A 57,671-nucleotide genomic window follows, 5' to 3' on the forward strand; every position below is an offset into this window, starting at 1 on the left:
TTCAAGCGTTGCTGCTAGTAGTTTGCTGTTAAACTATTAGTAGCAACTTTTTTATTTTTATAACCGGAGATAGTGATGCAATTTATTCGTGGCTTTGTTAGTGATATACGCAAATGTGCGCGAGTTTTTGCAAAAGTGCGCAGATGGTGGATTCGTAGTTCGAAAACTATGCGCTACATATCTGCGAGCATACTTGCAATGTTGATAGTAATTTTCCTGTTATTTGTTGGTTTTGAAACATCGAACGTACTTTCTACTACGTATCAATACGGTGTGCAGGCGCGTAAAAATGCGCTTATTGAAAAGATTAAGAATAATTGCGGCGGTATTAAAAATAGCAGGAAGGGAAAAAATCTAAATAATATTTATAAGTATTGCAATAAAAGTTCTTCTAAAAAAGCTAATGCTAAATCTGATTTTTGGAAGTATCCTACAGGGGGAGCGCACCCTAACCTTACTGGAATAAAGGTTTCTGACTTACATATTGATGTAAATCTTAAAAAGCAGCGCGTTTACATTATTGCTAAAGGAAAAACTGTTTATTCAATGATCATGAGTTCTGGAATAAATGACTCTACTCCTCATGGCGATTATCATATTAACGGCATGCGCAACAAGCATTTTTACAATCAGAATGAAAAAGTTGGCGCTGACTATTGGGTAGGTTTTATTGATGCAGAATACTTATTCCACTCTGTGCCAACTAACCATGAGTTTGGGAATTATATTAGGTCTGAAGGTATGAAGTTAGGAAAGCCTGCATCTCATGGTTGTGTGCGTTTAAGCGTTGCGGATGCAAAATGGTTCTATGAGAATATTCCTGACGGAACGTCTGTTCATATTGGATAATCTTGCAAAAGCTGTATAAACGCAATATTTAACTAGTCTGATTTAAATGTAATTTTAAATGTTACGAATAAAAAAGAGGGCCTTCATTTGAAGACCCTCTTATATTTTTAGCAAACTATTCTTGCAATATTTTGTTTAGAAGAATAGTACTGCAGCCAAACAAGCTAATACTACCAAAACAATAGAAGCTAAGAAGCTTGCAAGGAAAGCAGTGCGACCCTGTTTGAAAATAACTTTGAAGTTTACGTTAATTCCAAGAGCTGCCATTGCCATGCCAAGGAAAACGTATCCTGCTTCTACAAGAGTGGATGCGTGAGCTGTTATGAAAGGAACGTAAGTTCCAATAACAGATGCTGCAATAAAGCCAAGCATAAACCATGGGAAGCTAATCTTATGCTTTCCGCCATTTTCAACTTTGCTATGACGAGCATTCCACCAGATTGCAATAAAGATGGAGGCTGGAACGAGCATAAGAACTCGTGAAAGCTTCATTATTGTTGCAACATTAATACTATTGAATGCTCCACCAGCTGCAACAGCATGTGCAATTTCGTGAAGAGATGCGCCTGAAGCTATTCCAAGCTGCTGATTAGTCATGCCGAAGTGAGGAAGAATAAAGATTTCAGCAAGAGCGTAAATAGTGCCCATAATTGCAACTGTTGCAACGGCCATAACTTCGTTCTGCTCTTTTTCGTCTTCCTCTTCTGGAAGAACTGGCATTGAGCCAGAAAGACCCATAACTGCTGCAGCGCCACAAATACTTGTGCCTCCTGCAGTAAGCATTGCAAGCTGAGGATTTACCTTCAAAAGTTTAGCAATGTTATAAGTTACGCAAACCATTACTGCAACTAACACAGCTGCAATAGGTAAGCACTTAATGCCCTTGGTAAACAAATCATGCAAATTCAGCTTAAAGCCGAGGAGAATAATACCAAGGCGAAGAAGTTTGTTTGCAATCAAACCAGCTGCGCTTTTAACTCCTGCGCGTCGTAAATCATTATTCTTTTTGTATGCGTGCAATGGCAGCTGCAGAGCCATGCCAACGAGCAACGCAATAATAAGAGCACCCAGAAGTTTTAAGCCTGGGTATTGCTTAAGCCAGCTACCAATAAAGGAAGCTAGAAGCGTCAATACGGCAATAAGAGCCATATCGATGGTGCAGATTTTCTTTTTCCATGTATCAAAGAAATTAACCATTTAGCTCATTATTCTCTCACAATCGGACAAAAGTGAACAAAAATCATAATTGTATAATTATTATATGTAGTTAAAGAGGTAATTATGTGCAATATTAATATTCAAATTAAACGCATTTATGAATCATCTGATGAACATGATGGCTTGCGAATATTAGTAGATAGATTGTGGCCTAGAGGAATAAGTAAAGAAAAGGCAAATCTTGATTTGTGGTGTAAAGATATTGCTCCATCAGGTGATTTGCGAAAATGGTTTGGGCATAAGTCTGAGCGTTTCGAAGAATTTGCTAATCGTTATATTGAAGAGTTGGACGAGAATCAAGATTGTGTAAACCAAATCGTAGATATATGCAGAAAAAATAAAAAAATAACGTTTTTATATGGCGCGAAAGATCTGCGTATAAATCATGCAATTGTGTTAAAAGATTACATTCAAAATGTTTTGCAAAACTAAGATTGCAATAAGCAGATTAATACGTAAGCAAAAGTTTATGTTTATAAACTTTTATGAGTAATAATTGGTGGTGTTTGTTGCGTTTTCGACACACCGATTTTCCTTGATATTTCAACAAAAATAAAAAGTAGCCTTATGATTTTCTACTTATGTTCGACACATATCTTTTTGCGCGTTAAAATTTCTCTTTGGCATATGGGTCGGTGGTGTAATGGAGCCCCCAGAAGCTGCCATCCCAGCGCTCGATGAGTGCTTGTTTTTTTTTTTAACGACACTCGGTTACATACCTCTTGCAGAACTTGTTTTTACGAGGAGAAGAAATGAATTCTTTGTTTACATGGCAGCGTCACGGCGACGGCAAGACTTTGCGTCCTGGTGAAGTAGTTGAGCCAGATGAACGTTTAACTTGGATTCGTACCGCTGGTATTGGTGCTCAACATGTTATTGCAATGTTTGGCGCCACATTCTTAGTGCCAATTCTTACAGGTTTTGATCCGTCGACTACTTTGATGTTCACGGCTCTTTCCACTGCATTGTTCTTGTTGATTAACGCAAATAAGCTTCCTAGTTATTTAGGAAGCTCTTTTGGTCTTATAGCACCTGTTATGGCTGTAACCGCTGCGCATAAGGGCATTGCTGTTGCAAGCTTTGGCATTATGTGCACAGGTATTCTGCTTGCGCTTATTGGTGTGCTTGTTCATTTTGCGGGCGCTAAGTGGATTGACATTATTATGCCGCCTGTTGTAAACGGTGCAATCGTTGCAATTATTGGTTTTAACTTAGGCCCAGCCGTTTGGGGCAACTTCCAAAAAGCTCCAGATACAGCGTTAGTAACATTGGTTGCAGTCATGCTTATTGCAGTAATCTTCCGTGGCCTTCTTGGGCGATTGAACATTTTGCTCGGTGTTCTTGTTGGCTACGCTTACGCATGCTTCCAGGGTCAAGTTGACTTTAGTAAGATTGAGAATGCTTCTTGGATTGGCTTCCCTAAGTTCCACACTCCGCAAGTCGACTTCTCTGTTTTGCTTATGTTCTTGCCAGTTGTTCTCGTTTTGATTGCAGAAAATGTTGGTCATGTTAAGTCTGTAGCTCAAATGACTGGTCGAAATTACGATGACAAGATTGGTACTGCTTTGTTTGCCGACGGTTTAGGTACTGCAATTGCAGGTTGCTTCGGCGGCTGCGGTACAACTACATATGGTGAAAACATTGGTGTTATGGCTGCAACAAAGGTTTACTCAACAGCAGCTTACTGGTGTGCAGCAGCATTTGCTTTCATCTTGAGCCTCTGCCCAAAGTTCGGTGCAGTTGTAAACTCCATTCCAGCAGGCGTTTTGGGCGGTGTAACCACTTTGCTTTACGGCATGATTGGTATGATTGGTGTGCGCATTTGGGTAGAAAACAAGGTGAACTTCGACAAGCCAGTTAACATTATGATTGCTGCAATCGTTATGATTATTGGCATTGCTAACTTCCAATTTGCTGTTTCTGGAATTCAGTTCAACGGCATTGCAATCGGCACTGTTGTTGTGTTGGTTGTGTACCACGTTATGAAGGCTATTGGTAAGCTTACTGGAACAATCGCTAAAGACGATCCAGATGTTGCTTAGCTTAAATGCTTTAATCTGATTTAATCTAATCAAATTAGGCGCGTTCGCTACTTTTGCGAGCGCGCTTTTTTGTAATTATTTTTGATTACACAACAAACACAACAAGTAGATTGGGAATAATTAGTATAGTATCATTAAGCTTATGTTGAAAGTCATTATAGAAATAATTATTGGCATTGCATGGGTTGCTTTTGGCGCGTATATGGCTAAAAAACCTAAAAACACTAAAGTGCATAAGCGTTCTGATTATTCAAGCAATGGAGAGAAAAAGAGCAATCAAAATAATGATGCTGCTGATGCTTCTATGGATGATTCTATTGATCAAGATGTAGTTATAGAAAGCATTGATGAAGATAATAGCAATGCAAATGTTGTTGATAAAGATGCTTCTAAAGATGAGTCTAATAGTGAAAACAAAGATAAGACTTTTTCAAAGTTTGCAAAAAAAATGAAAGATTGGGCAGACTATTATAGTGAAGATGATGACCTCGGTGACCTCTTTACTGATTTATTAGAAGCTAAGAAAAAACTAGAAAACGAAGGTGATTCGCCAAAAAATACCGATACTACCGATACTAGCGATACTAGCGAAGATAGTGAAAGCAATAAAAGCGATAATAAAAGCTCAAATAGCAAGGAGAGTCATTCTGTGAAAATTGATTTTGATGTAAATAAGTTTGTTGGAAAATCAAGAAAATGGCGCTGGGTTCTTGCTGCAATCGTAGTAGCAATAGTTTTTATATGCGCGATTGTTTTTGGTCTTGCAAAGTTTATAACCGATTGCATGTGGTATGCTCAACTCGGCTTTGAAAGCGTAATCTGGATTCAGTTGGCTGCAAAAGTGGGGGTTTGGGTACTATACGCTGTATTGATGTCCGCTTTTGGTTACTTGTCTGCAGCTTTAGCAATTAAAGCTCGTCCGACTAATGCAGATGGCTCTTATATTCGCGTGCGCGGAAATGTTATTGACCTAAAGCATGGAATAAGCTCTAAAGTTGCGTTACATGCTGCTGGTATTGTTTCGCTAATTGTTGGCGCAATATTTGGTTTCCAATTCTACAATCACTGGGTGCAAATATTACTTATGTTCAACGCTCAGTCTTTCGGAATTAAGGATCCACAATTTGGAATCGACAATGGTTTTTACGTATTTGTGCTTCCGGGATTAAGATTGTTTGCCGGCGCTTTTGTTCTTCTTTTGGTAATATCTCTTATTTTCTCTATTGTTTCGCACCTGCTTATGGGCGGTATTCGCTTTACTATGCCTATTGATGGCAATGGAATATTGAATATTACTAACCGCGCTCGCAGGCAAATCGCAATATGGTTTATGTTTGTGATTTTATCTTGGGCAGTTTTGCAAATTTTAGACATGTTCTCTGTAGTAACTCTTGACGGTTCAAGAATTACTGGTGGATCATACACGGATATGAACGCTGGAGTGCCTGGAAGCATAGTAATGGCAGTAATAACTGTTGTGGTTGGTGCAGTTCTTGCGTTTTGGTTTATGAAATCTCATGCACTCTCTGGTGAAGCTCCAATAGCGCAACGTTTTAAGAGTGCTGTTAAAGCTTGGAAAACCCCAACAATTGCTTTGGCTTCTTTAATTGCTTGCTCAATTGTTATATCTTTTGCTTGGCCTGCACTTTTGCAGCGTTTTAAGGTTGCTCCTAACGCACAGGAAATGGAAGCTCCTTATATTCAGCGAAATATTGATGCTACAAAGTTTGCTTACGGTTTAAACAATGTAAAGAAAGAATCGTATAACGCAACTTCTCACGGAAAATCTGGAGCGTTATCTGCAGAAGCAGAATCTACTGCGCAAATTCGTTTGCTTGATCCTCAAGTTACTTCTCCAACATTCCGTCAGCTTCAGCAATCAAAGCAATACTATACGTTTGCAGATACTCTTGCAGTAGACAAGTACGATATTGACGGGGTGAGTCAAGATACTGTTATTGCGGCTCGAGAACTAGATTTAGCTGGCAATGACAATCGTAACTGGGTTAATGATCACACTGTTTACACGCATGGCTATGGAATTGTGGCAGCTTACGGAAATAAAGTTACTGCAGACGGTCAGCCGCAATTTATGGAGTATGGTATTCCAACTCAAGGTAAGCTTACGAAGTCACAAAAATATGAGCCTCGTATCTACTTCTCTCCAAATGCTCCAGAATATTCCATTGTTGGCTCGCCAAAAGGCACAGCTCCATGGGAGTTTGATTATCCAACTGGTTCAAATGGCGCTTTAACAACGTTTAAGGGAAATGGTGGACCAAGCGTAGGTAACTTCTTCTCAAAGCTGATGCATGCTATTCGTTTTGAGTCGGATCAGATCTTATTCTCGGATAGAGTTACCGCAAATTCTCAGATTTTGTATGATCGTGACCCTAAGACGCGTGTTTCTAAAGTAGCTCCATACTTGACTTTAGATGGGCGCGTTTATCCTGCGGTTGTGGATGGACGAGTTAAGTGGATTGTTGACGGGTATACAACATCCGACTCCTACCCATATTCGCAAATGACTGATTTTGGCAGTGTCACTCAGGATTCAACTACAACAACATCTCGCTCAATTAAAGGCTTAACTAATCAGCGCGCAAATTATATTCGCAATTCAGTAAAAGCCACTGTTGATGCATACGATGGTTCGGTTGATTTGTACGTTTGGGATGCCAAAGACCCTGTGATTAAAGCTTGGAAATCAATATTTCCAGGTCATTATCACGATATTTCTAAGATTTCTGGCGATTTGATGAAACATTTGCGTTATCCGGAAAGCTTGTTTAAGGTTCAGCGTTATTTGCTAGCAAAGTACCATGTAGATACTGCAAGTCAGTTCTTCTCTGGTGAAGATTTCTGGCAGACTCCTGTTGATCCAACGGAATCTCAAAGTCTTCAACGTGATGATATTTTGCAACCGCCTTACTATTTGACTTTGCAAACTGGTGATGCAAAGAAGCCGGTATTTTCGTTAGTTTCTACATATATTCCTGCAGGTAAGATTACTCGCGAAATTTTAACTGGTTTCTTGTCTGTTGATTCAGATGCCGGGGATACTCCGGGAAAGATTGGGCCGAACTATGGTAAGCTTCGCTTGCAAGAATTACCTAAGGTTTCTAACGTTCCAGGACCTGGTCAAGCTCAAAACAATTTCAACGCTAACGCTAGCGTTTCTAAAGAGCTGAATTTGCTTGAATCTGGTTCTACAAAAGTTAAGCGAGGAAACTTATTAACTTTGCCTCTTGGTGGAGGACTTGTTTACGTAGAGCCTGTTTATGTGCAATCAAGTGGATCTACAAGTTATCCGTTGCTTAAGAAGGTATTAGTTGCTTTCGGTGATCAGGTTGGTTTTGCAGATACATTGGACGAAGCTCTTGATCAAGTATTCGGTGGAGATTCCGGAGCTTTGGCAGGAGACGCTTCTAATAAACCTGGCGATAAAGCAGATAAGCCTCAAATAAGCGAAGGTGGTAAAGATAGCAAAGAGAATAAGCAAAATTCTTCTAATCAAGCTTCCTCTACTAATTCATCTTCGCTAAATCCTCAAGTAAAAGCTGCTCTTAAGCGTGCAGCTCAAGCGTTAAAGGATTCCGATGCTGCAATGCGTGAAGGCAATTGGGAAGCGTATGGCAAAGCTCAAAAGGAGCTAAGCGATGCTATTGGCGAGGCTATGAAAGAAGAATCTGCAAAGTAGTAGAATTGCCGTTACTAATCCGTTATTATCTCAGTTTTGTAGCTGAGATAATAACGGATATTGCTATTTATGCGTTACTTTCTCAGTTTGTTGACTGAGTTTTTAACGGTGTTTTAAAGCTGGTTGTCTGGATCTTCGTCATCGCTTACAGGGCCAAGAAGCAGACGCTCACTAATATTGACTACTCCCATAAGCAATGCTGTAAAAGCAATAATTACCAAAGTCGCTGAAAAAATGAGGGGAGTGCGGAAAGAATTATATGCAGCTTGCAGCCAAATACCTAATCCTTGACGAGCGCCAAGATATTCTGCAGTAGTAGCTGCGCCAAAAACGTAGGCTGCGCTAATGCGAATACCGCCAAAAATTTGGCGCGCTGCAACTCGTAATTTTACATGCCAAAGCGTCCAAACTCGTCCAGCTCCGCACGTTAAAGCTACATCGCTATAAAAACTTGGCACTGCATCAAGACCTCTAATTGTTTGAACAGCAATAGGGAACATGCTGAAAATAGTTACGATAACTATTTTTCCAGACATTTCGAAACCGAACCATATAAGAAATAGCGGGGCAATCGAAATAAGTGGTAACGTTTGTGCAGCACAAAGAAGGGGAAACAAAGCTGCGTGAACCAGCTTGCATACGTGAAAAAGTACGCCCAGTAAAATGCCGCACACAATGGCAAAACTAAAACCAATAACCGTTTCTTCAATAGTTGCAAGAGTTGCAGGCCATAATTGTGGCCACACTTCACAAGTGGCTTTTGCAATAGTTGTCGGAGTTGGAATAGAATTTTCTGGAATTTTATAAAATTCGCAAGAAAGCTGCCAAAAAATTAGTAACGTAATAATAGAAATTACTGTTGGCAGATAATTATGCAGTAGTGATTTCCAACGCGCGCGCGTCATGGAATATCGTTCCTTTCAATATGCAAGCAATAATGCTTGTTGTAGTTGTTTGACTGCTGCCCCAATCAAACAACATAAAATTTTACAAACTTTCTTGTATGAAAATATCACATAGCTAGTATGTAGTTAGCAAACGTGTATTTTATGCGTATTTGTCTTTCGATTAGTGCATAATTTAGTCGTTTCGTGAGTCAATGTGTGGCAAACCGAAAGTTCTAATTTTCGGGGGCATTGAACGGCGCGGGCTAGGCCCTTGATACCGTTTTCTGCCAAGTTCGTGTCACATTCCCAGAAAGCGGATTTTTAAGAAAGTTAGGGAACTCATGATATGTCAATTATGGCGCAATGCGCGAGCTTTTTGTTTTAAATTTAATAAAAATATTATGCGCGCAACAGCAGTTTTTATAAGCTCATGCTGCATTCTGTCTTTGTGTGCGTGCGGATCAAACAACAGTAAGCAGAATAGTAAATCTGGTCTTCAAAACGTTTCGTTTATGCTTTCTTGGATACCAGATACTAATCATATTGGCGTATACGTGGCAAAGCATATGGGCTGGTTTAAGCAAGCTGGTTTACACGTGAATATTTTGGCTGTGTCTCAAACTGGTGCTGAGCATGCTGTTGACTCTGGAGCTGCGGATTTTGCTTTAAGTAATACTACTAATCTTGCAGATTTCAGCACAAAGGGCGCTAAATTGAGGGAAGTTTTGCAAGTTCAGCAAAAGCCTAGCGCAATTTGGTGCTCTCTTTATAAAAACACTAAAATTCATTCTCCTAAAGACTTTGATGGTAGAACTTTTGCAACCTTTGGATCTGCAGAAGGCGATGCTGTTATTCGCAGAATGATTCAGCATGATGGTGGCGAAGGTAAGTTCGACAAGGTTACTGTTGGCACTTCCACGTTCCGAACTCTTGAATCCGGAAAAGCTGATTTTGGTGGTTTTTATGGAACTTGGGAAGGCGTGCAAGCGCAAATGTATGGTCCAAAGTTGCGTTGCTTTAAAGAAGCAGACTATGGCGTGCCAGGCCAGCAGGACACTATTGGCATTATTACTCACGCAAACACGGTTAAGCGCAATCCGAAGCTTGTTCGCGCTTTTGTTAAAGCCGTTAAACGCGGTTATGAATATGCTTACAATCATCCAGATGAAGCTGCGAACATTTTAGTAAAAGAAGCTCCTGAAGCTAATCTTGATGTGAAATTCGTTAAGCGAAGCATGAAGATGATTGTTGACGGGCAATATTGGGGCAATCGTGCAGACATAAAAAGCGGCAAGTTTGTGTTCGGCACGAATGATGTTAAGGGTGCTCAAGAATACTTCAACTTCCTAAGTAAGGAAGGCGCATATACGGATTCTAAAGGCAAAGTAACATATAAAACTCCTCAAGCAAAAGAATTAACTACAGACGAATTTTTGAAGTAGTTTACGCAATGACTTGAGTCTTGCTAAAATAGATTACAGTATATGAGGGCGTATCGGGTAGTTGGAAATCCAGCTTCAATCGATGCGCCCGTTTTGTTGTTGGCTACCTATGCGAATTGGGGTGGGGATGTATGGCATCTGATTTTTGGCTTATTGCAGGTTTAGGAAATCCTGGAACAAAGTATGAAGGCACGCGTCACAACATGGGTTTTATGGTAGCGGATGTGCTTGCAGAGCGCTGGTCGGTGTCTCTTGCAGACCACAAAGGTTTAGCAAAACTTGGCAAAGGTGTGATGAATCTGGATGGAAAAATGGCTAAGTTTTTCCTTGCTAAGCCGCTAACTTTTATGAACAATTCAGGAGCTGCTATTTCATCTATAAGTTCCTACTATCAGATTGAACCGGATCATATTGTTATAATCCACGACGATATGGATTTAGATTTTGGGCGCATTAAAGTAAAGGCCGGCGGTTCCGCAGGTGGTCATAATGGTATTAAGTCTATTGACAGATCCCTTGGAACTCAACAATATGCTCGCGTTCGCATGGGCGTAGGTCATGCTCAGCGTGGTGCTCATGCACATGATAATACTGTAAATTGGGTGCTTGGTGGCTTTGGTGGAACTCAAAAATCTGAGCTTCCTAACTTCTTAGCTGACGGTGCTGATGCTGCAGAAAGCGTTATTTTCCGAGGGCTTGCAGCAACTCAGGAGCATTTTAATGGCCGCTAATAACAGGTCAATACAAATGGTTGCAAAAAACTCAAAAAATATTGAAACAGAAGAATCATCAATCAATTTGCATGATATTTTGCTAGATTTATGCAGTAAAGATGAAATATTTCGTGCATTATCGAAAAATAATATTGATTCAATTAACAAGTTTCAAAAACCTGCAGAAAGTGGCGAGCTTAATATTGCAGCGCCTCTTGGAGTGCGACCGGCTCTTGCAGCTTCTCTTGCAGAGAATATGCCTGTTGTTGTTATTGTTCCTTCAGCCAAAGATGCGGCAGATTTCACTGAATCTCTTCGTGACTGGTATAGGGGGAATCCGCAAGACATTGCACAACTAGAGGCATGGGAAACTTTGCCTCACGAGCGTCTTTCACCTCGCGCAGATACTGTTGCGAGCAGAATCTCAGTATTTCGTAGGCTTAAGCATCCAGAAGAAGGTAGTTCTTTATTTGGACCAATTCGAGTTCTTGTTCTTCCTGTTCGATCTCTTATTCAGCCAGTAGTTTCAGGACTTGGAGATGTAGATCCGCTAGTTTTTGAGTGTGGAAAAGAACTTTCTATTACAGACGCAACTAAGCGGTTGGTGGAAAATGCTTACACGCGCGTTGATTTGGTTATGGAGCGTGGAGAATTTGCTGTTCGAGGCGGAATTATCGATGTTTTCTCGCCGACCATGACGCATCCGGTGCGTATTGAATTTTTTGGTGACGAAATTGACACAATGAAGCAATTCCATGCTTCAGATCAGCGTACATACGGAAATAATATTGAAAAACTTTGGGCAACTCCTTGTAGAGAACTGCAACTTACAGAGGAAATTTGTAAGCGTGCTCGCTCTCTTATTGGTGTTATTCCCAATGCTGATGACATGCTTGAATCCATCGCAAATTCTATACCGGTAGAAGGTATGGAATCCTTGCTGCCTGCATTAGTTGACAACATGGAATCAGTGCAAAACATGTTTTATAAAAATGCTGTAATAATGCTATCTGACCCGGAAAAATGCCGAAGAGCAGCAGAAGATGTTACGTCCACTGCAAACGAGTTTTTGGCTGCTAGCTGGCATGTTGCAGCTTCAGGATTAGGTTCTGGCGCTCCTATTACTTTTGATCAAGCTAATTTCTTAGATTTTGACGAAACTGTTTCTGCATTAGAATTTTCTAATCATGATGTTTGGAAATTAACATCATTTGGCGTAGACGATACGCTTGCAGGAAATATCTCTTTACCTGTTAAAGCTCCTGAAGAATTTAGGGGAGATTCTTCGAAAGTTTCAGGCGGAATATCGTCTCTTATAGATGACGGTTTTGATGTAACTATTACTGCAGCAGCTTCTGGTACTCTTTCTAGATTAAGAAGAGCTGTTAGAACAACAGGAGTTACAAACTTTACTACAGTACGTTCTTCTTTAAGCGACGGTTTTATTGATGCAAAAGCGCGTATAGCTGTGCTTACAGAGCGCGATTTAACTGGTAAATCTTCTGCTTCAACACAATTAAAAACGCCAAAACGCAGGCGCAAAGCAATCGACTTAATGGAACTGAAGCCTGGAGATTTTGTAGTACACGAGCAGCATGGTATTGGTCGTTTTATTGGCATGAAACAGCGAAATATTGCAGTAACTGGTGGAACTGCAACTCGTGAATATTTAGTAATCGAATACGCGCCAAGTAAACGTAACGCTCCTGCAGATAAATTATTTATTCCAACAGATCAGCTTGATTTAGTTAGCAAATATATTGGTGCCGAAATACCAAAACTCAATAAGCTTGGAGGCTCGGATTGGGCTCAAACTAAGGCAAAAGCTAAAAAGCATGTTCACGAAATTGCGGAAAATCTTATTAAACTTTACTCCGCGCGTCAGCAGTCTCGCGGTTTTGCGTTTAGTAAAGATACTCCTTGGCAAAAAGAGTTGGAAGACGCATTTCCTTACCAAGAAACTGCCGATCAGCTGACAACTATTGATGAAGTAAAAGCAGATATGGAAAAACCAATGCCGATGGATCGCTTAATTTGCGGCGATGTTGGTTTTGGAAAAACTGAAATTGCGTTGCGTGCAGCTTTTAAAGCTGTTCAGGATTCTAAGCAGGTTGTTGTTCTTGTTCCAACAACATTGCTTGTTCAACAGCATTACGAAACTTTTACGAATCGTTTTGAAGGATTCCCTGTAAAAGTTGCTGCAATGAGTAGATTCCAAACCGCTAAAGAAATTGACGAAACTTTAAGCGGATTGCAAGACGGAAGCGTGGACGTTGTTATTGGAACTCATAAACTTTTGAACCCGAGTATAAAATTCAAAGATTTAGGTTTAGTCATAATAGATGAAGAGCAGCGTTTTGGCGTGGAGCATAAAGAAACGTTAAAAGCTTTGCGTACGAACGTCGACGTATTAAGTCTTTCAGCAACGCCAATTCCAAGAACGCTTGAAATGGCTGTAACCGGTATTCGTGAAATGTCTACACTTGCTACGCCTCCAGAAGACCGTCTTCCAGTTTTGACTTATGTTGGCGCTTATGAAGATTCGCAAGTATCAGCTTGTATTAAGCGAGAATTGTTGCGCGGAGGACAGGTTTTTTATGTTCATAACCGCGTAGAAGATATTAGTTCTGTTGCAAACAAAATTAACGAGCTTGTGCCGGATGCGCGCGTTGCTATTGCGCACGGAAAAATGGGTGAAAAGCAGCTTGATGCTGTAATTCGCGATTTTTGGCATAGAGATATTGACGTGCTCGTGTGCACTACGATTATTGAAACCGGTCTTGATATTTCTAATGCGAATACGCTTATTGTTGATCATGCCGACAGATTTGGTTTAAGTCAATTGCATCAGCTTCGCGGGCGAGTTGGGCGAGGACGTGAGCGCGCATACGCTTACTTCTTGTATGATCCGACTAAGCCAATGACTCAGCAGTCTCACGATCGTCTTGCAACTATTGCTCAGCACACGGCTTTGGGCTCTGGTTTTGATGTTGCTATGAAAGATTTGGAACTTCGAGGAACTGGAAATCTTCTTGGTGATGAACAAAGTGGGCATATTGAGGGAGTCGGTTTTGATCTCTACGTTCGCATGGTTTCAGAAGCTGTTGAGCAGTATAAGGAGCCAGAGCGCGTTCAGCCTGTCTCGGTAACTATTGATTTACCTATTGAAGCTTCGATTCCGGTTGATTATATTGCTTCCGACAAGCTTCGTTTGGAGGTGTACCGTAAGCTTGCTTGCGCAAGTAATGATGACGATTTGAAGGATCTTCACGACGAGTTGTTGGATCGTTTTGGTGAGCCGCCGGAAGCGTTTGGTGCGCTGTGTGATGTTGCTCGCTTGCGCTTTAAGGCTCGAGAGCTTGGTATTACGCAAATCAGCTCTCAAGGAAAATCAGTGCGAGTTGTTGGCATCGATCCAAAAGAGTCGTTGTGGATGCGTTTGCAAAGAATTTACCGCGGAGCAAAGTATCGTCCTCTTACTCATATGCTTATTATTCCAGCGCCTTTTGAATCTTCGCTTGGAACTAGCGCAATGAGCGAGCATGAAATACTTTCATGGGTGCGTCAACTTCTTGAAGATTTAGCTTGGTAAATTTGCTTGTGTTTATTTTATAAATAAAGGCGGCCGCCTATTTTGCAGTCGCCTTTATCAATTTTTTCGAGTTTACTTATTGTAATGCTTCTCTAAGCTCATCTTCTATTTCACTATGATTTAATGGACGATTTTGAGCGTCAAGATGTTCGCGATTAATATGCCATTGCTTATAAATCTCACCATTTTTAATCATAAGAATTCGGTCAGAAAGTCTCACAGCTTCCGCAATATCGTGCGTAACCATAAGCGTGCTCCAGCCGTATTCAGCTTGAAGCTTATTAAGCAAATCTTGCATATCGAATCTAGTAAGAGCATCCAAAGCGCCAAAAGGCTCGTCAAGCAACAATAATTCAGGATTTCTAACTAAAGCTCTTGCTAAAGATACGCGCTGCTGCTGGCCGCCAGAAAGCTGAGATGGCCACTTGTTATCGTAGTCTTCAAGCTGCATTTGGCAAAGCGCTAAATGCGCAATATCCTTAAGCTCTTGGTTACTTGCTTCCATACCAAAAACAACATTTTTGCTCACAGAAAGCCAAGGTATTAATCTGGCGTCCTGGAAACCAATAGCCTGACGACTTGTGGCGTAAATGCTACCTTCAGTAGGAGTAAGAAGTCCTGAAATTATTTTCAAAAGCGTCGTTTTTCCGCAACCGGATCTACCAATAAGCGACACAAATTCGCCCTTTTTAATTCTCATCGTAATGTTTTTCAATACGAAAGAAGAATTAGTTGCAGAATTATCTTCTGTATTTTTACTTTCTGAAGATGCGAAAGAAATACCAAGATTCTCCATACTAACGCAGTAATCACTATCGTTAATATTCGATTCGTAAGTAGATTCTTCCGAAACTTCCGCATTGTGACGCTTATGAAAAATGCTCTTAAACATAGTCGTATTTTAGTTAGGTAATAACGTTTACTTGCTGCAGTCCATTACAGAATCATCCAAATTCTTTGGAGCCTGCTTAATCAAACCGTACTTAACGTATTCCTTGGCTTGAACTTTCATCATTTCCAAGCCTTTAGCGTCGATTGGTCTAATTGTTGGATTATCAAACTTTTCAATCTGCTTAATAATCGTGTCAGACGCACCAAGCTGCTTATAAGCGTTGCCAATAACATTCTTTTCCTTGTGAGACTTCTTTGCTTCGCGCACAAGAGCCTTATACATTTTCTTCACAAGTTCAGGATGTTTCTTAGCAAAGCTTCTAGAAACAATATGAATAGTAACGTTCATATTGCCATACTTCTTAGCGTTTACAAGTAACTTAGAGCCAGGAGTGGTCATAGCTGCTGCAAGATTCTGGTCGAACGAAGAAATTGCGTCAATCTGTCCAGAAGAGAAAGCAGCCTGGAAGTTTTTAGGGCTCATTTCAACTTTGTGAACTTTAGAAACGTCTAAACCGCTTTTATCGAAAGCGCGATGAAGCATGTAGTCGCCGGTGTCGCCATTGTGAATAATAGCAACTTTCTTTCCATACAAGTCTTTTAAGGTTTTTACGCCGCTTTTTGCAGATGCTACAATTCCCTGAGAATCACCATTGTAGTATTCGAGTGCAAAAGCAACCCAAGGCTGACCTTCGGCAATAAGATCAATAAAACGGCCAGTTCCTGTAGTTGTTGCATCTGCGCTACCGCTCATTACTGCAGTAAGTCCATCAACTGGAGTGTAAGGACCAGTGTAAGTGACTTTAGACTTTCCAAACTCTTCCTGCAAGAACTTTTCGTTCTTCAATGTAGTTAAATAGTTTGCTGTAGAAAGATAAGCAACACGCATAGTGCCAGTATCTTCTTTTGTAGAAGACGCGTTGCTTGAAGATTTCTGAGCGCTTCCGCATGAAGCTAGTGCAACTGCTGTGCAAAGAGCACACAATGCGCAAATAGCACGCTTGCTTGCGCTTTTTAATTTGAAATTAACCATAGTTGGCTCCTTTTTTGTGTTTATTATCTTGTGTTTCTTGTTTATTGTGTTTATTTTTAGGAAATTCTTCGTTCTGGCATGAATAAGTATTCGAAAATATTTGCCGTAATTTCGGATCCAAGACCTGCAATTGCGTACATAATTATGCAAGCCATCATCTGATCCGGCCTAAAGAATTGTTGCGCTCTCGAAAGAATATAGCCGATTCCAATAGAAGAATTAACTGTTTCGCAAGTAACTAAAGCAACCCATGCGACGGAAATAGAAAAACGCAATCCAGTCATAAAATTAGCAAGAGTTCCGCGCATAAAAATAGTGGTGAAAATAGTAGATTTTTTAATATGATAAGCCTTAGCTAGTTCAATAAGGCGAGGATCAATATTACGAACACCATCGCGAATATTTACATACATAGGGCCAAAAACGCCCACTGCAATAAGCATAATCTTCATAAGCTCATCAACGCCAAGAAAAATAATAAGAAGAGGAGCTAGAGCAGGGAACGGTATTGAACGTATCATGTGGCTAGGCTTGTTTATTATTGTTTCACCTATTGCGCTTCCTCCAGAAAGAATTCCGGCAGGAAGTGCAAACGCAATACCCAAAAGAAGACCTGCAACAACCCTAAAAATGCTTATTGCAAGAGACGGCCACAGTATTCCCTCATTGTGTAAATCTACGAAAGCTTTAATAACTTCGAATGGGGAAGGAAGAGCGCGGTTTTCAACAGGGCCGAGCGTAATAATAAACCAGCAAAAAACTATAACTATTGTAGAAAGCCAAGCGCTAAAAGATTTTAACGACTTATTTGCTTTCTTATTCGCTTGCTTGCTGTTTGCAATACATTCAGTTTTGCGCTCGCGAAAGTGGATATTCATCCGACATCCCTTCGATAGTACTAGCTATATCAGGTTCGACGGGTATGTTCTCAGCAATATCCGCAAAATCATATGAATGCGTAAGGTTGCACCCCGTGTCAGTTCGCTATTATGGCGCACAGGCATGGACAAAACGTACAAATTCGCGACACGTGAACGTTCTTGGCATAAACACTTGCAAATACAATATAACGTCCATAAAACGCACTAATCTTAAAAGAGTCATCACAACCCATAGGTATAAAGGAGTAGTTGTGGCAGCTATTGAAAGCGTATATGCACGCGAAATTTTGGATTCTCGTGGAAATCCTACTGTTCAGGTTTATTTGGAGACCGAAGATGGCGCTCAGGGTATTGGTTTAGTGCCTTCTGGTGCTTCTACTGGTGAGGCAGAAGCTTGGGAGCGTCGCGATGGCGACAAGTCCCGTTATCAGGGCAAGGGCACGTTGGAAGCTGTTAAGGCTGTCAACGAAGTAATCGCTCCTAAGGTTATCGGCATGGATGCCACCGATCAGCGCGCTCTTGACGAAACAATGATTGAGCTTGATGGCACGCCAAACAAGGGCAAGCTTGGTGCTAACGCAATTCTCGGCGTTTCCCTCGCTGCTCTCTACGCTGCTGCTGAGTCTGCTCAGCTTCCGTTGTACCGCTACATTGGCGGCACCAATGGTCACATTCTTCCAGTTCCAAACATGAACATCATGAACGGTGGTGCTCACGCTGATTTTGCAACCGATATTCAGGAATACATGATTTCTCCATACGGTTTCGCAACCTACAGCGATGCTTTGCGCGCTGGCGTTGAGGTTTATCACACCTTGAAGAACGTTTTGAAGAAGGAAGGCTTGGCTACTGGTCTTGGCGACGAAGGTGGCTTCGCTCCAAAGATGAAGTCCAATGAGGATTCCTTGAAGTACATCATGGATGCAATCGCAGCCGCAGGCTACGAGCCAGGCAAGCAGATTGGTATTTCTCTTGACGTTGCTTCTTCTGAGTTCTACAACAAGGAAACTGGTAAGTATCGTTTCGATGGCGAAGAGCGCGAATCTGCTTACATGCTTGATTACTACGAGAAGCTCATCAACGAGTATCCAATCGTTTCCATTGAAGATCCATTCCAGGAAGAAGGCTGGGATGATTGGGCAGAAATCACCAAGCGTCTTGGTGATCGTTTGCAGTTCGTTGGCGATGATTTGCTCGTCACCAATCCAAAGCGTTTGGCTAAGGGTATTGAGCTTGGTGCAGCTAACTCCTTGCTCGTGAAGTTGAACCAGATTGGTTCCGTCACCGAAACCCTCGACGCTATTGAACTTGCAACCAAGAATGGCTTCACCTCTATGGTTTCTCACCGTTCTGGCGAAACCCCAGACACCACAATTTCTGATCTTGCTGTTGCTAAGAACACCGGCCAGATTAAGACTGGTGCTCCTGCTCGTGGCGAGCGTATTGCTAAGTACAACCGCTTGCTTGAGATTGAGGAAGAGCTTGGTTCTACCGCTCAGTACGCTGGTTACAGTGCATTCAAGGCTTGCAAGAAGTATATGAAGTAACTTTCTACTTTTAAGTAACTTAAATCTTCTTAAGTCTTTAAGTTTAAACGGTCAGTCGTGTTTTCGGCTGGCCGTTTTTTGTAAATATTTTTGAAAAAATCAAGACACGCAAAAAATTTTTTTGAATTTACTTTCATTCTCAGCATAATGGTGATATTTTTGTGAGAAACTCGAAACAGAAGGAGATGTTTCATTATGCGAAAAGTAGCAGTTATCGGTATGGGAAATGTTGGTGCAGCTGTTGCTCACCAGCTTGTTGTTGGTGGTTACGCCGACGAGTTATACCTGTATGACAAGAATGAAGCTAAGGTTAAGGCTGATGCATTGGATTTTGAGGATTCAATGGATAATTTGCCTTTTAACGTAAACATTACCGTCAATGATTACGATGCTTTGAAAGATGTTGAAGTTATCGTAAGTGCTATGGGCAATATTAGACTTTTAGACGTTCCAAATCCTGATCGTTTCGCAGAACTTAAACATAATCGTGTTCAAGTTGAAGAAGTTGGCGCAAAGATTAAAGCTTCTGGCTTCCATGGTGTTTTAGTTGATATTACGAATCCTTGCGACGCTATTTGCCAGCTTTATAAAGAAACAACTGGTCTTCCTTATGAAAAAGTTATTGGCACTGGAACTTTGCTTGATTCTGCAAGACTTCATCGCGCTGTTGGTAAATTCTTCGGAGTGCATCCAAAAGCAGTGAAGGGCTATAGCTTGGGTGAGCATGGCGATTCACAGTTTGTTGCGTGGTCAACAGTTAAGGTTCTTGAACAGCCAATTGCTGAGCTTGCAAAAGAAAAGAATATTGATTTGAACGCTGTTGATGAGGAAACTCGCCAAGGTGGCTTTACTGTGTTCTATGGCAAGAAGTACACGAATTACGGTATTGCTGCCGCTGCAGTTCGTCTAGTTCATGCTGTTCTTTCGGATTCTAAAGAGCAGATGCCTGTTTCGAACTATCGCGAGGAATACCATTCTTATCTTTCTTACCCAGCAATCGTGGGTCGCGAAGGTATTGTAAAGCAGTGCAAGCTTGATCTAACTGAAGAAGAATTGCAAAAGTTGCAGCATTCTGCAGATACGATTTTAAGTAAAGCTCAAGCAAAATAATCTAAAAGTAATATATCGAAATATTATAAAAGTAATCTAACGAAATAATTAGGTAGTAATGGTCAGTTGCTGTTTAGTAACTGACCATTATTATTGTGTTTTTCACGTCGAATACATCAAGTAATTTAGAATGTATGGTTATGAGGAAGCGCCGTACGAAAGCAGCAGGTGAAGAAACACAGTCACCGATGCAGCAGCGTCGACTATTTTCAGGACCGCTTGTTTTTCTACTCATGGTTTTTATAGTTACAGTCGGTTCAATTGAGTGCATTTCTACAGTTAGAAATTATGCTCTAAGTTTGGCCGAACTTCACGCATTGCAGCGCGAAGAAAGTACGTTAAAAGAGCAAAAACGTACACTCGACAATAATATTGAACGCTGGAAAGATAAAGCATATATTGCAGCTCAGGCTCGAGATCGTCTTGGTTTTGTTTTTCCAGGGGAACAGGCAGTTAGAGTGGAGCATCCTGAAGCTGTAACAGGCACATTGCCTAATGCGTTTGCGCAGGAAAATAGCGAAACTAAGAATCGTACTGTTCTACCTTGGTATAGTGATTTGATGTATGCAATACACAAAGCAGACAAGCCAGATAATTTGCCATTGCAATAAAATTACAGTAAAGCTGTGCTGGGAAAAATAAATATGCCAGAAAGTTCAAATATTATGCAAAAAAATGACAATAATCATTACTCTCCAGAAGATGCTGTAAAGCGTTTACTTAAAACGCCAGCAAGCGATGCTGAACGTGCGATTGTTCAGAAGCAGCTTGGAAGGTTTCCGAGGGGAATGGTTGCTGTTGGTGCGCGCTGCGTTTGTGGCCGGCCTCTTGCGGTTATAACAAGGCCGTGTTTGCAAGATGGCACACCATTTCCAACTACTTGCTATTTAACAAGTCCCGAAGCTGTAAAAGCAGTGTCTCATGTAGAGGCAAACGGTCTTATGCGAGAATTTAACGAACTGTTGCAGACGGACGAAGTTATTAAGAAGCAGTATGAGCAGGCGCATAAGTATTATTTGGCATTCCGTCATGCATTGGCTGTTTCGTTGGGAGATAGTGAAGAGCATATTAGCGATATGAGTGCAGGTGGTATGCCTGTGCGCGTGAAATGCTTGCACGCTTTGCTTGCGCAAACCTTGGTAATGGGCAAAGGTGTGAATCCTATTGGTGACATGGTGTTGGAGAGAATTAAGGATGAGTTTGATCCAAACGTGTGCCGTTGCACAACTCCATGGAGCGATGATTGTGATGCTGAAGAAACGGAAGTTGTTGTGGACGAAAAAAATAGTATAAAAAATACTAGAAAAAATGTTGGTAGTAATAGTGCAGAAAAATCTGTGACTGTTGCTGCAATTGATTGTGGAACTAATTCTATTCGTCTTAAAATTGCGCAAGTTTCTGAGCATGGAATGAAAGATATTGTTCCTAGAATGCTTCGCGTTGTTAGACTTGGGCAGGGAATTGACGAAACGCACCGCTTTGCGGATGATGCTTTAGCGCGAGTTCGTGATGCTGCGCACGAATTTGCGCAGGTGTTAAAAGAGCATACGGTTGATGCGATTCGTTTTGTTGCAACTTCGGCTACAAGAGATGCTGAAAATCGTGAAATTTTTGAGCAGATGATGGTTGATGAGCTAGGTGTTCGACCTGAAGTTATTAGTGGTACGGAAGAGGCGTCGCTTAGTTTTCTTGGAGCAACTAGCGTTGTTTCGCGTGATGATTTGCAGCCGCCGTATCTTGTAGTTGACTTAGGCGGAGGCTCTACTGAGCTTGTGCTTGGAGGGGATGGAGAGAGTTTGCCTGCTCACAAGGTTGCTGCAGCATATTCGATGAATGTTGGTTCTGTGCGCATGACTGAACGTCATTTGCATACTGATCCGCCTACTGAAGACGAAATCCAATCTGCAATTGATGACGTTGACAAGCATATTGACGAAGCTTTCAAAGTTGTTCCTGCTGGGCGCGTACGCACTATTATTGGAGTTTCTGGAACTGTTACTACAATGGCCGCATTGACAATGGGCTTGAAGCATTATGATCACTCGGCTGTTGACGGAGTTAAAATTGGGCTTGATCAGGCGTACGCGGTTAATAACCGATTTTTGCGCATGACGCGTGAGCGTAGGCGCTCGTATGCGACGATTCACCCTGGGCGCGTTGATGTTGTTGGCGGCGGAGCTGTGGTGTGGAGTCGCGTGCTTGAGCGTTTGGCAAAAGCTGCGTACGAGGATCATGGTGGGGTGCTGGATACTTTTGTGGCGAGTGAACATGGTTTGCTTGATGGCATTACGCTTGATTTGGGGCGCAGACTACTTGGTTTAGAACGCTGAGTTGAGTGTTTTTGACAAGTGTTTGGTGTAGCTGCATGTTTGACGAGTGTTTAGTAAGTGTGTGTTTGTGTTTTCGCCACGCGCTGGCTTGTTCTTTGCAGTGATGTATGGCATAATAATTGATTGCTGCCTCTGTGGCGGAATTGGCATACGCATCAGACTTAAAATCTGACGCCCTTACGGGCTTGTGGGTCCGAGTCCCACCGGAGGCACGAACAAAGCGCTGTACAGTTTTAGCTGTGCGGCGCTTTTTGATTAACGTTGGGGAATGATGGGTTATTTCGGGTAATCGGCAAAAAAGTGTGTCTATTAGTCGGCGTGTCTTGAGTGAAATATCGCTTTATTGCAGTAGGTTGAATGTGCTATATAGTTTATTAATGTTTGAAGTGATAATAAAACGTACACCTGCAATCCACTCGTTAAATATGCTCTAAACTCTCGTAATCATGAGTGTTAAAGAGTTTTATACATATGATGTTAACGATGGAAGTACAGTACGTCTAAAACGGTTGTATACGCTTGAATACGCGAGTACATGTTTATAAAAATGTCAAGTAATACTAAATGTTAAGCTTTTTTAGCTTAACAACAGAGAGTTTTCCTTGGTATTTCAACGAAAACTCGGGTTTTTAGACACACTTTTTTGCCGATTACCCGTTATTTCGGGGTTATTTCCCAAAATGTGGCGTTATAGGCCAAAAGGGGTTATAGGCCAAAAGTGTGTAAAGCTAAGCTGATGAATATTCTGTGGCATAGTCATAATCCAAACGCTGTTACTAGCTCAGTCAACGAACTGAGAAAGTAACGGTAATCACTCAAACACTGTTACTAACGCAGTCAACCAACTGAGAAAGTAACGGTAATTTGCGAAACATTGTTACTAACGCAGCTAACGAACTGAGAAAATAACGGTCATATGTTACTGGTGCAGTGCACAAACTGCACCAGTAACGAATAATTGCGATTTAGTGTTACTAGCGCAGAACGGCTGCGCATAAGAATACCCACATTCGATATACTACGAGCCTTACTGCTATAAGGGTTATGAGCTTATTTTTTACACACTTTTTGTTCGGGTGGCGAATGTGCAGAAAACAGATTCGATTACCGCAAAACGCTTGTATTGCAATACGTGAGACATGATTTCTTACACACTCTTTGGCCTATAACCCTCTTTATATGTTGGGTCTGTGATGAGTTAATCTGGCAAGACAAGTTATATGCTTAATTCATCTCAAATAATGGTGTAGTGGAAGAAGAAAAAGATGTCTGCTGAAATGTGGATATTGGTAGCTGAGAATGCAAGAAAAGTAGCAATAAATGCTCCGTCACATGGTACGAAAGTAACTACTATCATTGCCGGTTTAGCGCTGGTCGTATCTCTTATTTCTTTAGGATTTTCTATCTATAGTTTTTATCGTTCTCAAAAAGACAAGCATGAAGAAAAAGAAACAAGTCAGGCTAGCAAGATTTCAGGGTGGACTACTGCAAACAGGGAAGAAAAAGTTGTAACCGGTTTAGCGCATCGTTTAACTCTCTTAAACAAATCGGAAGCATCTGTATATAACGTGTACATAACGTATTCATATGAAATTACTACGCTTAACAGTGCAACAAACCCGGTTATGAACACGATAATTTTCCACAAGAACGTGCTTGCTCCCGGACAATATGTACGTAATTTGCCCGTAAAAGAGGAAATAGCAGTTATTCAGTACCATAACGAATACGAGCAGTTGAATTGTCTAAGAAAGGTTCCTGACGCAATTTACAAAGCTTATAAAGAAAATCTCGAATTAATCTATTCGCTCTCTACACCTGTGCGAGGTGATATAGGAATTATATTCACTGATACTGAAGGTATCGTCTGGGCACGCTCTATCACTGGTAAACTAGAAAAACAGGACAATTGGAAGAGTCCAAAAGTTGATTATGAATTAAGAAAATAACCAATACAACTTTAAGTTAGTTTCACGCTATCTATTGTATTGACGATAGGTGGCTTTTACTATGTTCCACTGAAATCTGCCGTATGGATACCAGAAAAGAGCTTTATTGTCGCACGCGTATTATGCTTCAAAATCCTCTCTGCTTTTCTTTGATACATTCCAGTCTTTTGGTAATGAGGAATCCGGCTGAAGGATTTTGATAGTTATTGATGGGTAGATTTGTGCGATTTGGCTGTACTTAGCTTATCGTCGATTTTTGTAACAAGAAAGAACAGCAAAATAATTTTGGTTCTCACGAGTTTGCCATAAGAGCCTACGCGGTCGATACTTTTCATCGAAAGTTTTATCCTTAAACAATCGCGCACACAATTCGAGATTTTTGCTTATCTAGTTTCTCATGTTATGTGTCTGTGCAACTTCTAAACATGTGTCGTCACTCCACATCGACCATACGCCAGGACGCTTCAAACACTCGCATAGAGTAGGGTAGTTTTCAAGAACAAGATCACTGATCTTAACGTGGATTTCACAACAGTCGTAGGAGCCAATAGAAACCTTCTTACGGTCGTTATTTGAATGATATTTTTTCTTCTCTTTTTTTTTTACAAGTTTACTGGAATGACGCGCACATTTTTGGTACACAACCAAATCTTTAAGCAAGCTTGACAGACTCATTGATTTAGGGGATGAAAGGTGTAGACTTGTTGCGGGAATGCCAACATGTTTATATCGTGATGTTCTACAGGGGAGTTGTATGGAACGACGTATTATTTCAATTGATGATTTGATTTTATGGCAGGATAATCCTCGTGTTGAGCACGCACAATCTCAATATGATGAGATAGCAAATATTTATGATATGGGCAGTACTGCTTCTCAAAAGACTTCCCATAGACAGTTAATGAATCTTGCTGAATCTATCGCAGAGAATGGGTATCAGAATACGGTAGAACCAATCCTTGTCACTCAAACAGAGCAAGGATATGTCGTTCGTGACGCAAATAGAAGAATATCGTGTATAAAAATACTGAATAATCCTCAGAAGTATCGCAACATATTAGAAGACAAAGATTATAAACGTATCGAGCAGCTAGTTGAAGCGAACAAGACACGTATACCGAACAAACTTGAAGTTGTTGTATTTCAAGACGATGAAGAGGAAGAGAAAAAATTACGTGAGATTCTCGCGCGTAAACATAATGGTCCTCTTGATGGAGCAGGAACGGTCGAATGGGATTCTCAAGCAAAGGATAGATTCTTCCAACGTAATCAAACATTTACCGATAAACTTGAAGAACCATTCGAGAGCCAGTTCGGTGAAAGCTTAACAAGTTATCTTGGTGGTTCAAACGCTATTACTTCAACTCGTCGCGTTTTTGATGCGCAGCCGATTAGAAAATACTTAGATATTAAAGATGAGGAGAATATTACTCCTGGAGAACTTGATAAAGTCAAGAAGCTCGCTGATGAAGTAAAAGACTATAGCAAGCAGCATAATATTCTCATTTCTCGATTCCATAAAGAAAACTTAGTAGATTTACTTGAAGGCCTAGAGTTTTCTCAAGCGGATGTCACGCCTGGAATCATGGACTTTGCTCGTTTAAATTCACGTGAGGGCAAGGAATTTATTAAGAAACGTATCGTTTCTAGTGACAGGACTCTTGGATCGCTATGGCTAGATGGCGCTGACGTTGACTTTAATAATAAAAATTTTGAAAACATCAATACCATGCTTATTGCATTGCAAAGATTCGGTGGCGTATTTGGTGATGAAGATAACCGACACCTCAAAATGTGGCTTTTAGCTCCCTGCATTAGGGTATTCTTTGAAATGTCCTTACGAGGACTCGCTGATAGCAACCTTAATGGGTTTACTCTTCCGAATGAATCTGTGAGTAAAGAACATAGAAAAAATGTTCAGTATGTTCATGATTTATGGAAAAACGATTTACATTTTTCTACATGGCTTGCAAACAATAACAAGCTTTTTAGCTCATTTAATGAGGCTAAAAGTATTATTAATACAACCGATTTCGCACAGATTGCTGAGAGAAGTAACTTATCTTCCCATAGCTCTATGAAAACACTGGATGAAGCAGATTTACGGAATATGTTTAACGTTGCCGTATTATTCAGTATTCTTAGCGAACAATACGTCGTTTACAAGGAAAACTAGTCTTTTCGTGTTGCACGGCTGGTCAAAACACGTGTTGCCAAGTAACCTAGGAGTATGACCGTTGATAGAGTGACGAATAAACCCACTTCCCCTCTTCGATACCCAGGGGGGAAGGGCAAGATTACACGTTTTATAGATCATCTTCTCGATATCAACTCACTACATGGCACCTATATTGAACCGTTTGCTGGTGGAGCAGGAATTGCTACTAATCTACTCCTGGCTAATAAAGTAGACTCAATTATCATTAATGATAAAGATGATGGAGTCTACTATTTTTGGAACACTCTCGTCACCAACCCTTCCTACCTTATTCGGGCAATAAAAAAAGTTCCTTTTGATTTCTATACAGGATTACACACTGATTTCTCATCAGAGCAAGCACACATTTACTGGCATCGAGTTAATGCACGGTATAAAAGCAATCGATACAGGAATATGCAAGACAAGGCAGTAGATTTTTTCCTTCTTAACCGTATGAATGTTAGTGGCATCATTGATGGTGGTCCTATTGGTGGAATCAATCAGGTAAACCGATATAACATAACCTCTCGTTTTAATAAAAAAACGCTTATCTCTCGTATTGAAGATTTAGCAGATGTAAAATCCCGTATTCACGTAGAAAACATGGAAGCAAGCTTCTTTTTCACAAAACTCAGTGAAGGAAAACTCTGCAATCTTGACGAGTGTTTCGTATTTGCGGATCCCCCTTACTATGAGCAAGGTAAGAATCTTTATACAACTTTCGCATCAGACAGAATTCACGAGCTCGTTGCTGAACAGCTTCTCTCGCATCCACAATGGAAATGGATTCTTACCTATGATGTCGCACAAGAAATTAGTGAATTATATAAAAATCAAGATATACAAACTTTTAACTACAACATTGCATATTCCGCAAATAAGCGTGGACAATACGATGAATTCATGTTTGCTGATACAAGACTCAAAATAGAGTCCTTTGATAATGTTGAATTATCTCCTATCGCACTGACATAGTTCTTCTTACGGTCGTATATAACGAGTCTTCATTTTAGTATGGGCTCAACATGGGTAGATAGGGCATGTTTTCTGCAGCAGTACTTAATATTATTAAGTATTAGATTAACAATCGAGCAGGTACGTAATGATACTGCTACAGCACTTATTCCGCAGGTGCAGGAAGGGTTAGAGCAGTTTCTTACCCCAATATCAGTTGCTCGACAAGCTGTCAAGTCTCTTTACAGCTACAAAAAACCCGATTAGTATACTCGATTTTGGCGCAGGAACAGGTATTTTTGGTGGACTCGTTGCTCAGAGTACGACAATTATATCACAGATTCTAGCTATTAAAAGATAGTCAACTTGCTCAGATATGTGATGAGTTCTAACCGATATTAGTAATCACGTTACTGTTGTGAATAAGTCTCTTGAGGATATGGCTATCACGGATGAGTTTGATCTAGTCATTCTCAATCCCACCTATAAAAAATCTCTCCCATACAGGTTGAAACCCTGTGCGGGTCAGTTAAAGTGTCTAACCTTTACACATATTTTCTTGTTCGTGCAGCAGATGCTCTTACTTACGGCGGTGAATGTGTTGCCATTATTTCACGCTCGTGGATGAATGGAGACTATTTTAAAGATTTTCGTAAATGGCTACTGTGTTATTTTTCTATTGATGCTCTAGCAGTGTATGCGTCGCGTAAAGAGCATTTTAAAGATATGGATATACTCCAAGAAATAAGCTCATTAAGATTTCTCGATCACAGCAGGCATCACGTATTACCGTTTACCCTCACGCTAACACATTCGATGATTTTGGACACCAGAAGAAAGAATCTTACACACTGAAAAGTCTGCTGATGGGGACAGATAAGATACTTTGTATTCAGCAAACAAATCCAAAATTAGAAAAGCTTTCCACGTTAGTAGAGCAAGGATTATGGATATCTACTGGAAAACTTGTCTGGTTCAGAAACAGAGACATACTGTTCAGAAACCATGTTGAAGGCTCATACCCGCTGTATTGGAGTGATAACCAAAACGGTGGAATTACTCATGATCCTGTTACTACTGATCGTGAACAATGGGTCACGAGTGAAGCACAAGATCGTCACGTTATACTCCCACAAGGTAGTTATTGTCTTGTTAATCGTTTCTCTTCAAAAGAGCAAGCGCATCGTATTTATGTATCCTATATTCATACTGATAAGAAGTTTGTTGTCGATAACAGACTCAACTACATTCACCAAGGAACATAGGACAAACAATCCCCATCGATGATGCGATAGTGCGAGGAATTACACTATGGATGCCATCAAGCATCATTGATGAATGGTATAGGCAAGTATCTGGAAGTACACGGGTCAATGCAACAGACTTACGTCAAATCCCATGTTTGAGTATAGAGCAACTCATACTTCTTGCAAGCAGAGTAAAAGTCATAGACAATCTCAACCATGATACTATCGACAAGGAAGTTGAAAGGATTCTCGATGAGTGATATTCGAATCGTGAACGAAGCTATAAAAATTCTTAGAATATTTGAACTGGACACGATCAAATAAACGATAGAAGCGCTATGACACTTCTTGCGTTACTCCAACTCGGTGAAAACGATAACTGGGAAGATGAAACGAATTTACTACTTGGTACACGTGTCATCATGGACTGGATTCGAGACGAATACGGTGTTGATTGCAAATCAAATAGTTGTGAAATGATTCGTCGGTTCACACTTCATCAATTCATGCTTGCATGTATCGTTGAATAAAATCCAGATAACTCAGAACGTTCAATCAACTCGCTAAAACGGAACTATCGTATTACTTATGAAGCCCTTGACGTTATTCACTGATACGGTAGACCAAGCTTTAAAAGGATGGTGGATGCTTTTATCAAGAGATATACATCGTACGAATCTCGTGTAGAGCAGCATCTTGGTATGCTCAAAACACCAGTGCGCTTGCCGCCAGGCGGAACGCTCGAACTTTCTGCAGGAGGTCAGTCAGTTCTCATTCGTAGCATTGTAGAAGAGCTCCTTCCACGTTTTTGCACCAGGCAGTGACGTTGCTTATATTGATGATACAGATCATCGGCATGGCGTTATTGATGAAGATCTCTTAGACTATTTAGATATTCATTTAGTTCCTCATGTAAAAGCTCCTGATGTTATCGTATGGTATCCTCATCGTGAATGGTTGTTTCTTATTGAGGCGGCAAGTACGCATGGTTCAGTAGATATAACTAGGAAAGATGAGCTACACGCCATTTTTAATCATTTGTGGTACAGAGTAGTTCTCATTTTTGCTTTCCCGAGTAGAAAAATTATGCAGCACTATCTAGCAGATCTCGCATGGGAAACAGAGCATGGTGTGCAGATACACCAGACCATATGATGCACCTCAATGGAACACGCTTCATGGGGTCTTACGCACAGTTTGAGTAATAGAAAAATAGGGAGTATGAAAAAATGAATGATGATGATTTTTCAAAAAGCGTACGTTTCTTTAAAAAGTACGTAATAATCCAGTCACTGTCATGGTGTGGTAGTATCTGGAATAGTCGCATGCAAAGGTTTAATATGGAAGACTTTTAACTATGTTGTTTTTTGGGTAACGCTTATCGCTGCCATTATCTTTATCGTGACACTTATCATCAGATTTACCTACCCGCGATACACGCGCAGCTATCTGATTACAGGGTTAGTAGCACTCTTGCTATTCTCTGCTGTATATCCCTTTTATGATTCGAGCATTGAGACTTTAGCGACGTTCTGGATTCTTATTCAAATACTGATTTCTGATAAAGCAATAGAAGCTTATCGCAACTTTTCACAAGAGTTTTGGTTTTATAAACTTAATGATAAAGGTAAACAAAGCATTAGTGTTATGAATATATTTGGCACAATGTTCTATGTTTTACTCTACCTAGAAGCCAATAACCATACAGTATAGTGGATTTTCCGACACAGTCTGAAGGAGAAAGCAGGCCAATACCTAAAGTGCCTCATACTATCAGCATGTTTAATTTGCATAATGATAGGAATAGGGAATATAGTAACCCATCTATGGCGAATCTCTTTTTGTATCACAGAAGAGTCAGAAAAACTCTCGAAAAAATTAACTGAACAACAAAAAGAATATTACAAGAGAGAATTGGACTAGAAGTATTATACAACTGTTTTAACGTTTCAACGTGTTGTACACGGTTTTAACTGAAATATGAAACTGTTCAGCAATCTGCTTCACTGTTAATGTTCTACTCTCATACATCTTCTTTATCGCTTTAACTTGAGTAGGAGAGAGCTTCACAGGGCGCACGCACATATAGTCTTACCACTACGCATGACTACTAGCCTTCCTTGGTAATATTTGTGTCAGTGTCTGGTGAATATTCGAGGATGTCGCCTGGTTGGCAGTTGAGTTCGTGGCAGAGTGCTTCCAGGGTACTGAAGCGTATAGCGCTGATGTGTCCGTTTTTGAGTTTGAGCAGGTTCACGTTCGTGATACCTACTTTATCGGCGAGATCTTTGAGAGAGTTTTACGGTCTGCCATGACATGATCAAGTCTTAAAATAATGCGTCCCATAATAGTGTTTCTTTAGAGAGTCTCGTCGGATTGTGTTTGCAGTTCACGCGCGTAATCAAACGTTAAAAGTAACGCGATAAAAGTAATAACCTCGAAAATGGTGGCGAGGAAATTACCGTCGAGCAAGGTGAAGAACGCTGCGATAACAGCAATGGTGATAAGTTCTTGGCGAAGTTTCACGAGTAAAATGTGAATATCTGGTTGCGATACGATTAAACGTTTTATACAGCAGGTTAAAGAACATGAACATAAGAATCAGGACGAGTGCTACCAAAATCAGTATGCTCATAATCCCTACAGGAGTCATTAACAGATCTTGTGTTTTCACAGTCAACCAGAAGATCCGCGTGGTTCTCAGGAAAGCATTCGTAAAGATTTCCTGATGCAACACAAGATAAGCCACCATCCCAACAATGAAAAGACCTCTACAAATACCGGTGATGACTTGCAAGACTCGTGCAACAATAGACAAGATTTTGCATAAGGTTTTTTTAATAGTGCAATATTATGAGATTCACTCATCAGAGTTCTTTTTCCAAAACATTTAAACATTAACAAGTTAATGCAATGCGATAACTATAATACACAATGTTATCGCCTGTTAATAACAACATATGAGTGAATGTGGTATTTGTGCTCAAAGATGAGCGGATAAAAAATTGACATTTGCGGATATTTCGAATAATGTGTGTAGTGGGAAAGGAATAATCATGGCTACAACACTTGCAATGTCACAAGCGGAAACGTACTTCCCAGATGACACACACAGCACTACAACACGTGATATAGAAAAAGCTTTTAGGGATATTGTTGAGCAGAAAGATTTTCCTGTTGCAACACTAAACCTGCCAGAGCATGATCCGATTCCACTCAATCGTGAGCTTGGACAAATCCTCTACCAAGTAGCTCAACAGCTATCAAATAATAAAGCGATTATGGTCGCTCCTATTGAAATGGAATTAACAACTCAAGAAGCAGCTGATTTACTCAACATGAGTAGACCGACATTTATCAAGCTCATTGAAACAGAAAAGATTCCTCACACTCTGGTTGGTCGTCACCGTCGAGTCTTGCTGAAAGACATTGAAGAATATGCTAAAGAACGTCACGAAGCATTTAACGCAGCAATGAACGAGATAGCACAAACAGAAGATCCTGAACTTACCCGTCACAATCCACTTATTAAGAGGTAAAAGGTGAGTTTTCCAGTATTCTTTGACACATGCGCCTTATATGGTGAAGTGTATTGCGACTTATTCCTCACACTAGCAGAGGAACGTTTGTTTACACCATATTGGTCGAGTGGTGTACTTGACGAATTACAACGTGTCGTCAAAGACACGAAACCATACGTCAATATTGATAAGCGTATTGACGCAATGTGCGAGTTCTTTCCTGACTCAACGATTACTGGTTACGAGGGTTTGATTGAAGACATGACATGTGATGAAGGAGATCGACATGTGCTGGCCGCAGCACATGTCTCTCCAGCACATACGCTAGTGACCTTTAACATCAAAGATTTCCCTAAATCTTCTTTAATTCCTTTGAATATGAGTGTTAAGCATCCTGATGAATTTCTCCTCGATATTCTTGATATCGACAAGAAACGTGTAGCCAGAGCGTGCGCTTATCGACTGACGCAATATAAGAACAAGCCTCATATTGCCGCAGAATACGAAGATTTCCTTAAAGAAGATACGCCACAATTTGCAGCAGCAATCCGCCCCTTAATAGAGGTACTGCAATAGTGAGAGCTTTTGATCCAAGTAGATATCTCACGACTCCAGAAGAAATGACTGCATATATTGATGGAATAATCAAAATTTGTGATATGAGTATATTTCTAGCAGCCATTGACGATGTTGCCAGAACACAAGGAAAAAGCAGCATCACTGAAAACCTATGAACGAACCCTAGTTTTTGAAACAATAATAAAAGTACTCAATACATTGGGAATACAGATGAAAGTTCATCCAATTGAAACGTTCGAAAAAGAGCACGAACATTCAAAGAACTATGATAAAGAATAAGCCTTTGATCTGCATCTCCTTAACTAGCAGATCAAAAAATAAGGCGGCTATGGGCTCACACACTGATCATGTGGGAGTCTTTACTATTTTGTACGCATATTTTGGGAAATAACCTGATTTTACGCTCTCTCGTATTGCATGAAATAGACGCTCTTACAAAACTTATGCGGAAGTTGGCGTACCGTCAGCTCCCGCTTACACACTTATGTCGACAGCGTGTGATTACATAGTTGTAGATATGATAGTTTAGCAATTTTGAACCCCGGCTTTGGCTGGGGTTCATTGCGTATAAGAGAAAATGCGAATGATATTGAGAAATAATATCGTTCCTGTATTTAGAGGAGGCTTAGAAAGTGCATAATCATAACGGTGTAACTTCAACTAACGGCATTGATTCATACTCAATAAGCGACAATACCAACGCAAGCACAGGTACCAGCACCACCACCAACGCCAACGAAGCTTCTCAAGCTGCCGCAATCCACGCAAGTCACACCCACCAGCACCGCTTACTTCTTACTCTTTCTATTACTTCAATCGTATTTTTTGCCGAAGTAATCGGCTCTTTCCTCACGAATTCTCTTTCGCTTCTTATTGACGCAGGCCATATGCTTACGGATATTTCCGTTCTTGCAGCTTCAACTGTTACTGCAATTCTTATGCGTCGTCGTCCAAGTAGTAAGCGCACGTGGGGTTGGGCTCGTCTTGAGGTTATTACTGCTGCAGCCGGTGCTATTATTTTGCTAATTGTTGGCGTATATGCTCTTGTTGAGGCTGGAATGCGTCTTTTTGGAAGTGGCCACCAAGGCATTCATGATGTAAATCAACTGCTTTTCTTCGGCATACTCGGCCTTGCTGCAAACCTTGCTTCGCTTGTAATTCTTATGTCTCAATCGCAAGACAACATGAATATGCGAGCCGCATTCCTTGAGGTTATGAATGACGCTTTGGGTTCTGTGGCGGTTGTAATTTCCGCAATTGTTATGATGAGCACTGGTTGGGCTGGTTTTGATGCTATTGCCGGCGCGATTATTGCTATTCTTATGATTCCGCGCGCTCTGAAGTTATTGAAGAATGCTGTTAAGGTTCTTCTTGAACAGACTCCAGAAGGGCTTGATTTAGATAAAGTTCGTGAGCATTTAGAGCATGTGCCGCATGTTCTTGCTGTTCATGATTTGCACGCAAGCACTGTTTCTACTGGCATGCCAATTTTTATGGCTCACGTAGTTGTGGAGCCGAACATTACTATGGCTCAATGCGCTCAGGTGCTTTCCCAGCTTCAGGATTGCTTGCGTGAGCATTTTCCTGTTTCTGTTTCGCACACTACTTTCCAGTTGGAGCCTGAAGGCTATACCACTTCTAGTTCTTCTGAGCATCACGAGTAATATTTGAAGCTTGGTTATTATTTAACTGTGTTGCATTCGTTTTTGAAGTAAAGTGTAAATATGCCCTTAAAAGAATTAATTGATAATCCACACAGTGAGCGTGTGCGTAGGCTTGTAGCGTTGAGTCGAGGCAACTCGCATGCTTCTAAGCGTTTTTTGGTTGAAGGTCCTCAAAGTGTTCGTGAGGCTGTTCGTTACGCTTCAGATTCAATAAGTGATATTTACGTTACTAAAGAGGTTTGCGTTAACAATGAAGAAGATGCTAATCAATCTTCTTCTTTGCAAGAAATTATTAAAGAAGCGTTATCTAAAGATTTATATGTTCATCCTGTTGAATCAAGTATTATGCAAAAAATAAGTTCTGATTCGCAAGGAATTGTTGCTGTTAGCGATGCGCAATTTTTAGATGAGATTTACGTAGGTGAGTTTAATAATTTGCAAAAGTCTGTTAGTACAGAAAACTTTGTGAATGCAGAAGGCTCTGAGCGCGCAGGCAATACAAATAATCCTCTTTTGATTGCAGCTTGCTGGCAGGTAAGAGATCCTGGTAATGCGGGTGCGATTATTCGCGTTGCAGATGTTGCAGGCTGCGATGCTGTTGTTTTTGTTGACGATTGCGTAAGTCGTTGGAATTCTAAGCTTGTGCGTTCGACTGCTGGCTCACTATTTCATCTTCCTGTAGTGCAATTAAGCGTTCAAGACTGGTTTAGTTATGTTAAAAAATCAAATATTCGCGTTATTGCAGCGGATATTTACGGAACTGATCAGCTGAAACCTGTGCCTTTTCCAAAGATTCTTGCAAATACTGAGCTTACCAGCTCTTCTTTAGCAATCTTATTTGGCAACGAAGCCCGTGGTCTTCCTCAAGAAATATTGCAGCAAGTTGACAATATTTCAATTATCCCAATCTACGGTAAAGCGGAATCAATGAACCTTGCAACAAGCGCAGCAGTAATGCTTATGGGCTTGGCTATGTCTAGTCATGAGCGAAAAATATAGCTTTGGGCAGTATTTTTAACAGTGTATAGAACATAATGAAACATGTGGATACGCGTAATACAGATAGGAAGGGTGCTGTGACCGATAATAAGCCATTCGACGTTAAAGCTGTAACTCAAGCAGTCAAAGAAGGTATTGCTCGTGCTGCTGCAGCTCAGAACATGGACGAGTTAAAGGCGGTGAAAACTCAATATGCTGGTGCTCAGTCAGTGATGACTCTTGCGAGCAAGGCTATTGGTTCACTTCCTGCAGATCAAAAGAAGGAAGTTGGCAAAGTAATGTCAACTTTGCGAGCTGATTTTGGACGTGCCTTTGCTCAGGCTTCGGAGCGTGTTAAATCTGCTGAAGAAGCACGTATGCTTTCTGCTGAAACGGTTGATATGACTCTTCCGGTGAATCGCAAACCTCTTGGTGCTCGTCATCCGATAGCTCGTATTATTGAAGATTTTGAAGACTTCTTCGTTTCTATGGGTTGGCAAATTTCTGCAGGTCCAGAAGTTGAAACTGAATGGTTTGATTTCGACGCGTTGAATTTTGGTCCAGATCATCCTGCTCGCCAAATGCAAGATACTTTCTACGTTCAGGGAAATCAAGCCAAGGATGCTGCAGGCTTTGTTGGTTCAAACATGGTTTTGCGCACGCAGACTTCTTCTGATCAGGTTCGCGCATTAATTGAGCGTGGAGTTCCTCTTTATATTGCTTCACCTGGTCGCGTATTCCGCACAGATGAGCTTGATGCAACTCACACTCCAGTATTCCACCAGTGTGAAGCTTTAGCTGTAGATAAGAACTTGACGATGGCTGACTTAAAGGGCGTTCTTGACCGTTTGGCTGTTGCAATGTTTGGTCCAGACGCTAAAAGCCGTTTGCGTCCTAGCTACTTCCCATTTACTGAGCCTAGCGCTGAGCTTGATTTGTGGTTCCCAGATAAAAAGGGTGGCCCAGGTTGGATTGAATGGGGTGGCTGCGGTATGGTCAACCCAAATGTTTTGAAGTCTGCAGGTTTAGATCCGCAAGTTTACACTGGCTTCGCTTTTGGTGTTGGTTTGGAACGCACTTTGCTGCTTCGTCACGATATTAACGATATGCATGATTTGGTTGAAGGCGATAAGCGCTTCGCACAACAGTTTGTAATGGGGGAGTAAAACTCATGCCAATGGTAGATATTGACTGGCTTAAAGATCATGTTGAAGTGCCAGAAGGTTTAACTTACGAGCAGCTTGCTAAGGATTTAGTGCGCGTAGGTTTGGAAGAGGAAGAAATTCATACTTCGCAGGTCACCGGCCCAATTGTTGTCGGTTATGTAGTAGATGCTACTGCCGAACCGCAGAAAAATGGTAAAACTATTAATTGGTGCCATGTTGATGTTGGTGAAGAGTACAACGATGTTGATGAGAACGGTAAGAAAGTTCCTCGTGGCATTATTTGTGGCGCTCCAAATATGGCTGCAGGTGAAAAGGTTGTTGTAACTCTTCCTGGCGCTGTTCTTCCTGGTGATTTTAAGATTGAGCCTCGTAAGACTTATGGTCATATTTCTAACGGAATGTGCGCATCTGAGCGTGAGCTTGGTTTAGGAGATAGCCACGACGGCATTATTTTGTTGCGTGAATATGGTTTCACTAAGGCTGAATATGATGCTCTGAAACCTGGCGATGATGCTATGGAATTGCTTCATCTTAATAAGCCAATTTTGGAGATTAATATTACTCCAGATCGCGGTTACGCGTTCTCGTACAGGGGTGTTGCTCGCGAGTACCATCACTCAACCGGCGCATCTTACACAGATCCTGTAGTAGCTCTTAATGAGCAAGCTGCAAAAGTTATGGACTCTCAGAATCATAAATCTGCAGATATTCAGGTAAGCATTGAAGATACGAACCCAATTCACGGTGTTGCTGGTTGCGATCGTTACTATGCTCGTGCTGTTAATAATTTCAGTTCAGATGCTAAAAGCCCTCACTGGATGCAGCGTCGTTTAACTCGTGCAGGCATGCGTAGCATTTCTCTTGCTGTTGACGTTACTAATTACGTGATGCTTGACTTAGGTCAGCCTTTACATGCTTACGATTTGGATAAAATTGAGGGTCCTATTGTTGTTCGTCGTGCGCGTTCTGGTGAACATCTTACGACTTTAGATGGTAAGGATCACGAATTGCACGTTGAGGATTTGGTTATTTGCGATTCTCCTCGTGGAAATCAAGGCTCTCGTATTCTTGGTTTGGCTGGCGTTATGGGTGGCATGTATGGCGAAGTAACCAGTGAAACTAAGAATGTTTTGATTGAGGCAGCTCACTTTGATCCTGTATCTATTGCTCGAACCGCTCGCCGTCATAAGATTCCTTCTGAGGCTTCGCGTCGCTTTGAGCGTGGTGTTGACACTGAGTTGCAACCTGCTGCAGCTCAAATGGCTGCAAACCTTTTGGAGCAGTTTGGTGGTGCTAAGCCATCTTCTTATCCAAATGATGTTAATAATACTCAGTCGCGCAATGTGATTGTTTTCAAAGCTGATGAAGTTAAGCGTGTTGCTGGTCTTGATCTTGATTTGAACCGTATTAGTGACATTCTCACCGATATTGGTTGCTCTGTTGCAGGTGGTGGAAATGGTTCATTCTCAGTTCTTCCCCCAACTTGGCGTCCAGATTTGAATGAGCCTTGCGATTTGGTTGAAGAGATTGCTCGACTTGTTGGTTACGACGAGATTCCTGTTAAAGTACCTGCTGTTCCTATTGTGGGAAGAACTGGTTTAACAGAAAAGCAGGCAACTCGTCGCGCTATTGCTTATGAGCTTGCAGAAATGGGCTTAGTTGAATCTTTAAGCTACCCATTTGTTGGTGAAGAAGATATTAAGGCCTTCCGCGAAGATGTTGATGAAGTTGACAAGGTAAGTGTTCGTATTGCTAATCCTTTGGCAGGAGATCGTCCTTGGCTTCGCAGATCAGTTCTTATGACTTTAGCTGGAACTGTTCGTCGTAATCTTCGTCGCGGCTTAGATAATATTTCAATGTATGAGCTTGGTCATGTTTACTTTAGTGATCCAAAAGCTCCTGCAATTCCTGCTCTTCCTGGTTCTGTGCGACCGTCTAATGCGGAACTTGCTGCATTAGATGCAGGTTTGCCGGATCAGCCTTTGCATGTTGCTGCTCTGCTTACCGGTCATGCTGAAGAAACTGGCTGGCTTGGCACTCATCGCGATGTTGACTGGAGTGATGCTGTTGAAGCAGTTCAACGTTTAGCTAAGCGCATTGGTGTTCAATTCGTGTTAGATCAATTTAACGCTGAGGATGCTCCTGTTTCTTGGCATCCAGGTCGCAGTGCTAGTGTTTGTGTAATTGCTGAAGACGGCTCTAAAGTTTCTATTGGTGTTGTTGGCGAATTGCATCCTCACGTGTGCGACGCTTTGGATCTTCCAAAACATTCTGCAGCGTTTGAGCTTGATTTGACTTCTTTGTTTAACAATATGCAAATGAAGCCAGTTCAAGCTAAGCCGATTTCTACATTCCCACCAGTTAAGCAAGATTTTGCGTTCACTGCTCCTGTTTCGCTGAAGGCTCAGGTTTTGCAAGATGCGATTGAAAAAGCTTCAGGCGATTTGTTCGAATCTGTTGAGCTTTTTGACGTGTACGAAGGCGAGCAGTTAGGTGAAGGCTTGCGATCTCTTGCATATTCTGTAACTTTTAGAGCTGCAGATAGAACTCTTTCTGGTGAAGAAATGGAAGCAGTTCGTAAGGAGATTACAAAGTCTGCTGCAGCATTGCACGCAACTTTGCGCGTATAAAACTGTATTAAATAAGCATAATGCGATTGTGATTCCATGTTTTATTGGTTTCACAGTCGCATTATTCTGTTGTTATAACAAATTTTTTGAAATAAATTTCATATTTCGTAGATATTTACGCATGTAATCGTATATATTTATGTATAAATGTTTTTTATGAAAGGTTCTGTAAAAAATTATGGTTAATTCTAGGCAGGATGCTGAAATAGATGATGACGGAGATGTTGTTTTTAAGCAACAACGTCCCTCTACAAAAGCTGCTAGATTAGATGCTATTGAGCAGGCTTTGTTGTCTGAGGTTATTACGTCTCAGTCTCAGCTTTCTAAGGTTCTTGCTCTCCACGGCTTTAATGTTACTCAAGCTACTTTAAGCCGCGATTTAGATGAGATAAATGCTGTTAAGATTCGTTTAACCGACGGTAGGATTGCCTACGTTTTGGGGGATGGCACTGGAAATCGTCATGCAATGGATACTGTTCGTATAGATCAGCAGGTTGCTCGAACGTTATCTGGTCTTGTTACGGAAGTTGCTCACGCAAATAATATTGTTGTGATTCATACTCCATCTGGAGCCGCACAGTATGTTGCTAGTGTTATAGATCGCCAGCCTTTGAAGGGTATTTTGGGCTCTGTTGCAGGAGATGACACTGTTATTATGGTTTGCGTTTCCAATGAAGAAGCGGAAGAAAGAGCAAACTGGATGCTTACTGTTGCATCTCGCTAATTATAGAAAAATCTTAGTCGAAAATTTATTTGCGAAAATTTATTCGTGAATATTTATATTTATAACGTGTACAGTGCAAATTATGCTGTACACGTTTTTATATGTATAAGTATGATTTCTAAATTTTATATATTTTTTCACGTAATGTGACAAAAAAATAAAAATACAACAATTTGTGACATGTCTATTGCGTTTATCTCATGTGTATAATATGCTCTATATTGTTTAGTTATACAAAGCGCTGCATATGGAGGTCACATGAATACTAATAAGCGCATTGTTCTGGCGTACTCAGGCGGCTTGGATACTTCTGTAGCAATTCCTTACTTGAAAGAACAAACCGGCCAAGATGTTGTTGCAGTATCTCTTAATGTTGGTCAAGGCGGCGAAGCTCTTGATGCAATAAAGAAGCGCGCATTAGCTTGTGGTGCAGTAGAATCTTATGTTGTTGATGCGCGAGATGAGTTTGCCAACGATTATTGCATGCTCGCTTTGAAAGCAAATGCAATGTACGAAGATGTGTATCCTCTTGTTTCTGCACTATCTCGTCCACTGATTACAAAGCATTTAGTGCATGCGGCGCACGAATTTGATGCGGATACTATTGCTCATGGTTGCACCGGAAAGGGAAACGATCAAGTTCGTTTTGAAGTTGCTATCAAATCCTTAGATCCACAGTTAAAAGCAATCAGCCCTATTAGAGATTTGTCGCTTACTCGCGATGTTGAAATCGCTTTTGCAAACAGTCACCAGCTTCCAATTGAGCAAAGTAAGAAAAGCCCTTACTCAATTGATCAAAACGTTTGGGGTCGCGCAATTGAAACAGGTTTCTTGGAAGATCCTTGGAATGCTCCAACAGAAGAGTGCTATTCTTACACTCAAAATCCTATGGAGTCTCAAGAGCCTGATGAAGTGACTATCACTTTTGAAAAAGGTGTTCCAGTCGCTATTGACGGTCATAGTGTAACGCCTTTGCAAGCTATTGAAGAAATGAACGCAAGAGCAGGTGCTCAAGGAATCGGTCGAATTGACATTATTGAAGATCGTTTAGTTGGCATCAAGTCTCGCGAATTGTATGAAGTTCCAGGAGCTCAGGCTCTTATTACTGCACATCAAGAGCTGGAAAACTGCTGTTTGGAACGTGAGCAGCACAGGCTAAAGCGTGATCTTGATAAAAAGTGGGCAGAATTTGTTTACGATGGTCAATGGTTCTCTCCAGTTGTGCGTTCTTTGAATGCGTTTATTAACGAAACTCAGGAGCATGTTTCTGGCGATATTCGAATGACTATGTACGCCGGAAAAGCTGTTGTTACTGGTAGACGCTCCGAAGAGTCTCTGTATGACTTTAACTTAGCTACGTACGATTCTTCCGATACCTTTGATCAGCGTGCTTCCAACGGTTTTATTGAAATTTACGGATTGTCAAATACTGTTGCTGCAGCTCGTGACATGCGCGTTTCAAAAAACAATTAATTTGGATTTGAGGTAATAATGATTTCTCACGATACAACAAAAAACGCTAGCAATCCGATTGCATTGTGGGGTGGACGTTTTAGCTCTGGCCCATCTAAAGAGCTTGCTGCATTAAGCAAATCGACACAGTTTGATTGGCGATTAGCTGATGATGATATTGCTGGATCTAGAGCTCACGCGTTTGCGTTGTATCGTGCAGGTCTTCTTAGCAAAGAAGAGTATTCAGAACTGATTTGCTCATTAAACGAATTGCAAAATCAAGTTGATTCAGGAACTTTTGTTCCTATTGAAGAAGACGAAGATGAGGCAACTGCGTTAGAGCGAGGATTGCTTGAAATTGCTGGAAGCAAGTTAGGCGGAAAGCTTAGAGCAGGTCGTTCTAGAAATGATCAGATTGCAGCGCTTATACGCATGTTCTTACGCAGACATGCTCGATTTATTGCAAACCTACTGCTAACAGTTTGCAAAGCTCTAATTACTCAGTCAAAAAATGCAGAAGATGCTGTAATGCCAGGTAGAACTCATATGCAGCATGCTCAACCTATTTTACTTGCGCACCAATTAATGGCTCACGTTTGGCCACTACTTCGCAACATTCAGAGACTTGTAGATTGGGATTCGCGAGCAAACGAAAGCCCTTATGGTGCTGGAGCTTTAGCTGGAAACACTCTTGGTCTCAATGCTGATGGTGTTGCTAAAGAGCTTGGTTTTGACGCTGTTTGCGCAAACTCTATTGACGCAACTGCAAGCAGAGATATTGTTGCTGAATTTGCATTTATTTCAGCAATGATTGGCGTTGATATTTCCCGGTTAAGCGAAGAAATTATTATTTGGAATACGCAAGAATTTGCTTTTGTGCGCTTGGACGACGCTTATTCAACCGGTTCTTCTATTATGCCTCAGAAAAAGAATCCAGATATTGCAGAGCTCGCAAGAGGAAAGTCTGGCAGATTAATTGGAGACTTAACAGGATTAATGGCAACTCTTAAAGGTCTTCCTACTGCTTATGCTCGCGATCTTCAAGAAGATAAAGAAGCTGTTTTTGACCAAATTGACACGCTAGAAGTGCTGCTTCCAGCATTTGCAGGAATGCTAAAAACTATGCAGTTTGATTTTAAGCGTCTTCGTGAGCAATCAGCCACAGGTTTTGCGCTCGCAACAGATATTGCAGAATGGCTGGTAAAACAAGGTGTTCCATTCCGTAATGCTCATACTTTGTCTGGTTTGTGTGTAAAGCGAGCAGAAGAAATCGGCGGAGATCTTGCTGATTTAAGCGACGACGATTTTGCGAATATTTTAGACGGATTTATTGATTGCAACCAAATTCCTAATCTTAGAAAACTGCTTTCAAGTGACGGATCTGTTGCGTCTCGTTGTACTAGAGGCGGAACTGCACTAGTGCGAGTTCTTGAACAAATAAATGAAGCTGAATCTAAAGTAAATGAATATAGTAAGTTTGCTTCTTCTACAAGTGACGGTTCCGCTTATAGTTCATCTTCAAAATAATATTGTGCAAAATTGAAATATTGTGATTATGCTTTTGACAGCTTTGTAATAGTGTCTGCCTGTACTGCAAAAATTAAAAGGCTTGCGGACGCGCATAGCGCCCGATATTTCGGAATTTTTGCAATAAGGAGATACGAATGGCTCAGGTCAGGAATTACAAGGAAGCAGGTTTTGCTTCTTTGTTTGAAGAGCTAAAGTGGCGTGGATTGATTTCTCAATCTACAGACGAGAAACAGCTTGCTCAAGCACTTGACGGAGAACCATTAACGTATTATTGCGGCTATGATCCTACAGCTGCATCTTTGCATATTGGAAATCTTGTTCAGCTTATTAACATGCGCCACTTGCAGGCAGCAGGTCATCATCCTATTGCGCTTGTTGGTGGAGCAACTGGTTTGATTGGCGACCCTCGTCAAAGTGGTGAGCGAACTTTAAATTCTAAAGATATTGTTGCTGCATGGGCTGAACGTTTGCATAATCAGATTGGACGTATTCTGCCTCTTGATGGAGAAAATCCTGTTCGTTTTGTTAGCAATTACGACTGGGTTTCTAAGATGTCTGCTATTGATTTCTTGCGAGATGTTGGCAAAAACTTCCGTGTTGGCACAATGATTGCTAAGGATATTGTTGCTCGTCGCTTGAACTCAGATGAAGGTATTTCTTTTGCAGAGTTTAGTTACCAGGTTTTGCAAGGAAACGATTTCTTGTATCTCTTTGATAACTACAATGTCACTTTGCAGCTTGGTGGATCTGATCAGTGGGGTAATTTGACTTCTGGCATGGATCTGATTCGTAAGGTTCGCGGAGCTTCAGTAAACGTATTTACTAGCCCGATTATTACGGATAATCAGGGCCGTAAGTTTGGTAAGTCTGAAGGCAACGCAATGTGGCTTGACCCAACAATGTTAAGCCCATACCGCTTCTACCAGTTCTGGTTTAATCAGCCTGATGATGAAGTTGTTAAGTTACTTAAAGTTTTCACATTCTTACCAAAGAGTGAGATTGAGCGTTTAGCGCAGCAAATTCAAGAAGATCCAGGAAGCCGTGAAGCTCAGCGCGTGCTTGCTTGGGAAGTTACAAGTTTTGTTCATGGTGAAGATTTAACTAACCAAGCTATTGAAGCTTCTTCCGCACTGTTTGGCCGTGGAGATATTAAAAATATTGATGAGCAGACTCTTGAGGCTGCTTTAGATGGCGTTAAAGTGAAGTCAGAAGATGGTAGCTTAGATTTTGCAAAGTCTCACAATGGGGATCGTATTGTAGAAGCTGCGGTTTCTGCAGGTTTGTTCCGCACGATTTCCGAAGCTCGTCGCGCTATCGAAGCTGGTGGTTTGTATCTAAATAATGAACGCGTTGAAAGCGTTGATGATGTGCTTGACGATAATTCGTTCTTACATGGTCGTTTTGCTTTGCTTCGCCGCGGTAAAAAAGCTATTGGTGCTGTAGAGCGCGCATGATTTGTTTTTGATATTAGATTAATATTAATTTATTGTTTATTAGAATTTGAAAGGTATGCCGATAATGGGCGAAGAGCGCGGATCACGTAGTGGCAAGTCGTTTGGTAATCGTGGTAATTTTGGCCATCGAAACGGTGGTAAAAGTGGTGAAAGACGCGGTGGTTTCCATAAAGATGGATTCCACAAGAGTGGTTCTAAGAGAAGTGGTTTCCGTTCTGAAAATCGCGACGGAGAACATCGTTTTAACCGTAATCGCCGCTTTGATGATCGCCGTGATGATCGTCGTTCGCGCGATTTTGAGCATGGCGGTGAAGAAGGCGGAAATCCTCGCTACAAGAAGTTTGATGGTGAAAAACGTTTCGACCGTCGAAATAATCACAACGAGAATCGCAGAGAAAATAATCGCGGTGGAAACTTCCACAAGGATTTCCATAAAGATTCCAGAAGTGATTTTGGCGATAATCGTCGTGATAATCGCAGCGAAAATCGTCGCTTTGACAATCATCATAATAATCGTTACGACCGCAATGATCGCAATGATCGTTACGACCGCAATAATCGCAATGAAAATCGTCGCTTCGACGAACATCGCAGCTCTGAGCGCCGAAACAGCAATGCGCATGGCAATGTCAGATTTGAAAATGGACCTCGTCGCAATTCTGACGGAACGGTTTCATATCCATCACAAAACCCTTATACCGCGCGTCGCCCTGGCGAGCCTAAAATGCCAAAGGGTCTAGAGTGGGCAATGCTTTCTAAGGAAGACCGTGAGCGTTTGCGTGGCCTTTCCAAGGAGCATGCTGAAAATATTGGTCTTCATATTCTTGCAGCCTACGTTTTGCAGGAAGAGAACCCTGATCTTGCTTTGGAACACGCAAAATGGGTTGCTAAGCAGGCTTCAAGAATTGATTTTGCTCGCGAAACATTAGCTTTTGTATCTTATCGTCAAGGCGATTACAAGCTTGCTGCTAAAGAATTCCGCACTGCAATGCGCATGAACGGTTATCTCGACTACCTGCCATTTATTGCAGATTGTGAGCGCGGCATGGGCAATCTAGATAAAGCCTTAGAGATTTGCATGTCAGATGAAGCAAAAAGCCTTAAGGGTGAAGTTAAAGCCGAAATGTTCCTAGTGTACGCCGGTGTTTTGTTTGATACTGATCATGCAGATAAAGCTATTGAGCTGGTTCATGCAATGGGCCGTTCAAAGGGCTTACCTGGAGAGTATCGTATGCGTGCCGTTCAAGCTGAGCAGTACTTCTTAGAAGAAGCAGGCAGAAGCGATGAAGCCGTAGAATTAGAATCTTTGCTCGACAGTCTTGAAAATCAGTATGCTGATGCTGACGATGACGATATTAACACAGATGATATTGTTATTGACTACGATTTGGAACATTTGAACGACGCCATGATGGATGAGATTGGTGTAAGTGAAGATGATTGCGAATTTGCTCCAGAAGAAGATGAATCTGAGGATTAAAATCATTTAAGGCTATTTTTATGCAACTTGAAACGAGAAAGAATTTTTCTGCAAGTACTCGTCCTTTAAGTGAAGCTTTTAGCTTAGCTTTGCTTGATTTGGATGGTGTTGTTTATAGAGGCGGAAATTCTGTTGAGTATGCTGCTGAATCGATTGAGTCAGCTCAAAAACGCGGAATGTTTATTGAATACACAACAAATAATTCTTCTCGTTTTCAAGCTGTTGTTGCTAAACAATTGGAAAGTTTTGGTCTGAGTGTAAAACCATGGCAGATTATTACTTCATCTGTTGTTGCAGCTCGCATGGTTGCGCGTCATGTTGAGCCAGGTGCTCGTGTTCTAGTTCTTGGTGCTGAGCATTTGCTTGAGGAAGTTAAGCGTGTAGGTTTACAGCCTGTAGATTCTTGTAATGATAATCCGCAAGCTGTTATTCAAGGCTGGTATCCTCAGATGACTTGGCAAGAAATGGCAGAAGTTTCTTTTGCTGTAGAGCACGGAGCTAAATATTTTGTTACAAATCGTGATTTAACAATTCCTCGCGAACTTGGAATAGCTCCTGGATGCGGCTCAATGATTCAGGCTGTTATTAATGCTACAGGGGTTGAGCCTATTTCGTCTGCTGGAAAACCTGAATCTGCAATGTATGACGAGGCTCGACTGCTTGTTGCAGCAAATGCTGAACATGTAAAAACTAAATTTGAGTCAGAGGACGAACAATATACTGAAAAAGACGAGTTTGGAAATCCTGTAATAAGTATTTCTAAATCTCTTGCTGTAGGAGACCGTTTAGATACTGATATTGAAGCCGGAACAAGGGGAGGCTACGAGTCTTTGCTTGTTCTTACTGGAGTTACGAATCCTAGAATGCTTATGCTTGCGCCGAAACATTTGCGACCAAGCTTTGTTTCTAAAGATTTGCGAGGACTTAACGAGTCCCATAACTGCCCAGAGAGAGTGGACGAGTATACTTTTATTTGCGAAAATGCAAAAGCTGAGCTTACTGATAATCGTATTATTGAAGTGAATAATCTTAATGATTGCAATGCTTTGAGGGCTGCATGCGCGTTGACATGGAGTTTGCAAGATAATGGTGAATCTCTTGAAAACTATACTCTTCCGGAGTTTTCATTATGAGTTTTAATGAAGATTTGCGAATTTTTGTAAACTCTTCTTCACATAAACGTTTAGATTGTGCTCTTGTTGCCAGAGGATTAGCAGAAAGTAGAACAATAGCTAAGCGTTTAATTCAAAATGGTGCTGTAAACGTAAATAATAAAACTATTAAAAAATCTTCTTTTCTTGTAGAGGATTCAGAAGAAATAGTTATTTCTAAATCAGAAGGCGTAAGCTCTTTTGCTAAATATGTTTCTCGCGGAGCTCTTAAGCTAGAAGGAGCTTTTGAAGCGTTTTCTAAATACGGTTTATCTACTTCCAAGTCAACTAGAGCATTAGATATTGGTGCGTCAACAGGCGGATTTTGCGACGTGCTTTTACAAAGAGGAGTTGAGAATATTATTGCTCTCGATGTTGGTCATGGGCAGCTTAATCCTAAAATTGCGAATAATCCTAGAGTAATCGAAATGAGCGGAGTAAATATTCGTAACGTTTACGAAGAAGATTTGCCGTATAAACCTAATCTGATAGTTTCGGATGTTTCTTTTATTTCTTTAACATTTGTTATTCCAGTAATTTCGCGCATTGCTGAGCATAATGCAGATGTTGTTTTACTTGTTAAACCTCAGTTTGAGGTTGGAAAAGGAAATCTTGGAAAAGGTGGAATAGTAACAGACGAATCTTTGCGTCTTAAAGCGTTAGAAAATGTTGAAAATTGTGCTAAAGATAATAATTTGACGATTGTTTCAACAGTAAAATCTCCTATTGAAGGCACTCACGGAAACGTAGAATATTTGCTTTATGCGCATTTTGAAGGCTGATAATACAAATACTTACGCCTAATATACGTAGAAGAATTACAATAGTACTGTTATTTGAAAACAGTACGAAGGGTATTTGTGATGCAGCAACATTTCGATGAAAATACTGCTTCTGCGCCTCGACGCGCTCTTGTAGTAACTCATGCGAGACTTGATAGCCACAGTGCTGTAGTAAATCAAGTTACTTCACAGCTTACTCAAGCGGGTTTTCTAGTTGATGTTTTTCACAGTGCTGCCGTTTCTGATTTTTCTAAAACGCCTACTAATTTAGTTGATGAGCATACTGAAATCGTTGTGGTGCTTGGGGGAGATGGCACCATGCTTCAGGCTGCAGAATTAGTACATTGCACTACCGTGCCAATTATTGGAATAAATCTTGGTCACGTTGGTTTTTTGGCAGAATTCGAAAGCTTCCAAATTGATGAAGCAATTAGAAGAATTGCCAATAAGGATTATTCAATCGATCGACGTATGGAAGCTCATGTTGACGTGTGGCTTCCTGGAGAAACTGAGCCTTTAAGAGACTGGGCTTTGAATGATATTACGCTTGATCGTGCAGATCGTGGGCGAATGGTAGAGCTTTCAATACGAGTAGATGATGTTGAAATGTCATCTTTTGGCTGTGATGGTGTAATAGTTTCAACTCCTACTGGTTCAACAGCTTATGCGTTTTCTGCAGGTGGCTCAATTATGTGGCCAAATGTTGAGGCTCTGCAATTAGTTCCTTTAGCTGCTCACGCGCTTTTTGCTCGTCCGCTTATTATTGGCTCAGGATCTACTTTTACGATTGATATTCTTGAAGAATCTTCTTCAGGAGGCTGGATTTGCTGCGATGGCAGACGTCAGCGCGCTCTTCCTCAAGGATCAAGGATTCAAGTTCGACAGTCTAAAGATGAGCTTTTGCTGGCTAGACTTTCGGGAGCGCCTTTTACTAAGCGTTTGGTTACAAAATTTGATTTACCAGTAGTTGGTTGGCGAGAACATAACAGTAATCAGTCAAACCGTAAATAATCTACTTAACTAATAGCAGTAAAAACGAGGTATAGTGTGCTTGAAGAATTAGAAATACGCAATCTTGGGCCAATTTCACACGCGCTTATTACTCCTTCTTTACGAATGACTGCGATTACAGGTGAAACTGGCGCTGGAAAATCAATGCTTTTAAGTGCTATAAAACTTATCTCTGGTTCGAAATCAGATTCTGCTAGAATTTCGCCAAATGCTAAAGAAGCGTGGGTGCAAGGCGTATTTAGCATCCCAAAATCAGGCGAAGTGGAAGAAATTGTTAATCAAGCTGGCATTGAGCTTGAAACTTCAGAAATTGATGAAACAAAGTCAGATATGTATGTTGCAAGAACTGTTCCTAAACAGGGTCGCTCAAGGGCAACAATATCTGGATTCGCTGTTCCAAAAACTTTGCTTGAAGACGTATGTTCACAAATGGTCACTATTCATGGTCAAAGTGATCAGTTACGTATAGCAACTAGCGCAAAACAGCGTGAAATGTTAGATTTAGTGGCAAATAATAGTGAATTAGCTAATAAGTATTTTCAAGCTTATCAAGCTTTAAAAGATGCTAAAGAAGCGTGCAATCGTCTTGAAAATCAAGAATCTTCCGCTCGTCAGAGAGCTGACTATTTGAGAGAGTCTTTAGCCCAAATAAAACAAGTAGATCCAAAACATAATGAAGATGAAGAATTGCGTGCAAAGCGCGAGCGCATTGAAAATTCTGCGCAAATTATTAACGCTGTGAGCACAGCTTTATCATCGCTTGACGTTAGTCAAATCGACTATAGTGCTTCATCGTCATCTTTAGACGCAAGAACGCTTATTGATCAGGCTGCTCAAGCATTGCGAAATATTAGAGTTGATAATTCATTTAGTAAACTCGCTCAACAACTTGATGATATTCATGCGCAACTGGACGATATTGTAATGCAGCTTGCTCAGCAGATTGATTTTGATGCGAGTGAGGAAGATTTAGATTCTTTAAATGCAAGAATACATGATCTTAGTGAGCTTACGCGCAGATGGGGGCCAACTTTAGATGATGTTCTTAATTGGGCGCAAAAAGCTCAGTTTGAACTTGAAGATTTAGATGATTCTCCAGAAGCTATTGAGCGTGCTAGGGCCGCTTGTAATAAGCGTTACGATGAAGCTTTTGATTTAGCTAAGAAATTATCTGCCACTCGTGTGAAAGCAGCTAAAAAGCTTAGTGATGATGTTAGTAATGAGCTATCTTCTTTAGCAATGGATGGCGCTCAATTAAATGTTCGAGTAAATTCTAGAAGTGAGAATCAAGATGGTTTAGTTGATCTCGATTCAAACGGCATTGACGATATTGAGTTTCTTTTTAGACCATTTCCAGCTTCGCCAGATTTACCAATGGGCAAAAGTGCTTCTGGCGGTGAGCTAAGTAGGCTGATGCTTGCAATGGAACTTGTTGTTGCAAGAATGCGCGAGCACGATGATAAAAACATGACTTTTATTTTTGACGAAGTTGATGCAGGAGTTGGTGGCGCTGCAGCAGTTGAACTAGGAAAGCGTTTGGCTAAACTTGCTAAACATTCGCAAGTGATTGTTGTTACGCATTTGCCTCAAGTAGCCTCTTTTGCTGATGCTCAATATGCTGTACAAAAAAATATTTCACCTGTTAATAATGGTGATTTTGAAAGTCAAGAAGCGGATACTACTGTTAATCTACTCGAAGGTAAATCTCGTGAGATGGAAATCGCTCGTATGCTTGCTGGAAGTAACTCTAAAACTTCGCTTGAACATGCGCATGAATTGTTAGAAACAAGTAGAAAGATAATTGATGACGCTGCAGAATAATAATTCGTTTTTTAAGGCTGCGATTTTTGATTTTGACGGAACTCTTATTGATTCTCTTGGAGTTTGGGATGATATTGATAAAAAGAGTTTCGCAAAACGCGGCTTAAATGTTCCGGATATTTTTGCAAATACTACAGCAGCTATGAATCCTCGCCAAATTGCAGATTATGTTATTGAACATTACGGTTTTAGTGAATCTCCTGAAGAACTAATGAAGGAGTGGTCAGATATGGCGTTTGATGCCTATGCTAATCATCTTCCTCTTAGAAAGGGAGCTTACGACTACGTTAAATACTTGTGTTCTAAAAAAGTAAAGATGTTTCTTATTACAACTCTTTCCAAAACTTTATGCGAGCCTGCGTTAAGAAGACTTAATATTTTAGATTGTTTTGATTTTTTGCAATTTGGGGAAGATTTATCTAAAGAAGGAAAACACAGTTATAAAACTTATGTTGATATAGCAGAAACTCTTAAGGTTGCTACAAAAGATTGTGCAGTTTTTGAAGATTCTGCAACTGCGCTAAATTCTGCTCAACAAGCTGGAATGAAAACATACGGCATTGTAGATGAATCGTGCTCAAAAAATGATTTAGACTTGCCATTTAGTAAATGCTTAGAAGTATTTTCCAACTTCGATGATGCTCCAAAAAGTTGATGAGGTTTCACATACCCCGGGTTTTGTCGCGTACACAAGTGCACACGGATGGCCATCCATCTCGATTTGACGTTACCGCCAAACTCTAGCAGTCTACCCGAAGACTCAGGCGAGCAGCCTTTAAGCGTCTTCTGCTTGACCTTGCTCCCAATGAGGCTTGCCATGCGACTAACTGTTACCAGAAGTCCGGTGGTCTCTTACACCGCCGTTTCACCCTTACCCAAACGAAACGTTCGGGCGGTCTATTCTCTGTTGCGCTATCTCTCAGGTCGCCCTGGGCGGACGTTATCCGCCATTGTGCTCTGTGGAGCCCGGAAGTTCCTCAGTCACTCCGAATGAACATTGTGACCGCGGCCATCGTGAAACCTCAACCTTCCCAAGTATAGCAGATATTGTTCATCTCGTAAAAAATTAGTTGTTTTGCGTAAATTTTCGAAATAATTATGAAATTTTTTTGCTTAAATTTAATAACTTGCTAGTTTCTTATTGATTTAGCAGATATAATAGAAGCACCGACGGCATCGTGGCAGTCGGCTGATACAAATCGAACTTAGGTTCGAATCTATATGGGGAGGTTTCGCATGGAAATCGTCATTACTGGTCGTCATACGCAGATTAATCAAAGGTTCCGTGACGTTGTAGAAAGTAAGATGAATCGCGTAACCGCTATTGCTCCTGATGCGCAGCGCGTTCAAATTGTGTTGACTCATGAAGGTAATCCAAGGCAGGCAGATACTGCAAAGCGAGTTGAAATTACTGTTGTTGCAGGTAGCACCGTGATTCGCGCAGAAGCTTCTAGCACTGATCAGTACAGTGCTCTTGACATGGCTCTAGATAAGTTGACGCTGCGTTTGCGCCGCACGCGTGATCGCCGCAAGGATCATCGCCGCGGATACACGGAAATGGTTCCTGTTGATATGGGCGTTGTTGAGCCAGAAATTGACATGAAAATTGAGGAGCCTAGTGAGGATGTTGCCAATAGTGCGGATGCAGCTGTTGCTTCTGATTTAGGCCCTGGTGAGTCTGTAGAAGTTAGCGTTGGTGACACGCCTATTGTTATTCGACGCAAGCTTCATATTGCAGAGCCAATGAGCATTGATGAAGCTTTGTACGAGATGGAATTAATTGGTCACGATTTCTTCCTGTTTGTTAATAAAGAAACAATGCGACCATCTGTTGTGTATCGTAGGCATGGATGGAGCTATGGTGTGTTTGAGATTGATACGCCTGAAAATGTTGCTAAGAAAAAGTAATAATAAAATAATTACGAAAATTAATAAAAGTATTTAGGAGTTTGTAAAAATTAAGTTAGATTAACAAAATGCCCGTCGGCTAGATGGCTAGGCGGGCATTTTATTTGTTACACCGACTCGCGTGCTTATAAAAATCGCTGCCGTCGCGTAATATAGGCACAGTTTACGTCTATGTTGGCTAGGCCGTCTTCATAGACATGACCTAAGGGAGCAAAACGTGGTAGATATCGTCGATAAAGCCTTGCGTATGGGTGAAGGCCGTCAGTTAAAGCGCCTTGAGAACGTTGCCAAGGCTGTGAATGCGTTGGAAGATGAAATTTCTGCGCTTTCCGATGAAGAATTGAAGGGTCAAACCGCTAAATTTAAGCAGCGCTTAGATAATGGTGCAAAACTGGATGATTTGATGCCTGAAGCCTTCGCTACTGTTAGAGAGGTTTCAAAGCGTACGCTTGGCCAGCGTCACTTCGATGTTCAGCTTATGGGCGGTGCGGCATTGCATTGGGGCAATATCGCAGAAATGAAAACTGGTGAAGGTAAAACACTTGTTGCAACTTTGCCAAGCTATTTGAATGCTTTGGAAGGCAAGGGCGTTCACGTTGTTACAGTTAACGACTATCTTGCAAGCTACCAGAGTGAGCTTATGGGTCGTATTTACCGATTCCTCGGCATGAGTGTTGGCTGCATTATTACCGATCAGCAGCCACCTGAGCGTCGTAAGCAATACAACGCTGACATTACTTACGGTACTAACAACGAGTTTGGTTTCGATTACTTGCGCGATAACATGGCGTGGGAAAAGAGCGAGCTTGTGCAGCGCGGTCACCACTATGCTATTGTCGATGAGGTTGATTCTATTCTTATTGATGAAGCTCGTACACCTTTGATTATTTCTGGTCCTGCTGAAGGTGATGTAACTCATTGGTATCGCGAGTTTGCAAAGCTTGTTTTGAAGCTTAACCGTGATGTTGATTACGAGATTGACGAAAAGAAGAAAACTGCAGGTATTCTCGATTCTGGTATTGCTAAGATTGAGGATTACTTGGGTATTGATAACCTTTACGAGCCAGCTAATACTGCTCTTATTGGTTATTTGAACAATGCTCTTAAAGCTAAGGAACTCTTCCTTCTTGACCGCGATTATGTGGTTACTAATGGTGAGGTTTTGATTGTCGATGAGCATACTGGTCGTGTTCTTCCAGGACGTCGTTACAGTGAAGGCTTGCATCAAGCTATTGAAGCTAAGGAAAACGTGGAAGTTAAGGCAGAAAATCAGACTTTTGCTACTATTACTTTGCAAAATTACTTCCGCATGTATGACAAGCTTGCCGGTATGACTGGTACTGCAGAAACTGAAGCTGCAGAATTTATGGGAACATACAAGCTTGGTGTTCTTCCAATTCCTTCTAATCGTCCAGTTATTCGTATGGATAAGGATGATTTAATCTTCCGCACTAAGAAAGAAAAGCTTACTGCTATTGTGCGCGACGTTGCTGAACGCCATGCAAAGGGTCAGCCAGTATTGCTTGGTACTGCTTCTGTTGAATCTTCAGAAATTCTTTCTTCGCTTCTTGATGTTGCTCGCATTCCTCACCAGGTTTTGAATGCTAAGCAGAATGCTAAGGAAGCTGCTGTTGTTGCTGTTGCAGGCCGTAAGGGTGCTGTAACTGTTGCTACTAACATGGCAGGTCGTGGTACTGATATTATGCTCGGCGGCAATGTTGAGTTCCTTGCAGACGCTAAGTTGAAGTCTGAAGGATATTCTCCAGACGATACTCCTGAAGAGTATGAGAAGCGTTGGCCAGGCGTTTTAGCCGAAGTTAAAGAGCAGGTTAAGGACGAGCACGAAGAAGTTAAGAAGCTTGGTGGCTTGTATGTGCTTGGTACTGAACGTCACGAATCTCGCCGTATTGATAACCAGCTTCGAGGCCGTTCTGGTCGTCAGGGTGATCCTGGCGAATCCCGCTTCTACTTAAGCTTGGAAGATGATTTGATGCGCCTATTCAACACTCAGCTTGTTGCTCGTGTTATGGCTAAGGGCTTGCCAGAGGGCGAACCAATCGAATCTAAGTATGTTTCTAACGGTGTGCGCACGGCGCAGAAGACTGTTGAAGCTCGTAACTTTGAAATGCGTAAGAACGTTTTGAAGTATGACGATGTTATGAATAAGCAGCGTACTGTTATCTATGCAGAACGTCAGATGGTTCTTAAGGGTGAAGATATTCATGAGGACATCTTGAAGTTCATCAGTGACACTGTGGAAAGCTATGTTCGTGGCGCAATGAACGGTTCTGATAAGCCAAAGAACTGGGATTTGGACGGCTTGCAAAACGCTTTGTTAGCAGTTATGCCTGTTATTCTCGATTGGGATCAGGTTCGTGAAACAATTTCTAAGCTTAAAGGTGAAAAAGCTGTTATTGCTTTGCGAGATTTGATTGTTGATAACGTAAACAATTTCTACGATATCTTTGAAAAGCGCATTGGATCTGACGCAATTCGTCAGATTGAGCGCCGTGTTGTGCTGGCTGTGCTTGATCGCAAGTGGCGTGAACATCTTTATGAGATGGACTACTTGAAGGATGGTATTGGTCTTCGTGGCATGGGCCAGCGCGATCCTCTTGTTGAGTATCAGCGTGAAGGCTATCAGATGTACAACTCCATGATTGAAGCAATCAAGGAAGAAAGTGTGCAGCTTTTGTTCCACATTAATCTTGAGCAGGTTGCTTCTACAGAAGATACTTCTTCTGATTCTTCTGTCGATGAGGATGTTGCTCAGGCAGAAGCCGAAGTTGATTCTCAAGATCAGACATCTGGAATTGTTGGACCTGCACCTTTGAGCCATGCTGAAGGTGATGTTCCGTTAAGCATGCGACCAAAGAACGAAGAGTGGAAGACCCCTTGGTCTGATGGTCGTACGTTCCCAGGAACTAACAAGAATGATGAATGCCCATGCGGTTCTGGACGTAAGTACAAGCTTTGCCATGGACAGAATGAAGCTGAAAACTAAGCAAAACTTAAACTAGAACTTAAGTGAAAATTTAAGCTTAGAAAAATAAAATAAAAAATAAATAAGCTAAAAGTAAAGTAGAAGGCCACATACGTTTTGTATTGGCCTTCTACTTTTTTATTCAAAATACTTTTGCAATCTATAAAGCGTTTATTTTGCAGACATGTTTTTTTTTTTATGCTTTTGTTAGACTCTAGCTCCATGCCCATAATCTCTATAATCTTCTTTATAAGGATCTGGTTTTTTACGGCTTAAAAAGATCCCTAATCCGCCTAAAAGCATGAATATTGCGCTTATAATTCCAACAATAGTTGCGAGCGATGGAATAAAAGCACTCAAAATAATACCAGCAATACCAACAGCAAAAACAGTCCATAAAACAAATGTAACTGGAGAAATATCTTCCAACTTTGGATTAGGAGGCACAAAATCATCGCCATACTCGTCCATAGTCGTATCTACGTCAAGCCAACTTGAGCGAGTATTGTCGCGTGGGCCGCTACTATTTTTTGCAATCAAATAAAAATTATGTGCATTCTCTTTCTTCTTAGCATGCTTTTCAAAACTTTTTGCGTCGAGAGAATTAGAAATATCTTTTAGATCATCCGAATGATCCGCAATAAAATTCAGCCAATCATCTTCAAAATTTTTACTATTCTTTGCATCGTCATTATTTGATGATTGTGACATTCCTTTTCCGTAACGGTGAGGGTCGTTGGTATCCTTAGAAGAAGTCATGAATTATACTCTAGCAAGTGTGCCTGATTCTTGGTGTGCAAATTAGCGGGTGTCTGCTTGCTTGCAGAAAGGATAAGCTATGTTGTACTGGTTCTTCGTGAAGGGTCTTGGGGGTATTGCCCGCGTGAGGATTCATCCATCAGCAAAAGGCGTTCAAAATGTTCCTAAAAAAGGTGGAGCAATTATTGCAGCAAATCATCTTGCTGTTATTGACGATGCTCTACTTCCTTTAACTTGCCCACGTATGATTCACTTTATGGGTAAAGCCGAATATTTTGAAGGAAAAGGATTAAAGGGACGTTTTAAGAAGTGGTGGTTTACTTCCGTCGGTGTGTTCCCAGTTGATCGTTCTGGTGGTTCAAAATCTCTCGGTGCTCTAAATCATGCTCGTGAAATTATAGAAAAAGGTCAGCTTTTCGGCATTCACATTGAGGGCACAAGAAGCCCAGACGGAAAACTGTATCGAGGTCATACTGGTGCTGCTCGTCTTGCTCTTGAAACTGGATGTCCAATCATTCCTGTGGCAATTATTGGCACAAGAGATTTGCAGGTTCAAGGTCAGATAATTCCTGCCAAAGGCAAAACGCAGGCAATCTATGGTGAGCCTATTCAAGTAGAGCGTGTAAAAGACGAAAGTGAGATTACTCACGAGCGTCTTCGTGAAATTACTGATCAAATAACGAAATCAATTCAACAGATGAGCGGTCAAGAGTACGTTGACGAATATGCTCAAACTGTAAAAGAACGAATGCGTCAAGCTGCAAAAGATAATCAAGCTAATAAGCAATAACGTGCACTAATACAAGTTAGTAACAGTTGGAAAGCTGTAAGCAAAGAACCAGTGAAGATGGCAGATACAGTAAGTTAACTGTATCTTAGATTACTGTAAGAGTAATAACAGAAGGATTGCCGTGTGAATCCTTCAAAGGAACTTCGCTACCAGCTCCAGGAGATTGGAACCTAACTACATGCATATAATCTCCAAGAGGAGCCGATATTTTAACCTGTAGACCAAGGCTTTCAATAATCCTACGAGCTTCTGCAGTGTTTTTGCCGCAAACATTTGGTAAGGTAACAGATTTAGGTCCTTTTGAAACAACAACTTTTACGCTGTCTCCCCAGTGCATTTGAGTGCCAGCATCAACCGAAGCGCTAATAATCCTACCTTTTGCAACAGTATCGCTATTTTCCTCTTCGTACTTTACGTCTAATTTAGCGCCGCTAAGAGCAACGTCAGCATCATCCTTAGTGTGATTAACAATATCCGGCATTTGAACAGGCATAGGTCCTTTAGAAAGAAGCAAACTAACTTCCTCATTGTGATTCATGCGCGTGCCCGGTTTAGGAGTAATGTCAACAACGCTTCCTTCTGGGACTTCAAGAGAGTAAACGTCGAGTGAAGTTCGATGAATAATATGAGTAAATCCAGCCTTGCGTAGTGCTTGCAATGGTTTCTTACCATTACGAGTTTTTGGATTAGTAATATCAGACGG

48 protein-coding genes, 1 tRNA gene, 1 other RNA gene and 1 riboswitch (1 of these 51 running past the window's edge) are annotated in these 57,671 nt (G+C 41.1%); of the genes, 38 read left to right on the forward strand and 12 right to left on the reverse strand.

Annotated features, from left to right (window positions below; all coding sequences use genetic code 11):
* Positions 1-198: 198 nt before the first annotated feature.
* A complete protein-coding gene (locus ACJV7B_RS01050; protein WP_419388739.1) occupies positions 199-849 on the forward strand; it encodes a L,D-transpeptidase in 651 nt (216 codons plus the stop codon).
* A gap of 135 nt (positions 850-984) precedes the next feature.
* Here the strand turns inward: ACJV7B_RS01050 and ACJV7B_RS01055 are convergent, their stop codons facing one another.
* A complete protein-coding gene (locus tag ACJV7B_RS01055; protein WP_004136034.1) occupies positions 985-2,046 on the reverse strand; it encodes a YeiH family protein in 1,062 nt (353 codons plus the stop codon).
* 84 nt (positions 2,047-2,130) lie between these two features.
* Between ACJV7B_RS01055 and ACJV7B_RS01060 the strand changes: the two genes are divergently transcribed.
* The 3 genes from ACJV7B_RS01060 to ACJV7B_RS01070 all read left to right on the forward strand — a co-directional run bounded on the left by ACJV7B_RS01060 (position 2,131) and on the right by ACJV7B_RS01070 (position 7,809).
* Positions 2,131-2,499, forward strand: a complete 369-nt coding sequence (locus tag ACJV7B_RS01060; protein WP_419388740.1) for a DUF488 domain-containing protein — start codon at positions 2,131-2,133, stop codon at positions 2,497-2,499.
* 320 nt (positions 2,500-2,819) lie between these two features.
* Positions 2,820-4,109, forward strand: coding sequence for a uracil-xanthine permease family protein (locus tag ACJV7B_RS01065; protein ID WP_419388741.1), 1,290 nt, complete (start codon positions 2,820-2,822; stop codon positions 4,107-4,109).
* Positions 4,110-4,251: 142 nt separating this feature from the next.
* Entirely contained in the window at positions 4,252-7,809 is a 3,558-nt protein-coding gene (locus ACJV7B_RS01070) for a UPF0182 family membrane protein (protein WP_419388742.1), read from the forward strand.
* Positions 7,810-7,922: 113 nt separating this feature from the next.
* Here ACJV7B_RS01070 and ACJV7B_RS01075 read toward each other — a convergent pair whose 3' ends face one another.
* Positions 7,923-8,714 carry an ABC transporter permease gene (locus ACJV7B_RS01075; protein ID WP_410314285.1) on the reverse strand — a complete coding sequence of 264 codons (792 nt, stop codon included), beginning with the start codon at positions 8,712-8,714 and terminating at the stop codon, positions 7,923-7,925.
* 383 nt (positions 8,715-9,097) lie between these two features.
* Here ACJV7B_RS01075 and ACJV7B_RS01080 point away from each other — a divergent pair, with 383 nt between their 5' ends.
* The 3 genes from ACJV7B_RS01080 (at position 9,098) to mfd (ending at position 14,443) form a co-directional block, all read left to right on the forward strand.
* Positions 9,098-10,138, forward strand: coding sequence for an ABC transporter substrate-binding protein (locus ACJV7B_RS01080; protein WP_375169544.1), 1,041 nt, complete (start codon positions 9,098-9,100; stop codon positions 10,136-10,138).
* 131 nt (positions 10,139-10,269) lie between these two features.
* Positions 10,270-10,869 carry an aminoacyl-tRNA hydrolase gene (gene pth / locus ACJV7B_RS01085; protein ID WP_375169543.1) on the forward strand — a complete coding sequence of 200 codons (600 nt, stop codon included), beginning with the start codon at positions 10,270-10,272 and terminating at the stop codon, positions 10,867-10,869.
* 16 nt (positions 10,870-10,885) lie between these two features.
* Positions 10,886-14,443, forward strand: a complete 3,558-nt coding sequence (gene mfd, locus ACJV7B_RS01090) for a transcription-repair coupling factor (protein WP_419388804.1) — start codon at positions 10,886-10,888, stop codon at positions 14,441-14,443.
* Between the two features lie 76 nt (positions 14,444-14,519).
* On the opposite strand, the gene ACJV7B_RS01095 is transcribed toward mfd, so the two are convergent.
* The 3 genes from ACJV7B_RS01095 to ACJV7B_RS01105 all read right to left on the reverse strand — a co-directional run bounded on the left by ACJV7B_RS01095 (position 14,520) and on the right by ACJV7B_RS01105 (position 17,245).
* On the reverse strand, positions 14,520-15,335 hold the full coding sequence (locus ACJV7B_RS01095) for an ABC transporter ATP-binding protein (RefSeq protein ID WP_419388743.1): 816 nt from the start codon (positions 15,333-15,335) through the stop codon (positions 14,520-14,522).
* Positions 15,336-15,362: 27 nt separating this feature from the next.
* Positions 15,363-16,367 carry an ABC transporter substrate-binding protein gene (locus ACJV7B_RS01100; protein ID WP_419388744.1) on the reverse strand — a complete coding sequence of 335 codons (1,005 nt, stop codon included), beginning with the start codon at positions 16,365-16,367 and terminating at the stop codon, positions 15,363-15,365.
* Between the two features lie 56 nt (positions 16,368-16,423).
* The gene (locus ACJV7B_RS01105) at positions 16,424-17,245 is read right to left on the reverse strand and encodes an ABC transporter permease (protein ID WP_419388745.1); all 822 of its coding nucleotides are present in this window, start codon (positions 17,243-17,245) and stop codon (positions 16,424-16,426) included.
* Positions 17,235-17,351, reverse strand: a riboswitch (TPP riboswitch). (Overlaps the previous gene by 11 nt.)
* Positions 17,352-17,499: 148 nt before the next feature.
* On the opposite strand from ACJV7B_RS01105, the gene eno reads away from it, so the two are divergent.
* The 6 genes from eno (at position 17,500) to ACJV7B_RS01135 (ending at position 24,184) form a co-directional block, all read left to right on the forward strand.
* Positions 17,500-18,795: a phosphopyruvate hydratase gene (gene eno, locus ACJV7B_RS01110; protein ID WP_004111411.1), complete on the forward strand. Its 1,296-nt coding sequence runs from the start codon at positions 17,500-17,502 to the stop codon at positions 18,793-18,795.
* 195 nt (positions 18,796-18,990) lie between these two features.
* On the forward strand, positions 18,991-19,905 hold the full coding sequence (locus tag ACJV7B_RS01115) for an L-lactate dehydrogenase (protein ID WP_004128103.1): 915 nt from the start codon (positions 18,991-18,993) through the stop codon (positions 19,903-19,905).
* A 134-nt stretch (positions 19,906-20,039) separates the two neighbouring features.
* Positions 20,040-20,516: an FtsB family cell division protein gene (locus ACJV7B_RS01120; RefSeq protein ID WP_004128105.1), complete on the forward strand. Its 477-nt coding sequence runs from the start codon at positions 20,040-20,042 to the stop codon at positions 20,514-20,516.
* Between the two features lie 54 nt (positions 20,517-20,570).
* Positions 20,571-22,235 carry a DUF501 domain-containing protein gene (locus ACJV7B_RS01125; RefSeq protein WP_419388805.1) on the forward strand — a complete coding sequence of 555 codons (1,665 nt, stop codon included), beginning with the start codon at positions 20,571-20,573 and terminating at the stop codon, positions 22,233-22,235.
* A gap of 128 nt (positions 22,236-22,363) precedes the next feature.
* Positions 22,364-22,447 (forward strand) — tRNA-Leu (locus tag ACJV7B_RS01130).
* Between the two features lie 1,053 nt (positions 22,448-23,500).
* Positions 23,501-24,184: a hypothetical protein gene (locus tag ACJV7B_RS01135; RefSeq protein ID WP_419388746.1), complete on the forward strand. Its 684-nt coding sequence runs from the start codon at positions 23,501-23,503 to the stop codon at positions 24,182-24,184.
* Between the two features lie 387 nt (positions 24,185-24,571).
* Here the strand turns inward: ACJV7B_RS01135 and ACJV7B_RS01140 are convergent, their stop codons facing one another.
* Positions 24,572-24,859, reverse strand: coding sequence for a hypothetical protein (locus tag ACJV7B_RS01140; protein WP_419388747.1), 288 nt, complete (start codon positions 24,857-24,859; stop codon positions 24,572-24,574).
* A gap of 79 nt (positions 24,860-24,938) precedes the next feature.
* Here ACJV7B_RS01140 and ACJV7B_RS01145 point away from each other — a divergent pair, with 79 nt between their 5' ends.
* From ACJV7B_RS01145 to ACJV7B_RS01170, 6 genes are all read left to right on the forward strand, one after another.
* A complete protein-coding gene (locus ACJV7B_RS01145) occupies positions 24,939-26,360 on the forward strand; it encodes a hypothetical protein (protein ID WP_419388748.1) in 1,422 nt (473 codons plus the stop codon).
* 54 nt (positions 26,361-26,414) lie between these two features.
* Positions 26,415-27,359 (forward strand): DNA adenine methylase, encoded by a 945-nt coding sequence (locus tag ACJV7B_RS01150; protein ID WP_419388749.1) that lies wholly within the window; start codon positions 26,415-26,417, stop codon positions 27,357-27,359.
* A 513-nt stretch (positions 27,360-27,872) separates the two neighbouring features.
* Positions 27,873-28,193 (forward strand): Eco57I restriction-modification methylase domain-containing protein, encoded by a 321-nt coding sequence (locus ACJV7B_RS01155; RefSeq protein ID WP_419388750.1) that lies wholly within the window; start codon positions 27,873-27,875, stop codon positions 28,191-28,193.
* A gap of 11 nt (positions 28,194-28,204) precedes the next feature.
* Complete coding sequence (locus ACJV7B_RS01160; RefSeq protein WP_419388751.1) at positions 28,205-28,603, forward strand: hypothetical protein; 399 nt, start codon at positions 28,205-28,207, stop codon at positions 28,601-28,603.
* Between the two features lie 320 nt (positions 28,604-28,923).
* Positions 28,924-29,115, forward strand: coding sequence for a hypothetical protein (locus tag ACJV7B_RS01165; RefSeq protein ID WP_419388752.1), 192 nt, complete (start codon positions 28,924-28,926; stop codon positions 29,113-29,115).
* A 334-nt stretch (positions 29,116-29,449) separates the two neighbouring features.
* A complete protein-coding gene (locus ACJV7B_RS01170) occupies positions 29,450-29,740 on the forward strand; it encodes a BsuBI/PstI family type II restriction endonuclease (RefSeq protein WP_419388806.1) in 291 nt (96 codons plus the stop codon).
* Between the two features lie 786 nt (positions 29,741-30,526).
* Here ACJV7B_RS01170 and ACJV7B_RS01175 read toward each other — a convergent pair.
* The 3 genes from ACJV7B_RS01175 to ACJV7B_RS01185 all read right to left on the reverse strand — a co-directional run bounded on the left by ACJV7B_RS01175 (position 30,527) and on the right by ACJV7B_RS01185 (position 31,111).
* Positions 30,527-30,670, reverse strand: a complete 144-nt coding sequence (locus tag ACJV7B_RS01175; protein ID WP_419388753.1) for a helix-turn-helix domain-containing protein — start codon at positions 30,668-30,670, stop codon at positions 30,527-30,529.
* 25 nt (positions 30,671-30,695) lie between these two features.
* Positions 30,696-30,842 (reverse strand): helix-turn-helix domain-containing protein, encoded by a 147-nt coding sequence (locus ACJV7B_RS01180; protein ID WP_419388754.1) that lies wholly within the window; start codon positions 30,840-30,842, stop codon positions 30,696-30,698.
* Positions 30,843-30,943: 101 nt separating this feature from the next.
* A complete protein-coding gene (locus tag ACJV7B_RS01185) occupies positions 30,944-31,111 on the reverse strand; it encodes a hypothetical protein (RefSeq protein WP_419388755.1) in 168 nt (55 codons plus the stop codon).
* A 530-nt stretch (positions 31,112-31,641) separates the two neighbouring features.
* Between ACJV7B_RS01185 and ACJV7B_RS01190 the strand changes: the two genes are divergently transcribed.
* The 16 genes from ACJV7B_RS01190 to ACJV7B_RS01270 all read left to right on the forward strand — a co-directional run bounded on the left by ACJV7B_RS01190 (position 31,642) and on the right by ACJV7B_RS01270 (position 51,183).
* Entirely contained in the window at positions 31,642-32,124 is a 483-nt protein-coding gene (locus ACJV7B_RS01190; protein WP_419388756.1) for a helix-turn-helix domain-containing protein, read from the forward strand.
* A 3-nt stretch (positions 32,125-32,127) separates the two neighbouring features.
* A complete protein-coding gene (locus ACJV7B_RS01195; RefSeq protein WP_419388757.1) occupies positions 32,128-32,682 on the forward strand; it encodes a PIN domain-containing protein in 555 nt (184 codons plus the stop codon).
* Positions 32,683-33,368: 686 nt separating this feature from the next.
* Positions 33,369-34,349, forward strand: a complete 981-nt coding sequence (locus ACJV7B_RS01205; RefSeq protein ID WP_410314534.1) for a cation diffusion facilitator family transporter — start codon at positions 33,369-33,371, stop codon at positions 34,347-34,349.
* 60 nt (positions 34,350-34,409) lie between these two features.
* Positions 34,410-35,348: a TrmH family RNA methyltransferase gene (locus ACJV7B_RS01210; RefSeq protein WP_419388759.1), complete on the forward strand. Its 939-nt coding sequence runs from the start codon at positions 34,410-34,412 to the stop codon at positions 35,346-35,348.
* Between the two features lie 35 nt (positions 35,349-35,383).
* Positions 35,384-36,493 carry a phenylalanine--tRNA ligase subunit alpha gene (gene pheS, locus ACJV7B_RS01215; RefSeq protein WP_410314291.1) on the forward strand — a complete coding sequence of 370 codons (1,110 nt, stop codon included), beginning with the start codon at positions 35,384-35,386 and terminating at the stop codon, positions 36,491-36,493.
* Positions 36,494-36,498: 5 nt separating this feature from the next.
* Positions 36,499-39,123: a phenylalanine--tRNA ligase subunit beta gene (gene pheT, locus ACJV7B_RS01220; RefSeq protein ID WP_419388760.1), complete on the forward strand. Its 2,625-nt coding sequence runs from the start codon at positions 36,499-36,501 to the stop codon at positions 39,121-39,123.
* 178 nt (positions 39,124-39,301) lie between these two features.
* Positions 39,302-39,847: an arginine repressor gene (locus ACJV7B_RS01225; RefSeq protein WP_004128117.1), complete on the forward strand. Its 546-nt coding sequence runs from the start codon at positions 39,302-39,304 to the stop codon at positions 39,845-39,847.
* A gap of 258 nt (positions 39,848-40,105) precedes the next feature.
* Positions 40,106-41,320 (forward strand): argininosuccinate synthase, encoded by a 1,215-nt coding sequence (locus tag ACJV7B_RS01230; protein WP_004134896.1) that lies wholly within the window; start codon positions 40,106-40,108, stop codon positions 41,318-41,320.
* A gap of 18 nt (positions 41,321-41,338) precedes the next feature.
* Positions 41,339-42,826 carry an argininosuccinate lyase gene (gene argH / locus ACJV7B_RS01235; protein ID WP_410313351.1) on the forward strand — a complete coding sequence of 496 codons (1,488 nt, stop codon included), beginning with the start codon at positions 41,339-41,341 and terminating at the stop codon, positions 42,824-42,826.
* A 137-nt stretch (positions 42,827-42,963) separates the two neighbouring features.
* Complete coding sequence (gene tyrS, locus ACJV7B_RS01240) at positions 42,964-44,283, forward strand: tyrosine--tRNA ligase (RefSeq protein ID WP_419388761.1); 1,320 nt, start codon at positions 42,964-42,966, stop codon at positions 44,281-44,283.
* Positions 44,284-44,347: 64 nt separating this feature from the next.
* Entirely contained in the window at positions 44,348-45,763 is a 1,416-nt protein-coding gene (locus ACJV7B_RS01245; protein ID WP_116793982.1) for a tetratricopeptide repeat protein, read from the forward strand.
* A 20-nt stretch (positions 45,764-45,783) separates the two neighbouring features.
* The gene (locus ACJV7B_RS01250) at positions 45,784-46,896 is read left to right on the forward strand and encodes an HAD-IIA family hydrolase (RefSeq protein WP_419388762.1); all 1,113 of its coding nucleotides are present in this window, start codon (positions 45,784-45,786) and stop codon (positions 46,894-46,896) included.
* The gene (locus ACJV7B_RS01255) at positions 46,893-47,696 is read left to right on the forward strand and encodes a TlyA family RNA methyltransferase (RefSeq protein WP_419388763.1); all 804 of its coding nucleotides are present in this window, start codon (positions 46,893-46,895) and stop codon (positions 47,694-47,696) included. The genes ACJV7B_RS01250 and ACJV7B_RS01255 overlap by 4 nt, the downstream gene beginning before the upstream one ends.
* Before the next feature lie 81 nt (positions 47,697-47,777).
* Positions 47,778-48,707, forward strand: coding sequence for an NAD kinase (locus ACJV7B_RS01260; protein ID WP_116793985.1), 930 nt, complete (start codon positions 47,778-47,780; stop codon positions 48,705-48,707).
* Positions 48,708-48,743: 36 nt separating this feature from the next.
* On the forward strand, positions 48,744-50,528 hold the full coding sequence (gene recN, locus ACJV7B_RS01265) for a DNA repair protein RecN (RefSeq protein WP_419388764.1): 1,785 nt from the start codon (positions 48,744-48,746) through the stop codon (positions 50,526-50,528).
* Positions 50,512-51,183: an HAD family hydrolase gene (locus ACJV7B_RS01270; protein ID WP_419388765.1), complete on the forward strand. Its 672-nt coding sequence runs from the start codon at positions 50,512-50,514 to the stop codon at positions 51,181-51,183. The genes recN and ACJV7B_RS01270 overlap by 17 nt, the downstream gene beginning before the upstream one ends.
* On the opposite strand, the gene rnpB is transcribed toward ACJV7B_RS01270, so the two are convergent.
* Positions 51,180-51,553, reverse strand: an RNA gene (gene rnpB / locus ACJV7B_RS01275) — RNase P RNA component class A. The two genes, ACJV7B_RS01270 and rnpB, sit on opposite strands and share 4 nt — an antisense overlap.
* Positions 51,554-51,764: 211 nt before the next feature.
* Here rnpB and hpf point away from each other — a divergent pair.
* Together hpf and secA are read left to right on the forward strand one after the other, a co-directional pair.
* The gene (gene hpf / locus ACJV7B_RS01280; RefSeq protein ID WP_119521580.1) at positions 51,765-52,436 is read left to right on the forward strand and encodes a ribosome hibernation-promoting factor, HPF/YfiA family; all 672 of its coding nucleotides are present in this window, start codon (positions 51,765-51,767) and stop codon (positions 52,434-52,436) included.
* Between the two features lie 217 nt (positions 52,437-52,653).
* Entirely contained in the window at positions 52,654-55,440 is a 2,787-nt protein-coding gene (gene secA / locus ACJV7B_RS01285; RefSeq protein WP_419388766.1) for a preprotein translocase subunit SecA, read from the forward strand.
* A 186-nt stretch (positions 55,441-55,626) separates the two neighbouring features.
* On the opposite strand, the gene ACJV7B_RS01290 is transcribed toward secA, so the two are convergent.
* Complete coding sequence (locus tag ACJV7B_RS01290) at positions 55,627-56,178, reverse strand: hypothetical protein (RefSeq protein WP_004136106.1); 552 nt, start codon at positions 56,176-56,178, stop codon at positions 55,627-55,629.
* Positions 56,179-56,257: 79 nt separating this feature from the next.
* Here ACJV7B_RS01290 and ACJV7B_RS01295 point away from each other — a divergent pair, with 79 nt between their 5' ends.
* Positions 56,258-56,968 (forward strand): lysophospholipid acyltransferase family protein, encoded by a 711-nt coding sequence (locus ACJV7B_RS01295; protein ID WP_419388767.1) that lies wholly within the window; start codon positions 56,258-56,260, stop codon positions 56,966-56,968.
* An 85-nt stretch (positions 56,969-57,053) separates the two neighbouring features.
* Here ACJV7B_RS01295 and ACJV7B_RS01300 read toward each other — a convergent pair whose 3' ends face one another.
* Positions 57,054-57,671, reverse strand: partial view of a protein kinase domain-containing protein gene (locus ACJV7B_RS01300; RefSeq protein WP_419388768.1) — the end only. Its footprint extends 1,596 nt past the window's final position; only the last 618 of its 2,214 coding nucleotides appear in the window; its start codon lies beyond the right edge, outside the window; its stop codon occupies positions 57,054-57,056.

Origin of the sequence: Gardnerella bretellae, from assembly GCF_048545135.1 — a bacterium.
In the GTDB taxonomy this organism is placed as follows: Bacteria; Actinomycetota; Actinomycetes; order Actinomycetales; family Bifidobacteriaceae; genus Bifidobacterium; species Bifidobacterium greenwoodii.

Coding starts and splice junctions, on each gene's coding strand:
- argH (WP_410313351.1), top strand. CDS start 41,339: ATGATTTCTCACGATACAACAAAAAACGCTAGCAATCCGATTGCATTG.
- ACJV7B_RS01120 (WP_004128105.1), top strand. CDS start 20,040: ATGGTTATGAGGAAGCGCCGTACGAAAGCAGCAGGTGAAGAAACACAG.
- hpf (WP_119521580.1), top strand. CDS start 51,765: ATGGAAATCGTCATTACTGGTCGTCATACGCAGATTAATCAAAGGTTC.
- ACJV7B_RS01260 (WP_116793985.1), top strand. CDS start 47,778: ATGCAGCAACATTTCGATGAAAATACTGCTTCTGCGCCTCGACGCGCT.
- ACJV7B_RS01290 (WP_004136106.1), bottom strand. CDS start 56,178: ATGACTTCTTCTAAGGATACCAACGACCCTCACCGTTACGGAAAAGGA.
- ACJV7B_RS01050 (WP_419388739.1), top strand. CDS start 199: ATGTTGATAGTAATTTTCCTGTTATTTGTTGGTTTTGAAACATCGAAC.
- ACJV7B_RS01105 (WP_419388745.1), bottom strand. CDS start 17,245: ATGAATATCCACTTTCGCGAGCGCAAAACTGAATGTATTGCAAACAGC.
- ACJV7B_RS01175 (WP_419388753.1), bottom strand. CDS start 30,670: ATGTGCGTGCGCCCTGTGAAGCTCTCTCCTACTCAAGTTAAAGCGATA.
- ACJV7B_RS01145 (WP_419388748.1), top strand. CDS start 24,939: ATGGAACGACGTATTATTTCAATTGATGATTTGATTTTATGGCAGGAT.
- ACJV7B_RS01250 (WP_419388762.1), top strand. CDS start 45,784: ATGCAACTTGAAACGAGAAAGAATTTTTCTGCAAGTACTCGTCCTTTA.
- mfd (WP_419388804.1), top strand. CDS start 10,886: ATGGTTGCAAAAAACTCAAAAAATATTGAAACAGAAGAATCATCAATC.
- ACJV7B_RS01255 (WP_419388763.1), top strand. CDS start 46,893: ATGAGTTTTAATGAAGATTTGCGAATTTTTGTAAACTCTTCTTCACAT.
- ACJV7B_RS01150 (WP_419388749.1), top strand. CDS start 26,415: ATGACCGTTGATAGAGTGACGAATAAACCCACTTCCCCTCTTCGATAC.
- ACJV7B_RS01225 (WP_004128117.1), top strand. CDS start 39,302: ATGGTTAATTCTAGGCAGGATGCTGAAATAGATGATGACGGAGATGTT.
- ACJV7B_RS01100 (WP_419388744.1), bottom strand. CDS start 16,367: ATGGTTAATTTCAAATTAAAAAGCGCAAGCAAGCGTGCTATTTGCGCA.
- ACJV7B_RS01135 (WP_419388746.1), top strand. CDS start 23,501: ATGTCTGCTGAAATGTGGATATTGGTAGCTGAGAATGCAAGAAAAGTA.
- ACJV7B_RS01270 (WP_419388765.1), top strand. CDS start 50,512: ATGACGCTGCAGAATAATAATTCGTTTTTTAAGGCTGCGATTTTTGAT.
- ACJV7B_RS01095 (WP_419388743.1), bottom strand. CDS start 15,335: ATGTTTAAGAGCATTTTTCATAAGCGTCACAATGCGGAAGTTTCGGAA.
- ACJV7B_RS01140 (WP_419388747.1), bottom strand. CDS start 24,859: ATGAGTCTGTCAAGCTTGCTTAAAGATTTGGTTGTGTACCAAAAATGT.
- ACJV7B_RS01065 (WP_419388741.1), top strand. CDS start 2,820: ATGAATTCTTTGTTTACATGGCAGCGTCACGGCGACGGCAAGACTTTG.
- ACJV7B_RS01080 (WP_375169544.1), top strand. CDS start 9,098: ATGCGCGCAACAGCAGTTTTTATAAGCTCATGCTGCATTCTGTCTTTG.
- ACJV7B_RS01245 (WP_116793982.1), top strand. CDS start 44,348: ATGGGCGAAGAGCGCGGATCACGTAGTGGCAAGTCGTTTGGTAATCGT.
- ACJV7B_RS01075 (WP_410314285.1), bottom strand. CDS start 8,714: ATGACGCGCGCGCGTTGGAAATCACTACTGCATAATTATCTGCCAACA.
- ACJV7B_RS01125 (WP_419388805.1), top strand. CDS start 20,571: ATGCAAAAAAATGACAATAATCATTACTCTCCAGAAGATGCTGTAAAG.
- ACJV7B_RS01230 (WP_004134896.1), top strand. CDS start 40,106: ATGAATACTAATAAGCGCATTGTTCTGGCGTACTCAGGCGGCTTGGAT.
- ACJV7B_RS01060 (WP_419388740.1), top strand. CDS start 2,131: ATGTGCAATATTAATATTCAAATTAAACGCATTTATGAATCATCTGAT.
- ACJV7B_RS01295 (WP_419388767.1), top strand. CDS start 56,258: ATGTTGTACTGGTTCTTCGTGAAGGGTCTTGGGGGTATTGCCCGCGTG.
- ACJV7B_RS01165 (WP_419388752.1), top strand. CDS start 28,924: ATGACACTTCTTGCGTTACTCCAACTCGGTGAAAACGATAACTGGGAA.
- pth (WP_375169543.1), top strand. CDS start 10,270: ATGGCATCTGATTTTTGGCTTATTGCAGGTTTAGGAAATCCTGGAACA.
- tyrS (WP_419388761.1), top strand. CDS start 42,964: ATGGCTCAGGTCAGGAATTACAAGGAAGCAGGTTTTGCTTCTTTGTTT.
- ACJV7B_RS01190 (WP_419388756.1), top strand. CDS start 31,642: ATGGCTACAACACTTGCAATGTCACAAGCGGAAACGTACTTCCCAGAT.
- pheT (WP_419388760.1), top strand. CDS start 36,499: ATGCCAATGGTAGATATTGACTGGCTTAAAGATCATGTTGAAGTGCCA.
- pheS (WP_410314291.1), top strand. CDS start 35,384: ATGAAACATGTGGATACGCGTAATACAGATAGGAAGGGTGCTGTGACC.
- ACJV7B_RS01070 (WP_419388742.1), top strand. CDS start 4,252: ATGTTGAAAGTCATTATAGAAATAATTATTGGCATTGCATGGGTTGCT.
- ACJV7B_RS01115 (WP_004128103.1), top strand. CDS start 18,991: ATGCGAAAAGTAGCAGTTATCGGTATGGGAAATGTTGGTGCAGCTGTT.
- ACJV7B_RS01055 (WP_004136034.1), bottom strand. CDS start 2,046: ATGGTTAATTTCTTTGATACATGGAAAAAGAAAATCTGCACCATCGAT.
- ACJV7B_RS01160 (WP_419388751.1), top strand. CDS start 28,205: ATGGGGACAGATAAGATACTTTGTATTCAGCAAACAAATCCAAAATTA.
- ACJV7B_RS01210 (WP_419388759.1), top strand. CDS start 34,410: ATGCCCTTAAAAGAATTAATTGATAATCCACACAGTGAGCGTGTGCGT.